Origin of the sequence: Rhodococcus sp. X156, from assembly GCF_004006015.1 — a bacterium.
Classification (GTDB): Bacteria; Actinomycetota; Actinomycetes; order Mycobacteriales; family Mycobacteriaceae; genus X156.
In genome coordinates, this window is record NZ_CP034766.1 from 1962599 (window position 1) to 2019872 (window position 57274).

A 57274-nucleotide genomic window follows, 5' to 3' on the forward strand; every position below is an offset into this window, starting at 1 on the left:
GCCCGGCGGCGATGGCGTTCTTGGCCACCCAGCGCATGGCGTAGGCCGCCGAGCGGTCCACCTTGGACGGGTCCTTGCCGGAGAAGGCACCACCACCGTGGCGGGCCATGCCGCCGTAGGTGTCCACGATGATCTTGCGGCCGGTCAGGCCGGCGTCACCCATGGGGCCACCGAGCACGAAGCGACCGGTGGGGTTGACCAGCAGCCGGTAGGAGGAAGTGTCCAGGCCGGGCAGGTCCATCTCGGCCACCACGGCCTCGACCACCTTCTCCTGCACGTCCGGGGTGAGCAGGCCCTCGATGCTCACGTCCGCGGCGTGCTGGGTGGACAGCACCACGGTGTCCAGGCGGACGGGCTGGTCGCCGGCGTACTCGATGGTCACCTGGGTCTTGCCGTCCGGGCGCAGGTAGGGCAGCAGGCCCTCCTTGCGCACCTCGGTGAGCCGACGTGCCAGCCGGTGCGCCATGGCGATCGGCAGCGGCATCAGCTCGGGGGTGTCCTGGCAGGCGTAGCCGAACATCAGGCCCTGGTCGCCGGCGCCCTGGCGGTCGATCTCGTCCTCGGCGTCGCCCTCCACCCGCGCCTCGTAGGCGGTGTCCACGCCCTGGGCGATCTCCGGGCTCTGCTGGCCGATGGAGATGCTCACCCCGCAGGACTCGCCGTCGAAGCCCTTGGTGGAGGAGTCGTAGCCGATGTCCAGGATGCGGTTGCGCACGATGTCGGCGATCGGCACGTAGGAGTTGGTGGTCACCTCGCCGGCGACGTGCACCTGACCGGTGGTCACCATCGTCTCCACGGCCACCCGGCTGCGGGGGTCCTCAGCCAGCATCGCGTCCAGGATCGAGTCACTGATGGCGTCACAGATCTTGTCTGGGTGCCCCTCGGTGACTGACTCGCTGGTGAACAGACGGCGGCCGGACTGGGTCACGAGGTGTCCTCTCGGGGGTTGGTCAGCAACTCGGGGGGCGAGCCTAGCCGGGGTGGGTCAGGCCGGCTTGAGCAAGTCGGCCACGACGTCGAGGACTCGGCTGGCCAGCAACGCCTTCGACCCCGGCTCCAGCACCCGCTCGGTGCCGTCGGAGGCCAGCAGCCACCCGTCGTTGCTGTCCACCTCGAACGCCTTGCCGTCGCCGACGGCGTTGACCACGAGCAGGTCGCAGCCCTTGCGCCCGAGCTTGGCCCTGGCGTGGTGCAGCACGTCGCCGTGCGCGTCACCGGTCTCCGCGGCGAAGCCGACGATGACCTGCTCGCGCGGCACCCGGCCCTCCTCACGGGCCTGCACCAGCTCGCGCAGGATGTCGGCGTTGCGGGTCAGCGCGATGGTGTCGGGCTCGTCGGCGCCCTTCTTGATCTTGCTGGTGGCCACGGTGGTGGGGCGGAAGTCGGCGACGGCCGCAGCCATCACCACCACGTCGGCGTCGGCGGAGCTGGCGTGCATCGCCGCGCGCATCTGCTCGGCGGTCACCACGTCCACCACCTGCACCGCGGCGGGAGCGACCAGCCCGGCGGTGTTGCCGGCCACCAGGGTGACGCGGGCCCCGCGCTGCACGGCGAGCCGGGCGAGGGCGTAGCCCTGCTTGCCCGAGCTGCGGTTGCCGAGGAAGCGCACGGGGTCCAGCGGCTCACGGGTGCCCCCGGCGGAGACCACCACGTGGCGGCCGGTGAGGTCACGGGGCAGGGCGTCGCCGCGCTCCAGCAGCAGCGCGGCCACCGCGGCGATCTCGGCGGCCTCGGGCATCCGGCCGGCACCGGTGTCGGCACCGGTCAGGCGACCGGAGGCGGGCTCCAGCACCACCACGCCGCGGGCGCGCAGCAGCGCCACGTTGTGCACGGTGGCGGGGTGCTCCCACATCTCGGTGTGCATGGCCGGGGCCAGCAGGACCGGACAGCGCGCGGTGAGCAGGGTCGCGGTCAGCAGGTCGTCCGCCCGGCCGTGGGCCAGCCGCGCCATCAGGTCGGCGGTGGCGGGCGCGACCACCACCAGCTCGGCCTCCTGGCCCAGCCGCACGTGCGGCACCTCCGGGACGTCGGTGAACACCCCGGTGCGCACCGGCTGGCCGGACAGCGCCTCGAAGGTGGCCGCACCGACGAACTGCAGCGCGGCCTCGGTCGGGATCACCCGGACCCGGTTGCCGCTCTCGGTGAGCCGACGCAGCAGCTCGCAGGCCTTGTAGGCCGCAATACCCCCGCCGACGCCGAGCACCACTGCTGGGCGGTCGGCGGGCGTGCGGCTGTCGCTCACTCGCCTTCGGTGTGCTCGAGCAGGTCGGCGTGGATCTCGCGCATGGCGATGGAGAGCGGCTTCTCCTGCGCGCCGGGCTCCACCAGCGGGCCGACGTACTCCAGCATCCCGTCACCGAGCTGGGAGTAGTAGTCGTTGATCTGGCGAGCCCGCTTGGCCGCGTAGATCACCAGGGCGTACTTCGACGAGGTGCGGGCGAGCAGCTCGTCGATGGGCGGGTTGGTGATTCCCAGGGGCGTGTCGTACGCCGGTGCGGGGCTGGACTCGGTCTGGGGGTTGCTCACTCAATGGCTCCTGGGCTTGTGTCGTGGGGTGGAGCTGGTCGGACCTGTTCGGGCCGGTCCGGGTGCTGGTCGAGGTCGTTCTCGGCTCGCGCGTCATCCTGACCGGACGGGCCGACCAACAAGGATACCAACTCCGCCGCAGCGTGCTGGACGTTGTCGTTGACGACGACGTGATCGAACTCGCCCTGAGCGGCCAGCTCCTCGCGGGCGGTCTCCAGGCGGCGGGCGATCACGTCCTCGGGCTCGGTGCCGCGGCCGGTGAGCCGGCCCACCAGCACCTCCCAGCTGGGGGGCGCCAGGAAGACCAGGACGGCCTCGGGCATGGACTCCCGGATGGCGCGGGCGCCGGCGAGGTCCACCTCCACCAGCGCGGGCCTGCCGTGCTCCAGGGCCTCGCGAACCGGTGCTGCCGGGGTGCCGGAGCGGTGCAGGCCGCGGTGGATCTCCGCCCACTCGAGCAGGTCGCCGTCGGCCACCATGCGGTCGAACTCCGCCGGCGACACGAAGCGGTAGTCGCGCCCGTCAACCTCGCCAGGGCGGGGAGCCCGGGTGGTCGCCGAGACGCTGAAGAAGAGGTCAGGGACGTCGGCACGCAGCAGTCGGACGACGCTGGTCTTGCCCACGGCAGAGGGGCCGGCCAGTACCACCAGCCGGCCCCTCGCCGAGTCAGCCACGATCGCGCTCAGGCCTGGTCGAACTTCGCGAGCAGCGCCTTGCGCTGCCGGTCACCCAGTCCGCGCAGGCGGCGGGTGGGGGCGATGTCCAGCTCGGTCATGAGCTCGGCAGCCTTGACCTTGCCCACCTTGGGCAGGGCCTCCAGCAGTGCGGAGACCTTCATCTTGCCCAGGATCTCGTTCTCGTCGGCGTCCTGGAGGACCTGCTTGAGGTCGGTGCCACCTCGCTTGAGGCGCTCCTTGAGCTCAGCCCGGACGCGGCGGGCCACAGCTGCCTTCTCCAAAGCAGCCGCTCGCTGCTCATCCGTCAGCTGGGGAAGGGCCACGGGTTCCTCCGTCTTGTGTTTGTTCTCGGGAAGCTGCTGGTGTGCCAGCAGCAGCGACGACCGTACCGACGTCGCCACACTTGTTCTTACCCGCCCCCGCGACAAGGACTCCCCGGTCACGCTGTAGAGGCGGTTACGCAGCGTGTCTTTCTGCCACCACTCTCGGTAGTGGCAGCCGCGTCAGGAAGGCAGCGCGGCGGCCACCTCGTCGCGGGTCCTGGCGGCGGCGCCGCGCAGGGCTGCGACGTCCGGCCCGCGCCCCAGGACGTCCCGAGAAGTGCTGGGCAGCACCAGCTCTGCGACGCCGGCGAAGATCGCCGCCAGGTCTGCCGCGGTGGCCCCCTGGGCACCCAGGCCCGGCGCCAGCACCGGCCCGTTCAGCCCGCCCAGCGCCAGCCCGTGGTCCCGGGTGGCCCCCACGACCACCCCCACCGAGCCCGGTGCGCTCCCGGCGTTGCGTGCCGCCGCGGCGTCCACCACGTGCTGCGCCACGGTGCCACCGTCGGGTGCGGTGGCCAGCTGCACCGGCGCACCCTCCGGGTTGGACGTCCGCGCGAGCACGAACACGCCCCGCCCGGTGGCCTCGGCCAGCTGCAGGGCCGGCTCCAGCGAGCCGGTGCCCAGGTAGGGCGAGAGCGTCACCGCGTCGGCCGCCAGCGACGAGCCCTCCCCCAGGTAGGCCCGGGCGTAGGCGGCCATGGTGGAGCCGATGTCACCCCGCTTGACGTCGAGCAGCACCAGTGCCCCGGCGGCGTGGGCGGCCGCGATGGTGTCCTCCAGCACCCGCACCCCCGCGGAGCCGTGCGCCTCGAAGAAGGCCACCTGTGGCTTGAGCACGGCCACCTCGCCCGCCAGCGCCCGCACGCAGGTGTCGGCGAAGCGGGCCAGGCCCAGGGCGTTGTCGTCCAGCCCCCAGGCCTGCAGCAGGGCCGGGTGCGGGTCGATGCCCACGCAGAGCCGGCCCCGCTCGGCCACGGCCTCAGCCAGCCGGTGGCCGAACGGGAGCCGGACTGCGCTCACCGGCCGGCCCGCAGCGCCTTGTGCAGGTCCTGCAGGGGTCGCACCCCGATGTCGCCGCGGATGACGGCCTCCACGCCCTGCACGGCGGCCGCAGCGCCCTGCACGGTGGTGATGCACGGGATGCCCATCTTCACCGCGGCGCTGCGAATCTCGTAGCCGTCCACCCGGGGCCCGGAGTTGCCGTAGGGGGTGTTGACCACCATGTCCACCTCGCCGGCCAGGATCCGGGTGACGATGGTCGGCCCGTCCAGCTGCTTGCCGTTCTCCGTGTGCTTGCGCACCTCGGTGCAGAGGATGCCGTTGCGACGCAGCATCTCGGCGGTGCCCTCGGTGGCCAGCACCTCGAAGCCCAGGTCGGCCAGGCGCTTGACCGGGAACACCATGGACCGCTTGTCCCGGTTGGCCACCGAGACGAACACGGTGCCCGCGACCGGCAGCGAGCCGTAGGCGGCGGCCTGGCTCTTGGCGAACGCGCGACCGAAGTCGACGTCGATGCCCATCACCTCGCCGGTGGACTTCATCTCCGGGCTGAGCAGGTTGTCGATGCCGCTGCCGTCGGGGTTGCGGAACCGGTTGAACGGCAGCACCGCCTCCTTCACCGACACCGGGGCGTCCATCGGCACGGAGCCGCCGTCACCGGTCTGCGGCAGCATGCCCTCGTCGCGAAGCTCGGCGATGGTGGCGCCCATCATGATCCGCGCCGCGGCCTTGGCCAGCTGCACCGCAGTCGCCTTGGAGACGAAGGGCACGGTGCGGCTGGCCCGCGGGTTGGCCTCCAGCACATAGAGCGTGTCGTCCTTGAGCGCGTACTGCACGTTCATCAGCCCCCGCACCCCGATGCCGTGGGCCAGCGCCTCGGTGGAGCGCCGCACGGCATCCACGTCGGTGCGGCCCAGGGTGATCGGCGGCAGCGCACAGGCGGAGTCACCGGAGTGGATGCCGGCCTCCTCGATGTGCTCCATCACGCCGGCGAGGTACACCTCGGTGCCGTCGCACAGCGCGTCCACGTCGATCTCGATGGCGTCGTCCAGGAAGCGGTCGACCAGCACCGGGTGCTCCGGGGTGATCTCGGTGGCGCGGGAGATGTAGTCCGACAGCGCCGCCTCGTCGTAGACGATCTCCATGCCGCGCCCACCGAGCACGTAGGAGGGGCGCACCAGCACCGGGTAGCCGATCTCGTCGGCGATCTTCTTGGCCTGCACGAAGCTGGTGGCGGTGCCGTACTTGGGCGCGGGCAGCCCGGCCCGGGTCAGCACCTCGCCGAACTCACCGCGGTCCTCGGCCAGGTCGATGGCGGCGGCGCTGGTGCCCACCACCGGGACGCCGGCCTGGGTGAGCCGCTCGGCCAGGCTCAGCGGCGTCTGGCCACCGAGCTGGACGATGACGCCGGCGACCGTGCCGGAGAGCTGCTCGGCGTGGAACACCTCCATGACGTCCTCGAAGGTGAGCGGCTCGAAGTACAGCCGGTCGGCGGTGTCGTAGTCGGTGGAGACGGTCTCCGGGTTGCAGTTGACCATCACCGTCTCGTACCCGGCGGCCGACAGCGCCTGTGCGGCGTGCACGCAGGAGTAGTCGAACTCGATGCCCTGGCCGATGCGGTTGGGCCCGGAGCCCAGGATGAGCACCTTCTCCCGCTCGGTCTGCGGCTCCACCTCGCTCTCCGCGAAGGGGTCGGACTCGTAGGCGCTGTAGTGGTACGGCGTGGAGGCGCGGAACTCGGCGGCGCAGGTGTCCACCGTCTTGTACACCGGCCGGATGCCCATCCGGTGACGCAGGGTGCGCACGCCGTCCTCGCCGGCCAGCTCCGGGCGCAGGGCCGCGAGCTGGCGGTCGGAGAGCCCGGACCGCTTGGCCTTGCGCAGCAGGGTGGCGTCCAGCACCTCCGCCTCCAGCAGCTCCGCGCGCAGCTCGACCAGGCCCAGCACCTCGTCCACGAACCACGGGTCGATGCCGGAGGCCGCGGCGACCTCGGCCACCGTGCCGCCCTGGCGCAGCGCCAGCTCCACGTCGTAGATGCGCCCCTCGGTGGGGGTGCGCAGCCGGGTGAGGGTGCTCTCCAGGTCGGCCTCGGCCGGGTCCGGCCCGGTCCAGAAGCTGTGCCGCTTGGTCTCCAGCGAGCGCAGCACCTTGCCCAGCGCCTCGGAGAAGTTGCGGCCGATGCTCATGGCCTCGCCCACGGACTTCATGGTCGTGGTCAGCGTGGGGTCGGCGCCGGGGAACTTCTCGAACGCGAACCGCGGCGCCTTGACCACCACGTAGTCCAGGGTGGGCTCGAAGCTCGCCGGGGTCTCGCCGGTGATGTCGTTGACGATCTCGTCCAGGGTGTAGCCGATGGCCAGCTTGGCGGCGATCTTGGCGATGGGGAAGCCGGTGGCCTTGGACGCCAGGGCGCTGGAGCGAGAGACCCGTGGGTTCATCTCGATGACCACGAGGCGGCCGTCGGCGGGGTCGACGGCGAACTGGATGTTGCAGCCGCCGGTGTCCACGCCGACCTCGCGCAGGATGGCGATGCCCAGGTCGCGCATCTTCTGGTACTCGCGGTCGGTGAGAGTCATCGCCGGCGCCACGGTGACGGAGTCACCGGTGTGCACGCCCATCGGGTCGACGTTCTCGATGGAGCAGACGATCACCACGTTGTCGCGGCTGTCGCGCATCAGCTCCAGCTCGAATTCCTTCCACCCGAGGATGGACTCCTCGATGAGAACGTTGGCCGTGGGCGAGGCGGCGAGCCCGCCGCCGGCGATGCGCTCGAGGTCCTCGGTGGTGTAGGCCATGCCGGAGCCGAGCCCACCCATGGTGAAGCTGGGGCGCACGACCACCGGCAGACCGAGCTCGGCGACGGTCTCGTGGACCTCCGCCATGGTGTGGCACACCGCGGAGCGGGCCGACTCGCCGCCCACCTTGGCCACGATGTCCTTGAACTTCTGCCGGTCCTCACCCCGCTGGATGGCCTCGATGTCGGCGCCGATGAGCTCCACGTCGTACTTCTCCAGCACGCCGGCGAAGTGCAGGTCCATCGCGCAGTTCAGCGCGGTCTGCCCACCCAGGGTGGCCAGCACGGCGTCGATCGGCGTGCCCTTGGCCTGCTCCGCCGCGATCACCTTCTCCACGAACTCCGCGGTGATCGGCTCGACGTAGGTGGCGTCGGCGTACTCCGGGTCGGTCATGATCGTCGCGGGGTTGGAGTTGACCAGGCTGACCCGGATGCCCTCCTCGCGCAGCACGCGGCAGGCCTGGGTGCCGGAGTAGTCGAACTCGCAGGCCTGCCCGATGACGATGGGGCCGGAGCCGATGACGAGAACGTGGTCGAGATCTGTGCGCCGCGGCATCAGTGCGCGCCTTCCATGAGGTCGGTGAAGCGGTCGAAGAGGTAGGCGGCGTCGTGTGGGCCGGCCGCCGCCTCGGGGTGGTACTGCACCGAGAAGGCGGGGCCGTCGAGCAGGGCGACGCCCTCCACGGTGTCGTCGTTGGGGCAGGTGTGGCTGATCACGGCGCGGCCGTAGGGAGTGTCGAACTCCTCCCCCGCCTCCCCCGCCAGGGCGAAGCCGTGGTTCTGCGCGGTGATGGCCACCCGGCCGGTGGCGTGCTCCACGACCGGGATGTTCATCCCGCGGTGGCCGTAGCGCATCTTGTAGGTGTCCCGGCCCAGGGCGCGGCCGAGGATCTGGTTGCCGAAGCAGATGCCGAACAGCGGCACCTCGCGCTCCAGCACCTTCTGCGTCAGGGCCACCACGTCGTCGGCGGTGGCCGGGTCGCCGGGCCCGTTGGAGAGGAACACCCCGTCCGGGCTGACGGCGAGGATGTCCTCCAGCGTCGCGGTGCTGGGCAGCACGTGCACCTCCACGCCGCGCGCAGCGAGCATCCGCGGGGTGTTGGACTTGATGCCCAGGTCGAGCGCGGCGACGGTGAAGCGCTTGTCGCCCTGCGCGGAGACCACGTAGGGCTCGGCGGTGGTCACCTCCCCGGCGAGGTCAGCGCCCACCATGCTGGGCTGCTCGCGCACCTGGTCGACCAGCGCGTCGTGGTCGGCCAGCGCGTCGCCGGAGAAGATCCCGGCCCGCATGGCACCGCGCTCGCGCAGGTGGCGCACCACCGCGCGGGTGTCGATGCCGGCGATGCCCACCACGCCCTGCTTGACCAGCTCCTCGGGCAGGGTGCGGTTGGCGCGCCAGCTGGACGAGGTGCGGGAGGGGTCACGCACCGCGTAGCCGGCCACCCAGATGCGCGTGGCCTCGTCGTCCTCGTCGTTCCAGCCGGTGTTGCCGATCTGCGGCGCCGTGGCCACCACGATCTGGCGGTGGTAGCTGGGGTCGGTGAGCGTCTCCTGGTAGCCGGTCATCCCGGTGGAGAAGACCGCTTCACCAAAAGTGGCGCCCGTGGCGCCGAACGCCTCGCCCCGGAAGGTCCGGCCGTCCTCGAGCACCAGCACTGCCTCGCTCACGCGATGTCTCCATTCTTGTCCTGATCCGAACCCGAGCTGGCCTCGTGGGCCAGGGCGTGCAGCCACTCGGGGTAAGTCGTCTTGTCGTCGGCGCGAAACCCGCTGTCGACCTCTTCTGACGCCACCCGCCAGCGCAGCACCAGCAGGCCGTCCCTGGTCATCACCTTGCCGGCGAGCTTGTTGTCCGTGCGCACCTCGACCAGGGCGTTGCGGGGCACCCACAGGTCGCTGCAGCCCTGGCGGGCGAGCAGCACGCCGGCCTCGTGCAGGCTCAGCTCGGCGGTGGCGCGGTGGCCGATGTCGCCCACCGTCACCCGGTCCTGCCAGTTTCCCGCCATGGTGGTGCCGATGTAGAAGCCGGTGGTGGGGCCCAGCAGGGCCGGACCCACCTCCGCCGGCGGCGCCGGCCAGCCACGCAGCCCCTCGGCCTGGCGCTGGGCACGCCTGGTCCAGCCCCGGTACATGGCCCACACCGCCAGCACCAGCACGGCGATGGTCAGCAGGGTCAGCAGAATTCTCACGCGGCACGGACCTTTCCCTCGTGCGCGGTGACCCGTCCGCGCAGCACTGTGGTAACGATCTTCCCAGGCAGGGTCATTCCCTCGTACGGGGTGTTCCCCGCGATGCTGGCCAGCTCAGCGCCGCGCACCGTCCACTCCGCCTCGGGATCGACCAGCACCAGGGTGGCGGGCTCACCCACCTCCAGCGGCCGGCCCTGGTCGCCCAGCCCGGCGATCTCGGCGGGACGCTCGCTCATCACCCGGGCGACACCGCGCCAGTCCAGCAGGCCGGTGCGCACCATGGTGAGCACCACCACCGACAGCGCGGTCTGCAGACCCAGCATGCCCGGGCGGGCGGCGGAGAACTCGCAGTCCTTGTCCTGCGGGGCGTGCGGGGCGTGGTCGGTGGCCACGCAGTCGATGGTGCCGTCGGCCAGCGCCTGCCGCAGCGCCGCGAGGTCGGCCGGCTCGCGCAGCGGCGGATTCACCTTGTTCACCGGGTCGTAGGTCGCCAGCCGGGAGTCGTCCAGCAGCAGGTGGTGCGGGGTGACCTCGGCGCTGACCCGGATGCCGGCGTCCTTGGCCCAGCGCAGGATGCTGGCCGTGCCCTCGGTGGAGACGTGGCACACGTGCAGCCGGGCACCGGCGTCCCGGGCCAGCAGGCAGTCGCGGGCCACGATGGACTCCTCCGCGGCGCGGGGCCAGCCGGCCAGGCCCAGCCGAGCGGCGGTGGGGCCCTCGTGGGCCTGCGCGCCGCCTGGCGTGCCGAAGCCGGTCAGCCGCGGCTCCTCGGCGTGCTGGGCCACGAGCACGTCCAGCGAGCTGGAGTACTCCAGGGCGCGACGCATCACCAGCGGGTCGGACACGCAGTGGCCGTCGTCGGAGAACACCAGCACCCCGGCGGCGGCCATGGTGCCCAGCTCGGCGAGCTGCTCCCCGCGCAGGCCCGCGGTGACCGCACCCACCGGGTGCACGTCCACCAGCCCGGCGCGGCGGCCGAGGGTGCGGACGTGCTCGGTGACCACCACCGAGTCGGCGACCGGGTCGGTGTTGGCCATCGCGAACACTGCGGTGAACCCCCCGAGGGCGGCCGCCGCGGAGCCGGTGGCGATGGTCTCGGTGTCCTCCCGGCCGGGCTCGCGCAGGTGCGTGTGCAGGTCCACCAGCCCGGGCAGCACCACCAGGCCGGCGCCGTCGATCACCTCGACGTCGTCGGCCTCGGTGAGCGTCGCGGCCAGGCCGCTGCCCATCTCGGCGATGACGCCGTCGCGCAGCAGCAGGTCGGTGGGCGCACCCTCCGCGTAGGGCCGCGCTCCCGTGATGAGCACGCTCATTCGTTGACTCCCTGGTCTGATCCGGTGCGGCTGTCGCCGGCGAGCAGCTGGTAGAGCACCGCCATGCGCACGTGGACGCCGTTGCGCACCTGGTTCAGCACGGCGGCACGCGGTGAGTCGGCCACCGACGAGGCGATCTCCATGCCGCGGTTCATCGGGCCGGGGTGCAGCACCACGGCGTGCTCGGCCAGCAGCGCCGCCCGGCGCTCGGAGAGGCCGTAGCGCACCGCGTACTCCCGGGTGGAGGGCAGGTACCCGCCCTGCATGCGCTCGGCCTGCACCCGCAGCATGAGGACCGCGTCGGCCGCGGGCAGCTCGGCATCGAGGTGGTGCGACACCGTCACCGCGGCGTCGGGCCCGCCCCAGTGCGCCACCCCGGGGGGCAGCAGCGTCGGCGGAGCGACCACCACCACCTCCGCGCCCAGCGTGCTGAGCAGGCTGACGTTGCTGCGAGCCACCCGGCTGTGCAGCACGTCGCCGACGATGGCGACGCGCCGCCCGGCCAGCCCGCCGAGGCGCTGGCGCAGGGTGAGGGCGTCCAGCAGCGCCTGGGTGGGGTGCTCGTGGGTGCCGTCGCCGGCGTTGACCACGGCGGGGCCCGCGGCGTCGGGCCCGGCACCGTCGGCGGTCCAGGCCGCGATGCGGTGCGCGGCGCCGGAGGCGGAGTGGCGCACCACCAGGCAGTCGGCACCGGCCGCGCGCAGGGTGAGCGCGGTGTCGCGCAGCGACTCACCCTTGGAGGCCGAGGAGCCCTTGGCGCTGACGTTGACCACGTCCGCGCTCATCCACTTGCCGGCCACCTCGAAGGACACCCGGGTGCGGGTGGAGTCCTCGAAGAAGACCGTCATCACGGTGCGCCCGCGCAGGGTGGGCAGCTTGCGGACCTCCCGACCCAGCAGCGCCTGCTCGAAGGCCTCGGCGTCGTCGAGGAGGGCAGTGGCGGCATCGGCGGAGAGGTCGGCTGCGGAGAGCAGGTGCCTCATGCGCCGGCCACCGCGCCTCCGCCTGGCGTGCGCAGCAGCACGGCGTCCCGGCCGTCGTGCTCGGTGAGCAGCACCGCCACTCCCTCGCTGCGGGAGGTGGGCACGTTCTTGCCCACGTAGTCCGCCCGCACGGGCAGCTCCCGGTGGCCGCGGTCCACCAGGACCGCCAGCTGGACGGCCCGGGGACGACCCAGGTCACGCAGCGCGTCCAGGGCGGCGCGCACGGTGCGGCCGGAGAACAGCACGTCGTCCACCAGGACCACCAGCGCGTCGTCCACGCCGCCGGGCGGGACGGAGGTCTCCCCCAGTGCACGGGAGGGCTGACGACGCAGGTCGTCGCGGTAGAGGGTGGTGTCCAGGGTCCCCAGGTCGGGGCGGATCCCGGAGAACTCGGCCACCCGGTCGGCGAGGCGCGCGGCGAGGGTGCCGCCACGGGTGGGGATGCCGAGGAGCACGACGCGTGGTGCGTCCGGTGCATCCAGAGCAGTCTTCTCGATCAGCTGGTGGGCGATGCGGGCCACGGTGCGCGCGACGTCGGCGGAGCTGAGCAGCTCACGCTCGATGACGTCGGTACGCCCCTGCGATCCGTTCGCCCCGGGTGCCTGTGGCATCCAGGACCTCCTTGCCTGCCTCACTGGACAGGTTGTTAAAGGATGTCGAACATTTCTCCGTAGGTTACCAGTCGCCTCCAATCAGTTAGATTGATGCCAGCCGCATCGAGTGACGTCGCGCTGACGGCCCGTGCGGGGACTCATGCTAGGAGGGGGAGAGATGGCCGAGTACGCGAAAGCCCTGGGGGCGCGTCTTCGTGATGTTCGCCAGCGGGAGGGCTTGTCCCTCCAGCGGGTGGAGGAGAAGTCGCGGGGCCGCTGGAAGGCGGTCGTCGTCGGCTCCTACGAGCGCGGTGACCGTGCGGTCACCGTGAACAAGCTGGCCGAGCTGGCCCGCTTCTACGGCGTGCCGATGAGCGAGCTGCTCCCGCCGGACGACTTCGGTGCCGCTGACGGCGTCGCGGCGCCCATCGTGCTCAACCTCGAGCGCCTGCACGAGGTTCCGGAGAGCGACACCGAGGTGCTCTCCCGCTACATCGCCGACATCGCCCAGCGTCGGGGGGCGCACGAGACGTTGTTGCAGATCCGTTCGGCCGACCTCGACGCGCTCGCCGAGCTGTACACGATCCCCACCGACGAGCTGGTCGGCCGGCTCGTCTCGTGGGGCGTGCTGGCACCAGGCGTCGCCTGACCTGCTGATCGGTCCGAGGCGGGCTCCCAGCGCTGCTGGGAGCCCGGCCCTCGGAGCACACCGCAGCAGGTCAGTCCCGCGGTGAGTCGTCCCGCTCCGAGCTGAGCTCTGCGCTCGCCGGCTCGGTACCTTCTGTCGCCGCCGGCTCGGTGGCTTCTGTCGCCGCCGGCTCCGTGGCTTCTGTCGCCGCCGGCTCCGTGGCCCGGCTGGAGACCGCCGCCGCGGCAGCCCGCACCTGCGGCGCCACCAGCACCACCTGGCCGAGCACCCCGTTGATGAACGTCGGCGAGTCGTCGGTGGAGAGCTGCTTGGCCAGCTCCACCGCCTCGTCCACCGCCACCACGGGCGGGACGTCGCTGGCGTGGAACAGCTCCCACACCGCCACCCGGAGCACTGCCCGGTCCACCGCGGGCAGCCGGTTCAGCGTCCACCCCTGCAGGTGGGAGGACACCACCTCGTCGATGCGGTCGAGGTTGCGGGCCACGCCGCTGACCAGGCTCAGCGTGTAGTCGTTCACGGCCGGGACGCTCTGGTCGTCCTTGGCCATCCGGCGTCGCTCGATGGCGATGCCGACCGGGTCCACGTCACGGGCCTCGGCCTCGAACAGGAAGTCCACGGCCCGCTTGCGCGCCTTGCGGCGGGCACCGCCGGGCTTGCGCTCCCGCTGGGGCGCCGCACCCGGTGCGGGTGCGGCGTGCTCCAGCAGCTCGTGCTCAGCAGGCGGCTCGACGTGCTCGTCGTGCCGCGGGTCGTTCTCGTGCGCGTAAACCACTCAGGAGTTCACTCGTCCCAGGTAGCGGCTGTCGCGGGTGTCGACCTTGAGCTTGTCGCCGGTGTTGATGAACAGCGGCACCGCGATCTCGTAGCCGGTCTCCAGCGTGGCCGGCTTGGTGCCACCAGTGGAGCGGTCACCCTGCAGGCCCGGGTCGGTGTGCTGCACCACGAGCTCGACCGCGACGGGCAGCTCCACGTACAGCGGGACGCCCTCGTTGAAGGCGATCTGCACGGTCATGTTCTCCAGCATGAAGTTGGCGTTGTCGCCGACGATGGCTGCGGGCAGGTAGTGCTGCTCGTAGTCCTGGGAGTCCATGAACACGTAGTCCTCACCGTCGCGGTAGAGGTACGTCATGTCGCGCCGGTCGACCGTGGCGGTCTCGACCTTCACGCCGGCGTTGAACGTCTTGTCGTTGACCTTGCCGGTCAGCACGTTCTTCAGGGTGGAACGGACGAAGGCCGGCCCCTTGCCCGGCTTCACGTGCTGGAAGTCGGTGATGGTCCACAGCTGGCCATCGATCTTCAGGACCAGCCCGTTCTTGAAGTCGCTCGTGGATGCCACGTGCCCTTGCCTCTCTGTCTTCTCGCTGCTCGCACTGCGCCGCCTGGTGGCTGCGCTGTCGGTCTCGCCCCCGCTGGGCCGACACCGACCACGGGGCGGCTCAGACCACGAGGAGCTCCTTGGTCGTCATCGTCAGCAGCTCCGGCATGGCGCCGGTGACCACGAGAGTGTCCTCGATGCGGACGCCGCCGCGTCCTTGCAGGTACACGCCGGGTTCGACCGTGACTGCCGCGCCAGCGGGAAGCATACCGGTGCTGCGGGGACCGATTCCCGGCGCTTCGTGGATCTCCAGCCCGACGCCGTGCCCGAGCCCGTGGGAGAAGTACTCGCCGTAGCCGGCGTCGACGATGATGCTGCGGGCCGCGGCGTCCACGGCGGCGGCCTCAGCGCCGACGCGCACGGCCTCGCACCCCGCGGCCTGGGCGGTGTGCACCAGGTCGTAGATCTCCCGCTGCCAGGCAGCCGGCTCGCCCAGCACCATGGTGCGGGTCATGTCCGAGTGGTAGCCGCCCACCAGGGCACCGAAGTCGATCTTGACGAAGTCTCCGGGCGCCAGCACGTTGGCGGTGGGTCGGTGGTGGGGCACGGCGGAGCTGGCGCCAGCAGCGACGATCGTCTCGAAGGAGGGACCGTCCGCGCCCGCGTCGCGCATCCGCTGCTCGAGGTCCCTGGCCACCTCCACCTCGGTGCGGCCCACCCGCACTCCCCCGTCCGCCAACAGCTCGGCCAGCGCGCGGTCACCAGCTCGGCAGGCCGCGCGCAGCAGCTCGAGCTCGCCCTCGTCCTTGACCAGCCGCAGCTGCTCCACCAGCCCCGGCGCGCGGACCAGCTGCACACCCTCGGCGGCGGCCGCCACCTCGGCGTGCAGGTCCACCGTCAGCACGTGGCTCTCGAAGCCGAGCGTGCCCACTCCGGTCGTCGCCGCCAGCCGGCCGAGGTGCTGGGCGCACGGCGGGTCGATGTCGCGACGGAGGTCGGGCACCTGCTGGGCGGACTGGCTGCGGTAGCGGCCGTCGGTGCAGAAGACGGTGCGCTCCTCGTCGGTCGCGCTCACCAGCAGCGCACCCGCCGAGCCGGTGAAGCCGGTGAGGTACCGGACATTCAGCAGGTCAGTGACCAGCAGGGCGTCACAACCGTCGGCGCGGAGCAGCGTGCGCAGCGCCGCGCGCCGCTGGCTGTGGTTGCTCGTCATGCTCACCACGGTAGCGACCCGCCTCGGGCGGGCCCGCACGTACCGCGCGAGCCGGTGAGGGGCCCGTTACCCTGCACCTGTGAGGCAGTGGCTGACGCGAGCAGCGGTGATGGTGGTGCTGCACGTGACTGTCGCTGCCGCGCTCGGTCTGGCCGCGGTGGAGTGGCCGACGTCCGGAGCCCTGCAGCGAGCGGCGGCCTTCGTGGTGCTGGTGGTCCCGCCGCTGGTGTGGGCGGGGCTCGACTCGCTGCGCGACGACGCCCTGGACGACGACCCCGACGAGCGCTCGACGCTGAACCTGGGCTGGCTCAAGGCAGCCCTGGCGGCCGGACCGGTCGCGGGCCTGCTCAGCTGGGCCGTGCAGGCGGTCTTCATCGACAAGATGGGCGCCTCGGAGCTGCTGGGCTCCATCATCGGTGGCGGTGCGTTCACCGCGCTGCTCATCTACCTGCCCGCCACCGTCGGCCTGGTGCTCGGGCGCCTCGCCCGCGGCAGGTCGCTGGGCAGGACCGCCACCGCCGACCAGTAGCGGCCGCACCGGCGAGCTGCACCGTGCGCGTTGGTCCCCGTTGCGCGCCAAGCGTTGCTACGGTCGCGCAGCACGCGCCACGCCGTCCGTCGAGGGGAAGTCGACAGTGCCTGCAGAGACACGCTGGGGCGCTGTCCTCGTGGCTGTTGCCGTGCTTGCGGTGACCCTGAACGTCGTGGCAGGACAGGCGTTTCCGGCGAAGTGGGGTGGCCCAAACTTTCTGGCCGGGCTGATCCAGCTGGTCGCCTACCTCGTTGCCCTGACCGGTGTCGTGCTGGTGCTCGTGGGGATCCGGCGGCGATAGGCAGCACTGAGCGCCGCTGGTTCGAACGAGGGTGGACTCATTCGCCCTGGCCACCTCGCTCGCCCACGCTTCGCTGGGCACGGAGGGTAGTGGTGTCGCTAGCGTCAGACCCATGGAATCGGATATCACCCTGCACGTCGACGGGCACGAGCGCACGCTCACCGTCGACAACCGGACCACGGTCCTCGACGCCCTCCGTGACCACCTGGGTGTCACCTCCCCCAAGAAGGGCTGCGACCACGGCCAGTGCGGCTCCTGCACCGTGCTGCTCGACGGCCGCCGGGCCACCACCTGCCTCACCTTCGCCGTCGCCAACGACGGCGCGGAGATCACCACCGCCGAGGGCCTGGCCGCCGACGGCGAGCTGCACACCATGCAGCAGGCCTTCCAGGACCAGGACGGCTTTCAGTGTGGCTACTGCACTCCCGGTCAGATCTGCTCCGCGGTGGGGATGCTGGACGAGGCCAAGGCCGGCCACCCCTCGCACGTCACCGAGGACGACGGGCCCGTCGAGCTGACCGACGCGGAGATTCGGGAGCGCATGAGCGGGAACCTCTGTCGCTGCGGCGCCTACGTCAACATCGTCGCCGCCATCCGGCAGGCCGCCTCGTGATCCCCTTCGACTACCAGCGCGCCGACGACGCCGCCAGCGCGGTGGCCACCGTCGCAGCCCGTGCGGACGCCGCCTTCCTCGGTGGCGGCACCAACCTCGTCGACCGGATGAAGCTCGGCGTGGACAACCCGACGCTGCTCGTCGACATCAGCCGCCTGCCGCTGAACGCCGTGGACGTGCAGCCCGACGGCAGCGTCCACGTCGGCACCAACGTCCGCAACAGCGACCTGGCCGCCCACCCGGTGATCCGCGCGCACTACCCGGCGCTGTCCCAGGCCCTGCTCGCCGGCGCCTCCGGGCAGCTGCGCAACCTGGCCACCACCGGCGGCAACCTGCTGCAGCGCACCCGGTGCGTGTACTTCCAGGACGTCACCACCCCGTGCAACAAGCGCGAGCCCGGCTCCGGCTGCTCGGCCATCGGTGGCTACACCCGCTACCACGCCATCCTCGGCTCCTCGCCGGAGTGCATCGCCGTGCACCCCTCGGACATGGCGGTGGCGCTGGCGGCCCTGGATGCCACGGTCGTGGTGGTCGGGCCCGACGGAGAGCGCCACGTCCCGGTGACCGAGCTGCACCGCCTGCCCGGTGCGCACCCCGAGCGCGACACCGTGCTCGCCCACGGCGAGCTGATCACCGCGGTGCACCTCTCCCCCACCGGCGCCTCACGGTCGGCCTACCGCAAGGTCCGTGACCGCGCCTCGTTCGCGTTCGCGCTGGTCTCTGTCGCGGCCACCCTGGAGGTCACCGACGGCACCGTCACCCGCGCACGCATCGCGCTGGGCGGAGTGGCCCACAAGCCGTGGCGGGCCAGCCGCGCCGAGGAGCTCCTGCGGGGCGCACCGGCCACCGAGGACAGCTACCGGCGTGCCGCGGAGGCCGAGCTGGCCGACGCGGTGCCGCAGGGCGAGAACGCCTTCAAGATCCCCATGGTCCGCAACACCCTCGTGTCCGTGCTGCGCGAGCTCACCCCCACCGAGGAGCAGCGATGACCGCGCCCGTGCAGCCCCACGCCATCGGCACCGACCAGCCGCGGGTGGACGGCGTCGCCAAGGTCACCGGCAGCGCCACCTACGCCTACGAGCACCCCGTCGAGCACCCCGTGCACCTGCACCCGCTGCACTCCACCATCGCCCGCGGCCGCATCACCGCCGTGGACACCTCGCAGGCCGAGGCGCTGCCGGGCGTGCTCACCGTGCTCACCCACCTCAACGCCCCCCGGCTGGCCGACACCAGCGACGCCGAGCTGGCGGTGCTGCAGACCGCCGACATCGCCTACCGGGGGCAGCTGGTGGGTGCGGTGATCGCCGAGACCCCCGAGGTCGCCCGGCACGCGGCGAGCCTGGTGCACCTGACGTACCACCAGCAGCCGCACGACACCGTGCTGCACGCCGACCGCGACGACTTCTACACCCCGGAGTCGGTCAACGGCGGCTTCGAGACCGACACCGACAGCGGAGACGTGGAGTCTGCGCTGCGCGAGGCCGCGGTCACCGTGGACGCCACCTACTCCACCCCCACCGAGCACAACAACCCGATGGAGCCGCACACCACGGTGGCACTCTGGAACGGGCAGGTGCTCACCCTGTTCGACTCCACCCAGGGCGTGCACACCGTCCGCACCACGCTCGCCCCGATCCTGGGCCTCGACCCGGAGCAGCTGCGGGTGGTCGCACTCAACGTGGGCGGAGGCTTCGGCTCCAAGGGCATGCCGCACCCGCACAACGTGCTGGCGGCCATGGGTGCCCAGGTCACGCCCGGGCGGGCCGTGAAGATGGCGCTGACCCGCCAGGAGATGTTCACCGTGGTCGGCTACCGCACCCCCACCATCCAGCGGGTGCGCTACGGCGCCGACGCCGACGGACACCTCACCGCCATCGTGCACGAGGTCCTCGAGCAGTCCTCCACGGTCAAGGAGTTCGCCGAGCAGACCGCGGTGCCGGCCCGGATGATGTACGCCTGCGCCAACCGACGCACCAGCCACCGGGTGGCGGCGCTGGACGTGGCGGTGCCGTCCTGGATGCGTGCTCCCGGCGAGTGCCCGGGCATGTACGCCACCGAGGCCGCGATGGACGAGCTGGCGGCAGCGTGCGGGCTGGACCCCATCGAGCTGCGGGTGCGCAACGAGCCCGAGGTCGATCCGGAGACCGGAAAGCCGTGGTCGCAGCGACGCCTGCTCGAGTGCCTCTACGAGGGCGCCCGGCGCATCGGCTGGTCCGACCGCGCCCCGCAGCCCCGGGCGCGGCTGGAGGACGGCTGGTGGGTGGGGCTGGGCGTCTCGGCGTCGACGTACCCGCACAACGTGATGCCCGGCTCCCACGCCAAGATCTCCTACGCCGCCGGCCGCTACTCGGTGCAGATCGGCGCCGTGGACATCGGCACCGGCGCGTGGACGGCGCTCGCCCAGATCGCCGCTGACGCGCTGCGCTGCCCGCTGGACGCGGTGGACCTGCAGATCGGGGACAGCGCGCTGCCGATGGCCACCGTCGCGGGTGGCTCCTCCGGCACCACCTCCTGGGGCACCGCCATCACCGCCGCGGCTGAGCTGTTCCGCCACGACCACGGCGAGCACCCGGAGGACGGGGTGCACAGCGAGGCCGTGATGCCCGAGCTGCCCGGGCCGCTGGAGACGGCGATCCACAGCTTCGGCGCCCAGCTGGTGGAGGTGCGCGTGCACGCCGACACCGGCGAGGTGCGGGTGCCGCGGATGGTGGGGGTGTTCTCCGTGGGCCGGGTGGTCAACCCCCGCACCGTGCGGTCCCAGCTGATCGGCGGCATGACCATGGGCCTGTCGATGGCCCTGCACGAGCAGAGCATCACCGACCCGCGGTTCGGCCACGTGGTCAACCACGACTTCGCCGAGTACCACATCGCCGCCCACGGCGACGTCGCGGACATCGACGTGAGCTGGTTGGACGAGCACGACCCGCACGCCAACCCGATGGGCACCCGTGGGGTGGGCGAGATCGGCATCGTGGGCACCGCGTCGGCCATCGTCAGCGCGGTCCACCACGCCACCGGCACCCGGGTGCGCGACCTGCCCGTCACCGCGGACAAGCTGCTGGAGTAGCGCACGCCCAGGCGGGCCCGCCCAGGTGGGCCCACTCAGGTCGGCGCGGTCTCCTCGCCGGAGGCGTCCGCGGGTGGTTCCACCGGAGCCACCCCGGGCGCCCCGGTGACGGTGGCCACGTACTGCAGCGCCAGCACGTAGCCGGTGATGCCGAGGCCCACGATGCTGCCGGTGGCCACCGCGCTCAGGTAGGAGTGGTGGCGGAAGTCCTCGCGGGTGTGCACGTTGCTGATGTGCACCTCCACCAGCGGACCACGGAGCTCGGCGCAGGCGTCGCGCAGCGCCACCGAGGTGTGCGTCCATGCCCCTGCGTTGAGCACCACGGCGTCACCGGCGTCGGCGGCGGCGTGCACCCAGCCGAGCATCTCGCCCTCGTGGTCGGTCTGGCGCACCTGCACCTGCAGCCCCAGCGAGTCGCCGGTGCGCACGCACAGCGCGGCCAGCTCGTCGTGCGTGGTGGCGCCGTACACCTCGGGCTGGCGCTTGCCCAGTCGTCCGAGGTTGGGCCCGTTGAGCACCTGCACCTTCACAGCAGCACACCTCCGCTCTTGGGGCGCTCCTCGCGCGCCACCACGGAGTATGCCGCCGCCAGCAGCGCGGGGTCGGGACCCTCGAGCCGGCCGGGTCGGGCGAGCCCGTCGAGCACCACGAAGCGCAGCAGCCCGGAACGGTTCTTCTTGTCGGTGCGCATGCCCTCCATCAGCTGGCCCAGCGCGTCCGGGTCGTAGGTGGTGGGCAGCCCCACCGAGGCGAGCACCGAGGCGTGCCGGTCGGCGGTGGCGTCGTCCAGGCGTCCGGCCAGGCGGGCCAGCTCGGCGGCGAAGACCAGGCCCACCGCCACCGCGGCACCGTGGCGCCAGCGGTAGCGCTCGCGCCGCTCGATGGCGTGCCCCAGGGTGTGGCCGTAGTTGAGCACCTCCCGCAGGTCGGACTCGCGCAGGTCGGCGGAGACGATGTCGGCCTTCACCTGGATCTTGCGACGCACCAGCTCGCCCAGCACGTCCTGGGCGGGGTCCAGCGCGGCCTCGGGGTCGGCCTCGATGAGGTCCAGGATGGTCGGGTCGGCGATGAAGCCGCCCTTGATGATCTCAGCCATGCCGGAGATGATCTCGTTGCGCGGCAACGTCTCCAGGGTGGTCAGGTCCACCAGCACGGCAGCCGGCTCGTGGAAGGCCCCCACCAGGTTCTTGCCGGCCTCGGTGTTGATCCCGGTCTTGCCGCCCACCGCGGCGTCCACCATGGCCAGCAGCGTGGTGGGCACGTGGAACACCCGCACCCCGCGCATCCAGGTGGCGGCGACGAAGCCGGCCAGGTCGGTGGCCGCGCCCCCGCCCAGGGAGATCACCGCGTCCCGGCGGGTCAGCCCGATGCGGCCGAGCACGTCCCAGCAGAAGCCGGCCACGGCCAGGTCCTTGCCGTCCTCGGCGTCGGGGATCTCCACCCGGTGGGCGTCCACCCCCACCTCGGCGAGGGCCTCGCGGATCGCCTCGGCGGTGGCGATCAGCGACGGCTGGTGGATGATCGCCGCGGTGGTGGTCCCGCGCAGCTCCTGGGTCAGCTCCCCGAGCAGGCCGCGGCCCACGATCACGTCGTAGGGGTTCTCGGCGTTGACCCGGATGCGGGTGGGTTCGCTCATGCCTGCTGGTCTCCCGTGTCGGTGGTGCTGGGGCTCGGGCCGGGCGGCGCGCCCACGGTGTCGAGCACCTCGGCCACGACGTCGGCGACGTCGCGGCTGTCGGTGGACACCTCCACGGTGGCCACCTCCCGGTACAGCGGCAGCCGAGCGTCGAGCAGGGCCTTGAAGGTGGCGCGCGGGTTGATGCCGGCCAGCAGCGGCCGGTTGCTGGCCAGGCCGGCGCGGCGCACACCCTCGGCCAGGCCGACGTTGAGGAACACCACGGGGTGCCCGGCGAGCCGGGCGCGGGTGGCCGCGGACAGCACCGCTCCCCCGCCGAGGGCCACCACCCCGGTCTGCTCCTGCAGCGCCGCAGCGACGGCCGCCTCCTCCAGCGCGCGGAAGGCCTCCTCGCCGCTGTCGGTGAAGATGTCGGAGATCGACCGCCCGGCGGCGGCCTCGACCGCGTGGTCGGTGTCGTGCACCGGCACCGCCAGCGCCTGCGCCACCCGGCGGGCGACGGTGGTCTTGCCGGCTCCTGGCGGGCCGACCAGGACGACGACCGGACTCACCTGGCGATGTCCTGCAGGTAGCTGGTGACGTTGCGGGTGGTCTCACGCACGGTGTCGCCACCGAACTTCTCCAGGGTGGCCTGGGCCAGCACCAGCGCCACCATGGCCTCGGCCACCACGCCGGCGGCGGGCACCGCGCAGACGTCGGAGCGCTGGTTGATGGCGACGGCCTCCTCGCCGGTGGACATGTCCACCGTGGCCAGCGCGCGGGGAACGGTGGAGATGGGCTTCATGGCGGCCTTGACCCGCAGCGGCTCACCGTTGGTCATGCCGCCCTCGATGCCGCCGGCGCGGTTGGTGGAGCGCAGCACGCCGTCGGGGCCGGGCCGCATCTCGTCGTGGGCCAGGCTGCCGCGGCGGCGGGCGGTGGCGAAGCCGTCGCCGACCTCCACCCCCTTGATGGCCTGGATGCCCATCAGCGCCTCGGCGAGCCGGGCGTCCAGGCGACGGTCGCCGGCCACGTAGGAGCCGAGGCCGATGGGCAGGCCGTGCACGACCACCTCGACGATGCCCCCGAGGGTGTCGCCCTCCTTCTTGGCCAGGTCGACCTCGGCCACCATGGCCTCGGAGGCGGCGGGGTCGAACACCCGCACCGGGCTGGCGTCGATGGCGGCGAGGTCGTCCGGACCCGGAACCAGCCCCTCGGGGGCGTCCACCGAGCCCAGGGCGGTGACGTGGGAGAGCACGTGCACGCCGAGCACCTGCTGCAGCAGCGCCTTGGCCACGGTGCCCAGCGCCACCCGCGCCGCGGTCTCCCGGGCGCTGGCGCGCTCCAGGACCGGACGGGCGTCGTCGAAGCCGTACTTGAGCATGCCGGCGTAGTCGGCGTGGCCGGGCCGCGGACGGGTGAGCGGGGCGTTGCGGGCCTGGCTGGCCAGCACGTCGGGGTCCACCGGGTCCGCCGACATGACGGTCTCCCACTTGGGCCACTCGGTGTTGTTCACCCGGATGGCGATGGGCCCGCCCATGCTGACGCCGTGACGCACCCCGCCGAGGATGTCCACGGCGTCGGCCTCGAACTTCATCCGGGCGCCCCGCCCGTGGCCGAGGCGGCGACGAGCCAGCTCCCCGGCGATGTCGTTGGTGGTGACCTCGACCCCGGCGACCATCCCCTCGAGGACGGCGACCAGGGCAGGTCCGTGGGACTCTCCGGCAGTGATCCAGCGCAGCACGGCAGCCATCTTCCCATGCGGCTACCGGCGCCCGCGCACCGCGCTCAGTCCAGGGCGGCGGCCATGGCCGTGCGCGGGGCCGCGCGGCCGGTGAACAGCTGCACCTGCCCGAAGGCCTGGTGCAGCAACATGTCCAGCCCGCTGGCCAGCTGGCCGTCAGCGCGCTGCACGGCCTCGGCCAGCGGGGTGGGCCACGGGTCGTAGATGACGTCGAGCACGCTGGGCACCGTGGCCAGCGCCTCGGCCAACCCGGCGGCAGCGGCGGCGGGCACCGTGCTCACCGCCACGGCGGCCTGGGCGCAGGCGGCGGCGACCGCAGCCGGGTCGAACGGGACGATCGCGGTGTGCAGGCCGGCGGCCTCCGCGCACTCCACGGTGCCCACGGCCCGGGACGGCTCCCGCACCACCAGGTCGAGCTCGCGCACCCCGGCGGCGGCGAGGGCCACCACCACGGCGCGGGCGGTGCCCCCGGCGCCCACCACCACCGCGCGGGTGCCGGCCAGCTGCTCGTCGCCCGGGGTCACCCCCAACGCACCGAGCACGCCGTCCACGTCGGTGCAGTCGGCCAGCCAGCCGTCCCCGGTGCGCACCAGGGTGTTGGCCGCGCCCACCGCCTCGGCGCGCGCGGTGCGCACGTCCGCCACCGCCAGCGCGGCGAGCTTGGCCGGCATGGTCACCGACAGCCCCACCCACTCGGGGCCGAGCGAGGCCACCAGCGGCGCCACGCCGTCCGCGTCGCACTCGATGCGCTCGTAGGTCCACTCCGGCAGCCCGAGCGCCGCGTAGGCGGCCAGGTGCAGCTGCGGGGAGCGCGAGTGCGCGATCGGCGTGCCGATCACCGCGGCCCGGCGAGCGGTCACGGCGGCCCGCCCCCGCCGGCGATGATCGCCAGGTGCTGGTCGTAGGTGTCGGAGAAGCAGGTGGCGCCCTGGGTGCCACAGGTGACGAAGTAGTGCCAGGTGCCCTCCGCCGGGTTCATCGCCCCGGTGATGGCCTCCTCGCCCGGGGAGGCGATGGGGGTCAGCGGCAGGCCCGGGCTGGCGTAGGTGTTCCACGGCGTGACCGTGGCCCGGTCCTTGGGCGTGGTGGCGATGTACTGCAGGTCCAGGGGGTAGTTCACGGTGGAGTCGAACTCGAGCTTCTGGCTGATCTTGAGCCGGTTCAGGATCACTCGGGTGACCTTGTCGTACTCCCCGGGCTTGACCTCGCGCTCGTTGAGCGAGGCGACCACGAGCACCTGGTAGGGCGTCAGGCCGTCCACGTTCGCCTCCGGCAGGCCCGCCAGCTGCAGCGCCGTGGCCGAGCTGCTGATCATCCGCTGCAGCAGCGTGGTGGCCGGTGCCCCCGGCTCCACGTCGTAGCTGCCGGGCCGGATGAGGCCCTCGATGCGCTTCTCCTTCTCCGAGCTGGCGGCCTGCACCTCGGTCTTGGCCCAGTCGGGCACGCCGAGGTCGTCCAGGTCGGCGGTGGCCGCGGCCGTGCGCAGGTCGGCCTCGCTGGTGCAGCGCCGCTCCCCGTCGAGCTCCACGCAGGAGGCCTTGGCCAGGGTGGACAGGATGCCGGGAGTGACCGAGCCGTCCTTGCCGCGGACGTCGTCGAGCTGGCGGCCCTCGGGGATGACGAGGCCGCCGACGCGGGACTTGGGGTCGACCAGGCGGGACACGGCCGTGGCGGCGGGAATCTTGGTGCGCAGCTTGTAGAAGCCCGGCTGCACCGACGCCATCCGGGTGTCGTTGGCAGCCGCCTTGGTGAACAGCGACGCGCTGCTGACCACGTCGTCCCTGACCAGCGCGGCACCGATGGCGCCGGCGGTGTCGCCCTCCATCACGCGGAACACCACGTCGGACTCGCCCCCACCGGCGTAGTCCTCGGTCTCGGAGCTGGAGAACTGCCCGAAGAGCGCCTTGCCGCCGAGGTACACCACGCCGCCGAGCACCAGCAGCACCACGAGTGCCACGGCGACACCCACCCGGCGTCGGGTGGCGTGCACCCGCGACGGGCCGGTGCGCCGCGAGCGCGCCGGGCCGGCGTCGTAGTCGTGCTCGTCGGCCCAGTCGGGCTCGCCCGCGTGGTCGGAGTCGTAGTAGCCGTCGGGGTCGAGCAGCGGGTCGTCCAGCAGGGAGTCCGGCTCCAGCACGGAGTCGCCGGTGGCGGCACCCGGTGGTGGGGCCACGAACCGCGGCCCGACCGAGCGGCGACCCCACTCCTCGCCACCATCGTCGTGGCCAGGCGTGCGGGGTGCTCCTGGCCTGGTGCGGCCACCGTCGAAGCTGTCACTCACCGGTTTTCCTCCGTGGTCGCGTTGTCTCCCCTGGTCCTGCTGGCCCGTTCATCGAGCCAGCCCTGCAAGATCGCCACGGCCGCAAGCTGGTCCACCAGCGAGCGCTGGCGCTTGCCTCTCACCCCCTGCTCGGCCAGCACCCGGCTGGCCGTCACCGTGGTCAACCGCTCGTCGCTGAGCCGCACCGGAACCGGGGCGAGCACCTGACGCAGTCGATCAGCGTACTCAGTGGCCAGTGCGGCGGCCTTGCCGTGCTCGCCGCGCATGGTCTGCGGCAGCCCCACCACGACCTCGACCGCTTCGTACTCCGCCACGATCTCACGAATGCGGCGCACGTCGGGGCTGTCGAGACCGGCGCGTCCCCCGGCCCTGGCCACCGTCTCCACCGGAGTGGCCATGATCCCGTCCGGATCGCAGGAGGCCACTCCGATGCGGACGCTGCCCACGTCGATGCCGATCCGCCGCCCCCGGCCGGGGTCGGTGTCGTCCGGCCGGTCGGGCCGGGCGCGCTCGGTCACGGCGCGAGCGCCCCGCGCAGGGCCGCGATGGCGGCCGGGATCCCGGCCGGGTCGGTGCCCCCGCCCTGCGCCATGTCCGGCTTGCCGCCGCCACGGCCGCCGATGGCGGCAGCGAAGCTGGGCACCAGGGCACCGGCCGACAGACCGGCGTCGCGGGCCGCCGCGGTGGTCGCCACCAGGAAGCTGACCTTGTCACCGTTGGTGCTGAACAGCGCCACCACGCCGGGCTGCTGGCCGAGCTTGCCGCGCACGTCGCCGGCCAGTGCCCGCAGGTCGTTGCCGCTGGTGCCCGCCGGAGCCTGGGTGGCGACGAGCAGGGTGTCGCCGACCCGCTCGGCGGACTCCGCCAGGGTGCCGGCCGAGGACAGCACGGCCGCCGCGCGGGTCTGCTCCAGCTCCTTCTCCGCCACCCGCAGGCGCTCGACCAGGTCCGCCACCCGGGCGGGCACGTCGGCGTCGGGCGTCTTCAGCGTGGCGGCCAGGCCCTGCACCAGCGCGCGCTCCTTGGCCAGGTAGCGGTAGGCGTCCATGCCGACGTAGGCCTCGATGCGGCGCACGCCCGAGCCCACCGAGGACTCCCCGAGCAGGGTGACCGGACCGACCTGCGAGGAGTGCAGCACGTGCGTGCCGCCGCAGAGCTCGCGCGACCAGGGGCCGCCGATTTCCACCACGCGGACCTCCTCGTCGTAGGTCTCGCCGAACAGCGCGAGCGCCCCCATCTCACGGGCGCCCGCCATGCTGGTGTGCAGCACGCGCACCGGCAGGTCCTCGAGCACCGCGCGGTTGGTGACCTCCTCCACCTCGCTGCGCGTGGCGGCGGACAGCCCGCCCTGCCAGGCGAAGTCCAGGCGCAGGTAGCCGGGCTTGTTGTAGGAGCCGCTCTGCAGCGCCGTCGGGCCGAGCACCTCGCGCAGCGCAGCGTGCACCAGGTGCGTGCCGGAGTGGCCCTGCCGGGCACCGGCTCGCCACACCGGGTCGACCTGGGCGAGCACCTGGGCACCCTCGGTGACCTCGCCACCGCGCACCCGCACCCGGTGCACCCACAGCCGCTTGGCCACCTTCTGGACGTCGAGGACCTCCAGGTCGAGGTCAGTGCCGGTGATGACGCCGGCGTCGCTCTCCTGGCCGCCGGACTCCGCGTAGAGCGGGCTGCGGTCCAGCACCACCTCCACCACCTCGCCCTCGCCGGCGGAGCGGACCCTGCCGTGGTCGGCGACGATGCCGATGACCCGAGCCTCGGTGGCGAGCTCGTCGTAGCCGGTGAACTGGGTGGGGCCGGCGTCGAGCAGCTCGCGGTACACCGAGAGGTCTCCGTGGGCGTGCTTGCGGCTGGCGGCGTCGGACTTGGCGCGCTGGCGCTGCTCGGTCATCAGCGCGCGGAAGCCCGGCTCGTCCACGGTGAGCCCAGCCTCGGAGGCCATCTCCAGGGTGAGGTCGATGGGGAAGCCGTAGGTGTCGTGCAGGGCGAAGGCCTTGTCACCGCCGATCACCGAGCCACCCCCGGCGCGGATCTCCGCCACGGCGTTGTCGAACAGCTTGGAGCCCGAGCTCAGCGTCTGCAGGAAGGTGGTCTCCTCCCCCACCGCGATGCGCTCGATGCGTGCGCCCTCGGTGACCAGCTCGGGGTAGCTCTGCCCCATGGTGTCCAGCACCACGGCCACCAGCTCGGCCATGCTGGGCTTGTCCACGCCCAGCAGCCGGGCGGAGCGCACGATGCGGCGCAGCAGGCGGCGCAGCACGTAGCCGCGGCCGTCGTTGCCCGGGGTGACGCCGTCGGCGATGAGCATCACCGCGGTGCGGGCGTGGTCGGCGATCACCCGGAAGCGCACGTCGTCGGCCTCGTTGCCCACCGCGTAGCGACGCCCGGAGAGCTCCTCGGCCTTGGTGATCACCGGGCGCACCAGGTCGGTCTCGTAGACGTTGTCCACGCCCTGCAGCAGGAAGGCGACCCGCTCCACGCCGAGACCGGTGTCGATGTTGCGCCGCGGCAGCGGGCCGAGGATCTCGAAGTCGTCCTTGGACGTGCCCGCGCCCCGCTCGTTCTGCATGAACACGAGGTTCCAGATCTCGATGTAGCGGTCCTCGTCGGCGATGGGGCCGCCCTCGACGCCGTACTCCGGGCCGCGGTCGTAGTAGATCTCCGAGCAGGGCCCGCACGGGCCGGGGATGCCCATGGACCAGTAGTTGTCGGCCATCCCGCGGCGCTGGATGCGCTCGGCCGGCAGACCCGCGATCTCCTGCCACAGCCCGAACGCCTCGTCGTCGTCGAGGTACACCGTCACCCACACCCGCTCGGGGTCCAGGCCGTAGCCGCCGTCAGCCACCGGCGCGGTGATCAGGGTCCAGGCGAAGGTGATCGCCTCGCGCTTGAAGTAGTCGCCGAAGGAGAAGTTCCCGGCCATCTGGAAGAAGGTGTTGTGCCGGGTGGTGATGCCCACGTTCTCGATGTCACCGGTGCGCACGCACTTCTGCACGCTCACCGCCCGCGGCCACGGCGCGGGGGCCTGACCCAGGAAGTACGGCACGAACTGCACCATGCCGGCGTTGATGAACAACAGGTTCGGGTCGTCCAGGATCAGCGACGCGCTGGGGACCAGGGTGTGGCCGTTGCGCACGAAGTGGTCGATGAATCGCTGGCGGATCTCGTGGGTCTGCACGGGGGGGTGTCCTCAATACGCGGGGAAGCGGCCTGTCGGCCCGGGTCTGTGGGAGGTGCCGGTCTCAGCCGGTGGCGGCGGGCTCGTCGTCAGGCAGCAGCTCGGCCGGCACCCGGGGCGGGCTGGTGGCCGAGGGCGAGGTGGGCCGCCGCAGCCACCGGGCGAGCAGCACCCCGACGGCAACGCCGGTCCCGGCCGTCAGCAGCAGCCGGGGCGCCGTCACGCGCCCTGGTCGCGCTGCCCGGTCTCGCCGCACGTCCATCCTCGTTCCTCCCAGGCTCTGCTGGCACGGCGGTCAGGTTACCGGGCCGCCCACAAGCTCCGGGACCCGCCGATCAGGGCCTGCCGGTCGGGGCGTGTCGATCAGCCTCGCCCGCGCACGATGGAGCGCAGCTTGGCCAGCCGCTCGCGCAGCGTGCGCTCCACCCCGTGGTTGGTGGGCCGGTAGTACTCCCGGCCCACCAGCTCCTCGGGCGGGTACTGCTGGGTGAGCACGCCGTCGGGGTGGTCGTGCGGGTAGCGGTAGCCCTGGGCGTTGCCCAGCTTGGCCGCCCCCGCGTAGTGCCCGTCGCGCAGGTGCGGCGGCACGGACCCGGCCTTGCCCGCGGACACGTCGGCCAGCGCGGCGGAGAGCCCGGCGAGCACCGCGTTGGACTTGGGCGCGGTGGCCAGGTGGATGGTGGCCTGGGCCAGCGCCAGGCGGGCCTCGGGCATCCCGATCAGCTGCACCGCCTGCGCGGCGGCGGTCGCGGTGAGCAGCGCCGTCGGGTCGGCCATGCCGACGTCCTCGCTGGCGTGCACCACCAGCCGGCGAGCGATGAAGCGCGGGTCCTCCCCGGCGGCGATCATCCTGGCCAGGTAGTGCAGGGCGGCGTCCACGTCGGAGCCGCGGATGGACTTGATGAACGCGCTGGTGACGTCGTAGTGCTGATCACCGCTGCGGTCGTAGCGCACCGCCGCCTCGTCCACCGTCGCCTCCACGGCCGGCAGGTCGATCTCGCCGCGGCCCTCGCTGGACACCGCGTCGGCGGCGGCCTCCAGGGCGGTGAGCGCGCGGCGGGCGTCGCCGGAGGCCAGCCGCACCAGGTGGTCCTCGGCGTCGGCGCTGAGGGTCACCACGCCGGCGAGCCCGCGCGGGTCGCTGACGGCCCGGCGCAGCAGGGAGCGGACGTCCTCGGCGCCCAGCGGCCGCAGCTGCAGCACCAGCGAGCGCGACAGCAGCGGTGCGACCACGGAGAACGACGGGTTCTCGGTGGTGGCGCCCACCAGCAGCACGATGCGGTCCTCCACCGCCCCGAGCAGCGCGTCCTGCTGGGTCTTGGAGAAGCGGTGCACCTCGTCGATGAACAGCACCGTCTGCTCACCGTGCGCCAGCCGGCGGCGGGCCACGTCGATGACCGCGCGCACCTCCTTCACCCCGGCGGACAGCGCCGACAGCGCCTCGAAGCGGCGACCGGTGGCCTGCGACACCAGGGTGGCCAGGGTGGTCTTGCCGGTGCCGGGCGGGCCGTAGAGCAGCAGCGACGCGGGTGCGGCGCCCTCGATCAGGCGGCGCAGCGGGGCGCCCGGGCCCAGCAGGTGCTCCTGGCCGAGCACCTCCTCCAGCGAGCTGGGCCGCATCCGCACGGGCAGCGGGGCGTGCGGACGGGACGCGACGGGGCGAGCAGGGCCGGACGCCGCGGACGGCTGCTCGGCCTCGTCGCCGAACAGCCCCGGTTCTGGGTGGGACACTTCAGCCGGTGACCTGCAGCGCTGCGGCGACGGCCAGGGCGTGCTCAGCCACGTCGGCGTCCCCGCCCCGCTCGGCGGCGCGCGCCAGCTGCTGCCAGCGCACCCGCAGGGCGCCCTGGCGGGTGTAGGTCAGCGGGTGGTGCCCGCCCGGGTTGGCCCGGTGCGGGCTGGCCGGCAGGAACCAGTAGGTGCTCAGCCACACCCAGAGCAGCTGCGCGTCCAGCATCCGCGGCCAGAGCACGGCGTCGTCGGCCAGCTCGGGCCACACGCCGACCACCTCCGAGCGCCACGCCTGCACCAGCTTCTCGGCCTGGGACTCCCCCACCTCGTGGATGCACCAGCAGGACGGGAACGGCACCAGCGCGTACGCCGCGTCCAGGGTGACGTCGCGGAAGCCGCCCCACTCGAAGTCCAGGAACCGGACCCCGCCGTCGGTGATCATGGCGTTGTCCGGGCACAGGTCCGACGGGCTGAACGCGCGCAGCGCGTCCTGGCCCAGCAGTCGCTGCGCCCCGGTCGCGCGGGCGGCGACGGTGGGCGGGGTGCTGACGCCCAGCTGCGCGGCGAGCAGGTCGGGCAGGGTGTTCAGCGCCGTGGTGGCCACCTTGGCCATCGGGTCGGGCCAGGCCTGGCGGTTCGCCCGGCGCAGCAGGGTGCGGAAGTCGTCCTCGCCATTGGCCGTGGCGGCGTGCATCCGGCCCAGCGCCTGCGCCCAGGCCATCAGCCCGTGCTGCACGCCGGAGCCGTCCCCGCGCAGCAGCACGTCGGCCAGGGTGGGCCCGTTGCCCAGGTCGGAGAGCACCAGCAGGCCGTCGTCCACGTCGTGGGCGAACATCTCCGCGCCGGGGCGGTGCTCCGGGCGCAGGGAGTTGCCGAACTGGTAGGACACGGCCTCGCGCAGGAAGGCGCCGCGGGCGTCGGCGCTCTGCGCCGAGTCACCGAGCGGACCCTCGAGCATCCGCTTCACGACCATGGTCTTGGGGAGGGAGAACGGGTTCTCCTCCGCGCGGACACGGAGCACCAGGGTCCGGTCGCTACCTCCCAGGTCGACCGGATCCACCAACGTCACGGGAGCGCCGGTACGCCGAGTGAGCAGACGTTGCGCCGCCTGCACCACCTCGGTCACCGGGTCCGTCGCCACAGCTCGCATTGTTCCAAAGGGTACCTGGGTCAGCGGTCCAGCACCGCGCCGAGCCGCTGACCCGCACCGATGCCTCGTGTCGGCCCCCGCACCGGGGTCCGGGAGCCGACACGAGTGTCGGTTAGGACGCCTCCGGCTTGCGCTCCGGCTTGGCGTCGATGCCGGACTCCTTGCGCTGCTGGGGCGTGATGGGCGCCGGCGCGTCGGTGAGCGGGTCGATGCCGCCCCCGGACTTGGGGAAGGCGATGACCTCGCGGATGGAGTCGGAGTGGCTCAGCAGCGCCACGATGCGGTCCCAGCCGAAGGCGATGCCACCGTGCGGGGGCGCGCCGAAGGCGAACGCGTCGAGCAGGAAGCCGAACTTCTCCTGCGCCTCCTCCTGGCTGATCCCCATCACCGCGAAGACCCGCTCCTGCACGTCGCGGCGGTGGATGCGGATGCTGCCGCCGCCGATCTCGTTGCCGTTGCAGACGATGTCGTAGGCGTAGGCCAGCGCGGAGCCGGGGTCGGTGTCGAAGGTGTCCAGGTGCTCGGGCTTGGGCGAGGTGAACGCGTGGTGCACCGCCGTCCAGGCACCCGAGCCCACGGCCACGTCGCCGCTGGCCACGGCCTCCGACGCGGGCTCGAACATCGGAGCGTCCACCACCCAGGTGAACGCCCACTCGTCGGGGTCGATCAGCCCACCGCGGTTGGCGATCTCCACCCGGGCGGCACCCAGCAGGGCGCGGGTGGACTTGACCGCACCGGCGCCGAAGAAGATGCAGTCACCCGGCTGCGCACCCACGTGCGCCGCGAGGCCCTGCCGCTCGGCGTCGGTGAGGTTCTTGGCCACCGGACCGCCCAGGGTGCCGTCCGCGCCCACCAGCACGTAGGCCAGGCCCTTCGCGCCGCGCTGCTTGGCCCACTCCTGCCAGGCGTCCAGCTGCTTGCGCGGCTGGCTCGCCCCACCGGGCATCACCACCGCGCCCACGTAGGGCGCCTGGAAGACCCGGAAGGTGGTGTCGGCGAAGTACTCGGTGCACTCCACCAGCTCCAGGCCGAAGCGCAGGTCCGGCTTGTCGGTGCCGAAGCGGCGCATGGCGTCGGCGTAGGTCATCCGCGGCAGGGGCAGGCTGAGGTCCACGCCGATGAGCGACCACAGCGCGCGCAGCACCTGCTCGGCCACGGCGATCACGTCGTCCTGCTCGACGAAGGCCATCTCCACGTCCAGCTGGGTGAACTCGGGCTGGCGGTCGGCGCGGAAGTCCTCGTCGCGGTAGCAGCGGGCGATCTGGTAGTACTTCTCCACCCCGGCGACCATGAGCAGCTGCTTGAACAGCTGCGGGCTCTGCGGCAGGGCGTAGAAGCTGCCCGGCTGCAGGCGGGCCGGCACCAGGAAGTCGCGGGCGCCCTCCGGCGTGGAGCGGGTGAGCGTGGGGGTCTCCACCTCCACGAAGCCCTGCTCGTCCAGCACCCCGCGCGCGGCCCGGCTGACCCGGCTGCGCAGCCGCAGCGCGGCGGCCGGGGCCTCGCGCCGCAGGTCCAGGTAGCGGTAGCGCAGCCGCGCCTCCTCGCCCGGGGTGGAGTCGAGCTGGAACGGCAGCGGGGCGCTCTCGTTGAGCACGGTCAGCTCGGTGACCGTCACCTCGATGTCGCCGGAGGCGATCTCCGGGTTGGCGTTGCCCTCCGGGCGGCGCTCCACCGTGCCGGTGACCTGCACGACGAACTCCGCGCGCAGCCGGTGGGCGCGCTCGGCCATCTCGCCCTCGCGGAACACCACCTGGGCGACCCCGCTGTCGTCGCGCAGGTCGATGAAGATCACTCCGCCGTGGTCGCGCCGGCGGGCCACCCAGCCGGAGAGCGTGACGGTCTGTCCGGCGTGCTCGGCACGAAGCGAGCCGGCGGAGTGGGTGCGCAGCACGATGGTCCTCTCGTAGTGATCTTGGGATTCGCTGCTGATCCTACGGAGCGGCCCGGCGGCGCCCGAGCCGCGTCGCGCCCCGGTGCCGCGTCGTGACAGTCATCTCAGCTCGAGCGTGCGGGAACACTGGGCGCCGGTCGGTAGTTTGTACGACTGGCGGTGCTCGATCCATGCCCCGGGCCCCAAAAATAGTCGCTACGAGCGACCCCGTGCCGAGAGGCGCACTGGCGGGCACCGCCCCGTTGGCCGTCCGGCTGTGATCCAGCCGGACGGCCAACACTCATCTCGGGAGGAGCTGGGCTCAGCCCGCGCTGATCTCCCGCTTGAGGATCTTGCCGGTGGCTCCCTTGGGCAGCTCGTCCACGATGAGCACCTTGCGCGGGTACTTGTAGGCCGCCACCAGGGGCTTGACGTGGGCGATGAGCTCCTCGGGCGTGGCCTCGGCCCCTGCCTTGAGCGCCACCACCGCGCAGATCTCCTCGCCCAGGTCGTCGTGCGGCATGCCGATGACCGCAGCCTCGGCCACCGCCGGGTGCTCGTAGAGCACCTCCTCGACCTCGCGGGGGTAGACGTTGAACCCGCCCCGGATGATGAGGTCCTTCTTGCGGTCGACGATGTAGTAGTAGCCCTCGTCGTCCACGCGGGCGAGGTCGCCGCTGTGGAACCAGCCGTCGACGATCGCGGCGGCGGTCGCCTCGGGGTTGTTCCAGTAGCCCTTCATGATGTTCTCGCCGCGGATGCAGATCTCGCCGACCTCGTCCTTGCCGACCTCGTTGCCGTCCTCGTCGAGCAGCGTGACCTCGACACCCTTGACGGCCACGCCGATGGAGCCGGCCTTGCGCTCCCGGTCGGGCAGGTTGAACGTGGCCACCGGGCTGGTCTCGGACAGGCCGTAGCCCTCCAGCACCGTGCAGCCGAACTTCTCCTCGAACCCGCGCATGACCTCCACCGGCATGGCCGACCCGCCGGAGACGCACACCCGCAGGTTCGACAGGTCGTAGGAGTCGCCCTCGGGGTGGTGCAGCATCGCCGCGTACATCGTGGGCACGCCGGCGAAGGCGGTCACCTTGTCGCGCTGCAGCACCTCCAGCGCCTTGGTGGCGTCGAAGCGCGGGATGAGGGTGAGGGTGGCGCCGGCCCGGATGACGGTGTTCAGCGCACAGGTCTGGCCGAACGCGTGGAACAGCGGCAGGGCGCCGAGCATCACGTCGTCGGGACCGAGGTTGAGCAGCGTGGACGCGCTCAGCTCGCTGTTGCTGTTCAGGTTGTGGTGGGTCAGCTCGGCGCCCTTGGGCTTTCCGGTGGTGCCGGAGGTGTAGAGGATGACGGCGGTGTCCTCGTCGGCCCGCTCCACCACCTCGGGGGCCGGCTCGGCCGCCCCGACCAGGGCGGTGAAGCCCTCCACGGTGACCACGATGCACTCGGCGTTCGCGTCCGCCGCACCCTTCTCGCCGGCCTCGGCGAAGTCCTGCCAGGCGAACAGCCACTTGGCCCCGGAGTCGGCCAGGTGGTAGGCGACCTCGCGCTGCTTGAGCAGCGGGTTGAGCGGGACGACGACACCGCCGGCGCGCAGCACGCCGTAGTAGACGATCGGGAAGTGCGGCACGTTGGGCAGCGAGACACCCACGGCGTCACCGGGCTTGAGTCCCTTGGCCTTGAGCAACCCGGCCAGGTGGGCGGTCGCACCGTCGAGCGCGGCGTAGTCGAGCACCAGGTCGTCCAGCTTCACGGCCGGGTGCGACGGGTCGCGCTGCACGCTCCTGGCCAGGTTCTCCGCGATGTTCGTCAAGGCTTCTCCTCGCGTCTGCCTCGGGCGCGATCGCCGCAGACGGGCGATCCGCGCACACCTGCCCCGCTGGCACGTGTTTCCGCGCACGGTAGCAACGCGAGGTCAGGGCCAGTCCGGCGACGCCGAGGCCGGGTATGTCATCCTGCGGAGACATCACGCGTTGACTTCTGCTGAGGAGCGCCATGTCTGCCCGCCCCACCGCCGCCGCTCCGCAGGCGACCGAGGCCGCGCGACACCCCGGTCTCGTTCCCGCCCTTGTCTTTCTGGGGGCGCTGGTGGCGGTGGTCAGCAGCCTGGGCGCTCCCCTGGTACCGACTGTGGCGGTGGACTACGCGGTGTCACTGCCCAGTGCCCAGTGGTCGCTCACCATCACCCTGCTGGCCGGCGCGGTGTCCACCCCCGTCCTGGGCCGGCTCGGTGACGGCCCGCACCGCCGCGGCGTGATCATCGGTGCGCTCGCGCTGATCGTGCTCGGCTGCGTGCTGGCCGCCGTCCCCGGCAGCTACCCCCTGCTGCTGGTGGGGCGGGCACTGCAGGGCGTGGGCCTGGGCCTCACCCCGCTGGCCATGGCGGTGGCCCGCGACCACCTCACCGGGGCGCGGGCCCGGTCGGCGGTGGCGACGCTGTCGGTGACCACCGCGGCCGGCGTGGGACTGGGGTACCCCCTCACCGCGCTCGCCGCGCAGCACCTGGGCTTCCACGCCGCCTTCTGGTGCGCCGCCGCCGCCACCTCGCTGGTGCTCGTCGCCGTGATCGCCGTGGTGCCGCCCAGCACCACCCGCACCCGCCACCGCCTGGACGTCCTCGGCGCCACGCTGATGAGCCTGAGCCTGGCCGCGGTGCTGGTCGCCGTGAGCACCGGCGGGCAGTGGGGCTGGTTCTCCGGCCGCGTGCTCGGCCTGCTCGTGGTGGCGGTGGTCCTCGGCGCAGCGTGGGCGTGGTGGGAGCTGCGGGTGGCCCACCCGTTGGTCGACCTGCGCCTGCTGCGCAACCGCGCGGTGCTCACGGCCGACGTCAGCGCGGTCATCTCGGGGGTCGGCATGTACTTCCTGATGGCCACGATCATCCTGTTCGTGCAGTCCCCCACCTCCACCGGCTACGGGCTGGGCCAGTCGGTGGTGGTGGGTGCGCTGGTGCTGGTGCCGTTCTCGCTGTGCAGCGTGGCGGCGAGCCGGCTGGCCGTGCTGATCGGCCGCCGCGTCGGCGAGCGCCTGGTCATCCCCGTCGGGGCGGGGTTCTTCCTGCTGGCCATGCTGATGTTCCTGTTCCTGCGGCACAGCGTGTGGCAGGTGTGCGTGGTGATGGGACTGGCCGGCCTGGGCGTCGGCTGCACCTTCGCGGCCATGCCCGCGCTCATCGTGCGCTCGGTGCCGGTGCACGAGACCGGCAGCGCGCTCGGCGTCAACCAGGTGCTCAAGACGGTGGGTGGCTCGATGGGCAGCGCGCTGGCCTCGGGCGTGCTGGCCTCGCACACCCTGGCCGGCGCCCAGTACCCAGAGAACAGCGGCTACTCGGTGGGCGCGGTGCTGTGCATCGGCGTCTGGGTGCTGGTCGGGGTGCTCGGCTACGTCCTGCTCGGGCGGTCGCTGCGCACGCCGGCACCCACCGACGCCCAAGCCCCCACCGACGCGGAGGCACCCTCGGCGAGGCTGGGGACACGATGAGCGAGGCACGCAAGCGCGACTCCGCCCGGAGCAGGCAGGAGCTGCTGCGGGCGGCGGCCGAGCTGTTCAGCGAGCGCGGCTACGACCGGACGACGCTGCGCGAGGTCGGCGAGCGCGCCGGGGTGGACCCGGCGCTGGTGGCGCGCTACTTCGGCGGGAAGGTGGCGCTGTACGTGGCCACCCTGAAGGCCTCGGCCCGGGACGGGGTGCCCGACCTGCTGCAGCCGGGGCGGGTGGCGGAGGTGCTGCGCGGCATCCGCCGGTCCGGCTCGGCGCCGTTGCTGCAGGCGGCGCTGCGCCCGCACGACGACCCGGACGTGCAGGAGGCGGCGCGGGAGACGCTGGCGCTGCGCCTGACCACCCCGCTGACCGAGCGCCTGGCCGAGGCCGGCCACACCGACGCCGCCCTGCGCGCCGAGGTGGCCATCGCGGCGCTCGCGGGCATCGGGCTGGGCCTGGGCTCCGGCGCCTTCCCAGCGCTCAGCGCCGCCTCGGACGACGAGCTGGCCGCCGTGACCACGGCCGTGCTCGCCGCCCTGCGCGACGGGTGAGCAGCCCGGCCACGCCCTCGGCCGCGAACTGCTTGGCCGGGTCCATCACCTCCGACGCCAGCCGCGGGGCTGGCTAGGCGGTGGCTCCGCCGTCGACCACGAAGTCGGCGCCAGTGCAGTAGCTGCTGGCGTCGCTGGCCAGGAACGCCACCATCGCGGCGACCTCCCCGGTAGTGCCCGCCCGCGGTATCGGCAGGTGCGAGAGGTTCAGCACGCTCAGGTCCACCATCGGGGTGTCCACCGAGCCGGGGCACACGCAGTTCACCCGGACGTGCCGCGGTGCCAGCTCCTGTGCGGCCGAGCGACTGGCTCCGCGCAACCCCCACTTGGACGAGGCGTAGGCCAGCGCTCCGCCGTGCCCGCGCATCCCCGAGATGGAGGCGACGTTGACGATGGCGCCACCGCTGTCGGGCATGGCGTCCACCACCTCGCGCATGCCCAGCACGGGACCGAGCAGGTTCACCTCCAGCAGCCTCCGCAGATCGGCGTCAGACCAGCTGGCCAGCGGCTGCTTTCGGTAGATCCCCGCGTTGTTCACCAGCACGTCCACCCGCCCGTGCTGCTGCACCGTCTCCCGCACCACCCGCTGCCAGGCGGCGCTGTCGGTCACGTCGTGGGTGAGGAAGGTGGCCGACGGTCCGAGGCGCTGCGCCACCTCGCGGCCGGCGGACTCGTTGACGTCGGTGAGCACCACGGTGGCCCCGAGCTCGACGAACAGCTCGGCCTCCGCCGCTCCCTGCCCCTGGGCCGCGCCGGTGATGACGGCGACCTTGTGCTCGAGTCGGACCAGTGGCGCTGCCGCGGTCACTGGGCGCGAGCGGCCGGGCCGGGCTGGGCCCCACGGATCAGCCGGCCGGGCAGCGGCCCCACCGCCTCGCCGTCGCGGTAGGTCTCCTGACCGCTGACCACGGTGTGCCGGTAGCCGTCCACGCGCTGCACCATCCGGCGCCCGCCCGCAGGCAGGTCGTGGCGGATCTCCGGCTTGTGCAGCCGGAGGCCGGCCATGTCGATGACGTTGACGTCGGCCTTGTAGCCGGGCTTGAGCAGGCCGCGGTCGAGCAGCCCCACCAGCTCGGCGGTGGCGCGGGACTGCCGAGCGACGATGTAGGGCAGCTCGAAGGTGCCGTGGTCGCGGTCGCGCACCCAGTGCTGCAGCAGCGTGGTGGGGAAGCTGCCGTCGCAGATGGTGCCCACGTGGGCGCCGCCGTCGGAGAGCCCGGGCACGGTGTAGGGGTGCGCCATCATCTCCTGGACGGCGTCCAGCGAGCCTGCGTTGTAGTTGGCGAACGGGCTGTAGAGCAGCCCGCGGCCGTGGTCGGCCACCAGGAGGTCGTAGGCCAGCTCCTCCGGCGTGCAGCCGATGCGGGCGGCCCGGCGGGCGACGGTGTCCTCCGGGTCGGGCTCGTAGCTCGGCGGGTCGGCCAGCTCGAACATCAGGTCGAACTTGCCGATGATGCGACCGCCGATGCGGGTGAGGTTCTCCTCGCCGGACTGCGCGGCGAGCACCCGGGCCCGGAAGTCCGAGCTCGCCATCTGGGCCGCCTGCTCCGCCAGCGGCAGGTGGGACACGCTCTGCCACACCGGGTTGTACATGAAGGGGTTGAGGGTGCAGTCCAGGCCGAGGATGATCCCGATGCCGCGGGCAGCGACCTGCGCGCGCAACCGGTATCCGTCGTCGTTGACCTGCTCGATCAGCCGGAGGATCTCCCGGAACTTCTGCGGGTTGGTGGTGCTCTGCGCCAGGGACAGCGACATGGGGCGTCCGGAGGCCTCCATCATGGCGCGCACCAGGCGCGCGTCCGGGCCCAGGTCGTCGTCCCAGTCGGTGACCAGCTGCAGCACGCCCTTGCCGGTGCGCCCGATGGCGGCGGCGATCGCGGTGAGCTCCTCCATGCCTGCGTCGTAGGTGGGGGTCAGCTCGCCGGAGATGCTCTTGTGGTTGAGCGTGCGCGAGGTGCTGAAGCCCAGGGCGCCGGCCTCGATGCCCTCCGCGGCCAGCTTGGCCATCAGGGCGATCTCCTCGCCGGTGGCCATCTCGTGCGCAGCGGCACGGGCACCCATGGCCCGCACCCGCACTGCGGCGTGCGGAACCTGCGCGGCGAGGTCGATGTCGTGCGGGCGGCGCTCCACCGCGTCGAGGTACTCCGGGAACGACTGCCAGTCCCAGGCCAGACCCTCGGCCAGCGCGACACCAGGGATGTCCTCCACGCCCTCCATCAGCTCGATCAGCCGGTCGTGGTCGGCGGGCACCACGGGGGCGAAGCCGACACCGCAGTTGCCCATCACGGCGGTGGTGACGCCGTGCCAGGAGGAGGGCTGCATCCGGTCGTCCCAGGTGGACTGGCCGTCGTAGTGGGTGTGCACGTCCACGAAGCCGGGCGCCACCACGGCGCCGTCGGCGTCGATCTCCTGCCGGCCGGTCCCCGAGACCGCGCCGACCTCCACCACGATGCCGTCGCGCACCGCAACGTCGGCGGTGAAGGCAGGCGCCCCGGTGCCGTCGACGACGCTGCCACCTCGGATGACGAGATCGTGCTCGGACACTGGCCTGCTCCTCTGATCAACTAGCTCGACTATGCCGGTTAGACATAGGCAGCAGTGGAACAGACCGCCTGGTGCGCGTCAAGGGTGCCGGACGGCGGCGCGGCAGTGCTTGACCACTGGTGGAACTGGTGCAACTATGCCGAAATTGCATAGTTCGCCCCGTACCTGTGACCGGCTCGTGGCGACGGGACCCCACCCGAGAGGACCCACCCATGGCGCTGGACGCCGCGACCACCGACTTCATCGGCCTGATGGCCCAGGCCGGCGGCCCCCCGCTGCACGAGCTCTCCCCCGCCGAGGCCCGCACCAAGCTGGCCGGCCTCGTCCCGATGTTCGGCACCGGCCCGGACGTCGCCGAGGCTCGCACCGAGCAGGTGCCCGGCCCCGGCGGCGACCTCGCGGTCCGGGTGCTGGTCCCGCACGGACGCCCACGCGGCGTCCTCGTCTACTTCCACGGCGGTGGCTGGGTGCTGGGCAGCCTGCCCGAGTACGAGGTTCTCGGGCGTCAGCTCGCCGCCCGCACCGGGTGCACCGTGGCGGTGGTGGACTACCGCCTGGCCCCCGAGCACCCCTACCCGGCCGCGGTCGGTGACGCCTGGGCTGCGCTGCAGTGGGCTTCCGCCACGCTGGCCAGCGCGGGGTCGGGCCCGGCCGGCCTGCCGCTGGTGGTGGCCGGCGACAGCGCCGGGGGCAACCTCGCCGCCATCGTCAGCCGGCACGCCCGCGACGCCGGCGGACCGGACGTGGCGCTGCAGGTGCTGGTGTACCCGGTGACCGACTGCGACCTGGAGAGCGAGTCCTACGTGGACCCGGCCAACCAGGGGATGCTCAACCGCCACACCATGGCCTGGTTCTGGAACCACTACGTCACCGACGAGCAGCGCACCCACCCCGACGTCTCCCCGCTGCGCGCCGCCGACCTCGCCGGGCTCGCGCCGGCGGTGGTGGTCACCGCCGAGCACGACGTGCTGCGCACCGAGGGCGAGGCCTACGCGTCCGCGCTGGCCGAGGCCGGCGTGGACGTGACCCACCGCCGCTTCGACGGCCAGATGCACGGCTTCTTCACCATGGTGAACCTGCTGCCCGGCAGCGCCACGGCCATCGACTTCGTGGCCGAGCAGGTCGGCGCGCACCTGGACCAGGCCGGCACCGCCCCCACCCCCGAGAGCACAGGAGCGCAGCACTGATGGCACCAGCAGAGGTCGACGCCGTGGTGGTGGGAGCGGGGTTCTCCGGGCTCTACATGGTGCACAAGCTGCGCGGGCTCGGGCTGTCGGTGCGTGGCTTCGAGGCCGGGGCCGACGTGGGCGGCACCTGGTACTGGAACCGCTACCCGGGCGCTCGCTGCGACGTGGAGAGCATGTACTACGCGTACTCCTTCGACCGCGAGCTGGTGCAGGAGTGGGAGTGGTCGGAGAAGTACTCGGCCCAGCCGGAGATCCTGCGCTACCTGCAGCACGTGGCCGACCGCCACGACCTGCGGCGCGACTTCACCTTCAACACCCAGGTCACCGCCGCCGCCTACGACGAGGCGTCGTCGCGGTGGACGGTGACCACCTCCGACGGCGACCAGGTCAGCGCCCGCTACTGCATCCTCGCGGTGGGCTGCCTGTCCTCGGCCAAGCTGCCGGAGATCCCCGGCCTGGAGCAGTTCCGCGGGCGCACCTTCCACACTGCCCACTGGCCGCACGAGGGGGTGGACTTCACCGGGCAGCGGGTAGGCGTCATCGGCACCGGCTCCTCCGGCATCCAGGTGATCCCGCTGGTGGCCGAGCAGGCTGAGCAGCTCACCGTCTTCCAGCGCACGGCCAACTTCGCCTTCGCGGCCTTCAACGGCCCCGCGGACCAGGACAAGGTCAGCACCATCAAGTCCGACTACCCCAGCGTGGTGGCGAACATCCGCTCCTCCTACGGCGGCATCCCGCCGACCAACCCGCCGACGTCGGCGCTGGAGGTCACCCCCGAGGAGCGGCAGCGTCGCTACGACGAGCGGTGGCGCCTGGGCCTGCTGAGCGGCCCGTTGCAGGCCTTCTACGACATCATGGTGGACCGGGCCGCCAACGAGACCGCGGCGGAGTACGTCCGCGAGCGGATCCGCGAGGCGGTCACCGACCCGGAGGTCGCGGAGGCGCTGTGCCCGCAGGGCTACGCCATCGGCACCAAGCGGCCGTGCCTGGGCACCCGCTACTACGAGACCTACAACCGGGACAACGTCACCCTGGTGAACCTGCGCCAGACACCGCTGGTGGCGATCACCGAGCGCGGCATCGCCACCACCGAAGGCGAGCACGAGCTGGACTCGCTGGTCTTCGCCACCGGCTTCGACGCGATGACCGGCCCGCTGCTGGCCATCGACATCACCGGCCGCGACGGTGCCACGCTGCGGGAGGAGTGGGCGTCGGGCCCGATCACCTACCTGGGCCTGGCCACCGCCGGCTTCCCCAACATGTTCCACCTCACCGGCCCGGGCAGCCCCTCGGTGATCACCAACATGGCGGTCTCCATCGAGCAGCACGTGGAGTGGGTCGCCGACGCGGTGGCCTACCTGCGCGACCACGGCGTGGCGGCCATCGAGGCCGACCCGCAGGCCCAGCAGGAGTGGACCCAGCACGTGCAGGAGGTCGCCTCCTACACGCTGTACCCGGAGACCGACTCCTGGTACACCGGGTCCAACGTGCCGGGCAAGCCGCGGGTCTTCATGCCCTACCTCGGCGGCGTCGGGCTGTACCGGGACAAGTGCCAGCAGGTCGCCGACGACGGCTATCCGGGGTTCGTGCTCACCGCCTGACCGCGCTCGGAGTGGCGCCTCGGCCCAGCCTGACTACCCTCCAGGGGACGGCCCTGCTCCACGTGGAGCACGCGCCGTGCGGGTGCGGGAGGTGTTGATGACCACTGCGGATGCCGACGTGATCGACGAGGTGGTGGACACCGATCGGTACCCGTTGTCCGCCCCGGACTCCCCCGCCTGGGACCGGGCCGTGCTCGCCGCCCGCGAGCGGCTGCACGCCGACGGCTGCTGTGTGCTCACCGGCTTCGTCCGCCCGGAGCTGACTGCTCGGCTGCAGGCGGAGTCCGCGCTGGCGGCGCCGCTGGCCCACCACGACGTGGAGCTGGCCAACGTCTACAACACCCCGCCTGATCCCCACCTGCCCCCGGAGCACCCGGCGCAGGTGCTCCTGCCGCGCGGCAACGCCTTCGTCGCCCGCGACCAGCTGGACCCGGGGTTGCTCGTCCAGGGCCTCTACGCCAGCCCCCTGCTGCAACGGTTCCTCGCCGCGTGCTTCGAGCTGCCGGAGATCCACGAGCTGGCCGATCCGCTGGCCGGGCTGGTGCTCAACGTGCTCAGCGAGGGCCACTCGCACCCGTGGCACTTCGACACCAACGAGCTGGCCATCAGCATGCTCACCCAGGCGCCCGAGGCCGGCGGCACCTTCGAGTACTGCCCGGACATCCGCACGGCCGAGGACGAGCACCTCGCCGACGTCGCCGCCGTGCTCGCCGGCGAGGGCGAGCACCGGGTCTCGCGGCTGCAGCCACGGGTGGGCGACCTGCAGCTGTTCCGCGGCCGCTACTCCCTGCACCGGGTCACCGCGGTGCGGGGCGGCACCGAGCGGCACTCCGCGATCTTCGCGTACTCGGCCCGACCGGGCGTGGTGGGCTCGGTGGCGCGCACCCGCCAGCTGTTCGGCCGGGTGCTGCCCGAGCACCTCGCCGCCGAGGGCCGCGCGGTGCGGCTCGACCAGCTGATGGACTGACCGGTGGCCGCCACCACGACCTACGCCGCCGAGGAGGGCCTGCCCCGGGCCCCGCTGCCCAGCCTGCAGGACAGCTGCGACCGCCTGCTGCAGTGGAGCGCCCCGCTGCTGGACGCCGAGCAGCTGGCGGAGACCCAGGCCGCGGTGGTGGCGTTCCTGCGGCCGGGCTCCCCCGCGCACCGGCTGCAGGCGGCGCTGCAGCGCGAGCAGGACGAGGGGGCCGGCTGGCTGGAGGGGTTCTGGGCGAGTCGCTACCTGGGTCGCCGGGACCGCATCGCCGTCAACGCCAACTACTTCTTCCTGCTGGCGGACTCCCCGCTGGGCCAGGTGGAGCGGGCGGCGGCGCTCACTCGCGCCGCGGTGGACCACAAGCAGCGCCTGGACGCCGAGGCGGTGGCCCCGGTGCGCGAGCGCGACCAGGTGCAGTCGATGGAGCAGAACAAGTACCTGTTCTCCGCCACCCGCATCCCCGGCACGGAGCACGACACCGACCGCACCGCCTACAGCGCCACCGAGCCCGGCGCGTCCCGGCACCGCCACGTGCTGGTGCTCAGCCGCGGCCACGCGTTCCGGTTGGAGGTGCTCGACCACCACGACCGGCCCTACCCCGTGGAGCGGCTGGCGGCGGGGCTGCAGCGCGTGCTCGCGCAGTCGCAGGACTGGGCGCCTCCGAGCCGGGCGCTGGGCCACCTCACCACCCAGGACCGGGCCCAGTGGGCCACCGACCGCGCCGAGCTGCTGGCGGGTGCACCGGAGAACGCCGCGTTCCTCGACCAGGTGGAGACGGCACTGTTCTGCCTGTGCCTGGACGACGTGGCGCCGGCCGACACCCGTGCGGCGTGCTGGCAGCTGCTGGCCGGCAGCGGCGCCAACCGCTGGTACGACAAGTCGTTCTCGCTGATCGTCGCGGCCGACGGCACCGCGGGACTCAACGGCGAGCACACCCACCTCGATGGCACCACCGTGGTCGGCCTCATCGACGCGCTGCTCGCACCGGGCGCCACGGAGACCACTCCGGCGGCCGAGGGCGAGCCCGGTGTCGCCGCGCTGGACGTCCGGCTGACCGCAGCGCTGGCCGAGCGGGTGGTGGCCGCGGCGGAGTCCTTCGCCGACTTCACCGCCGGCTGCGCCACCGAGCTGGTGAGCTTCGACCACCTCGGCTCGGCGCAGCTGAAGTCGCTGGGGGTCTCCCCCGACGCGTTCGTGCAGATGGCCTTCCAGCTGGCCCACCAGCGCGCGCGTGGGCTGGTGGGATCGACCTACGAGTCGGTGGCCACCCGGCAGTTCTGGCACGGCCGCACCGAGGCCATGCGGGTGGTCACGCCGGAGGTGCTCACCTTCGTGGCGGCGATGGACGACCCCGCGGTCGACCCGGCCGGGCGGGTGGCGGCGCTGCGGGCAGCGCTGGCGGCGCACACCGCTCGGGCCCGGGAGTGCAAGCAGGGTCTCGCCCCCGAGCAGCACCTGTGGGAGCTGCAGCTGACCCAGCAGCGTCGCGGTGCGGAGCTGGGCGCCACCGAGCCGCTGGCGCTGTACCACAGCCCCGGCTGGGTGGTGCTGCGCCAGGACTACCTCAGCACCAGCTCGGCGCCGTCGCAGTTCACCCAGTACTTCGGCTTCGGCTCCACCAGCGACCGGTGCATCGGCGTGGGCTACGTGCTGCTGCCCGAGCGCTTCCACCTGCACCTGAGCACCCCCCGGGCGGTGGACCAGCAGATGCAGGCCTTCGCCGCACAGCTGCGCTCCGTGGTTCCCGAGCTGCAGTCCCTGCTCGCGGGGGGCTAGCGCCGCCGGTCCAGCACCTGGGCCAGCTGCTCGCGGTCGTCGAACGGACGCACCTGCTCGCCGTAGACCTGGTGGCCGTCGGCGCCGCGGCCGGCCACCACCAGCACGTCGCCCGGCCTGGCGCGAGCCGCGGCCTGCTCCAGGGCCCGGCGGCGGTCGGGCTCCACCACAAGCTCGCCGCCACGCACCGAGCGGGCCCCGGCGGCCACCGCCTCCCGGACGCGGTCGGCAGGCTCGGAGCGCGGGCTCTCGTCGGTGACCACCACCACGTCGGCCAGCTCGGCGGCGGTGGCACCGAGGCGGAAGCGCTTGCCCGGGTCGCGGTCACCGGTGGCCCCCAGCACGACCAGCAGCCGGCCGGTGGTCAGCGAGCGCAGGAACGGCAGCAGCGAGCGCTGCCCGGCACTGTTGTGCATGTAGTCCACCAGGGCGAGGAACGGCTGCCCGACGTCGACGCGCTCCAGCCGGCCCGGGACGCGGGCCAGCTGTTCCATCCCGTGGACCGCACCGCGCAGGTCCACCCCCGCCAGCACCAGCGAGGTGAGCGCCGTGAGCGCGTTGGCCACCTGGTGCGGACCCAGCAGCGCCAGCGACACGGGCAGCCGCCCGGACGGGGTGTGCACGGTGAACCGGGTGCCCTCGGCGTCACAGGCGATGCCGTCGGCGAACACGTCGGCCGTGGGGTCGCGGGTCGAGTGGGTCCACACCGGCAGGTCGGTGCTGGCGCAGAGCCGGCGGCCGTACGGGTCGTCCACGTTGACCACGGCCGCGCCGGCCCGCTCGGGGGTGAACAGGGCGGCCTTGGCGGCGTAGTACTCCTCCATGGTCCGGTGGTAGTCCAGGTGGTCGCGGCCCAGGTTGGTGAAGGCCACCACCCGGAAGCGGATGCCGTCCACCCGCCGCTGGCTCACCGCGTGCGAGGAGACCTCCATGGCCGCCGCCAGCGCGCCCTCGTCCCGGAACCCGGCGAGCAGCCGCTGGAGCACCGCCGCCTCCGGGGTGGTGCGCTGGGCCGGCCAGGAGCCGGCGGGGCTGCGGATCGCGATGCCGGTGATCATCGCGTTGCGCACACCCGCACCGGACAGGCCCGCGTCAACCAGGTAGGTGGCACTGGTCTTGCCGTTGGTCCCGGTGACGCCGTAGACGTCCAGCCGGGCGGAGGGGTGGTCGTGGATCCAGGCGGCCAGCGGGCCGACGTGACGACGGGGATCGGACACGACGAGGCAGGGCAGGGCCGTGGCGGGCCGGTCGCTGAGCACGGCCACCGCACCGCGGGCCGCCGCCTCGGCCTCGAAGGTGAGCCCGTGCTCCCGCTCGCCCGGCAGTGCCACGTAGAGGTCTCCGGCGGTGACCGTCCGGGAGTCGTCGCTGACGCCGGTGACCGACCGAGCGAGCTCCCCGGTCGTCCCCGTGGCGGCGAGGCCCAGGTGGGCGGCGACGTCGCACACGGTGCGGCCCAGCGCAGCGGGGGCCGCAGGGGGGCGAGTCATCGGCACCGACGCTGCCAGCCAGAAGTCCACTGCCAGCCAGAAGTCACGGTTCATCGTGACACTCCCACGGGCACAACGCGCATCGTCGGCTGAGCTGGTCCCGGTCGGTGGGACGAGCACGAGCGAGCGCACACCGCCAGGTGAGAATTTCCGCCAGGGGGGTGGAACGTGGCGTGAGTTACTGTTACCGTCAATCTCACCAACGGTCATTGACACAATCTACGACGCGACCAACCAGACTCCCCAGGGGGAAGACATGACCACCGCACCGGCCATCACCGACCAGCGCACCACTGCCGACGAGGACGTGTCCCGCCGGCTCCTGGAGTCGGCTGCGGCCCTGTCCTACGACCCCGCCGAGGAGGTCGACTGGGAGTCCCCGCTGGACCCCACGCTGCACGGCCTCAACCCGGAGTGGAGCACCCTCTACGGGACGGCGCTGTGGGACGAGATGACCGAGGAGCAGCGCATCACGCTCACTCGCCACGAGGTGTGCTCGATCATGAGCACCGGCATCTGGTTCGAGATGATCCTGCAGCAGATGGTGCTGCGGGACATGTACGTCACCGACACCGCGCGCTCGGACTTCCAGTTCGCCCTCACCGAGATCGCCGACGAGTGCCGGCACTCCATCATGTTCGCCCGGGCCTGCGAGAAGATGGGCGCCTCGTCCTACTTCCCCACCCGCCTGAGCGTGGAGCTGGGCCGCGCCTTCAAGAGCGTGGCCAACGCCGAGGTCGCCTACGGCGGGATCCTGGTGGCCGAGGAGGTCCTCGACGTCATGCAGCGTGACTGGATGCGCGGGGAGAACGTGCTGCCGATGGTCCGGACGACGAGCAAGATCCACGTCGTCGAGGAGTCCCGGCACATGAAGTTCGCGCGCCAGGAGATCCGCGAGCAGATGGAGGGTGCGAGCGCCACGCGCCGCCGCACCAGCAGCCTGGTCATCGCCATCGCTGCCTACGTCATCGTCTCCAACATGGTGAACAAGGGCGTCTACGCCGCGGCGGGGCTGGACACCGACCGCGCGGTGCGCGAGGCCAAGAACAACGAGCACCACAAGGCGATGATGCGGTCCAGCTGCGCCCACCTGATGGACTTCCTCGCCCAGTGCGGGCTGCTCAGCCGCCCGGCCATGCGCATCTACCAGCGCGCCAACATGCTCTGAGCCGAGCCACCCACCTTCCGTCTCTCCGGACCTCACACACAGGGACCTCCACCGGCCATGGCCTACGCGATCACCCAGACCTGCTGCAACGACGCCACCTGCGTGTCGGTGTGCCCGGTCAACTGCATCCACCCCACTCCCGAAGAGCCTGACTTCGGGACCACGGAGATGCTCTACGTCGACCCGCAGACCTGCATCGACTGCGGGGCCTGCGCCGACGCCTGCCCGGTGGACGCGATCTTCCCGGTCGACCGGCTCATGGGCCGCGACACGGTGTTCGCCGAGCTGAACCAGCAGTACTACGCCGACCGGCCGACCGACAACGAGTGGTCGGCGCCGCGGTTCCCCCGCTCGCTGCCGCGCACCCCGGAGGGCCCTGCTCGGGTCGCCGTGGTGGGCACCGGACCGGCCGCCTGCTACGCCGCGGAGTCGCTGCTGCGCATCGGCGCCAGCGTCACCATGATCGACCGTCAGCCGGTGCCCGGCGGGCTCGTCCGGTTCGGCGTCGCACCCGACCACCCGTCCACCAAGAAGATCGGCGACAGCTTCGCCAGCCTGTTCCAGCACCCGCGCCTGCAGATGCACCTCAACGTGGAGGTGGGTACGCACGTCAGCCACGAGGAGCTGGCGGCGCACCACCACGCCGTGGTCTACGGGGTGGGCGCCGCGGCCGACAACCCCCTGGGCGTGCCCGGCGAGGACCTGGCGGGCAGCATCTCCGCCACCGCGTTCGTGGCCTGGTACAACGCCTACCCCGATGCGCACCCCACCGTGTCGAACACCCCGATCGACCTCTCCGCCGAGCGGGCCGTGATCGTCGGCAACGGCAACGTGGCGCTGGACGTGGCGCGGATCCTGGCGTCGGACCCCGAGGATCTGGCCCGCACCGACATCGCCGACCACGCGCTGGAGGCGCTGCGCGCCAGCAACATCCGCGAGGTGGTGCTCATCGCGCGCCGCGGTCCCGAGCAGGCGGCGTTCACCCGCCCCGAGCTGCTCGCGCTCAAGCACCTGCCCGGCGTGCGGCTGGTGCTCGACTCCACCACGGTCACCGCCGACGACGTGGCTGCGGCCGCGCCGGGCAGCAAGACGGCGCTGTTCAGCGACGTCGACGCCGAGGAGGTCGACTGGCAGTCACCGCCGCCGGCAGGCAAGCGCATCGTGTTCCGCTTCCTGTCGTCGCCGCTGGAGCTCACCGGGGACGGCCGCGTCGAGGGAATCGCGCTGAGCCGCAACATCCTGGAGGAGCGCGACGGCCAGGTGGCGGTGACGGCGACCGGCGACCGGGACGAGCTGCCCACCGGGCTGGTGCTGCGCTCCACCGGCTACCGCGGCCGCCCGCTGCCGGGCCTGCCGTTCGACTCCACGACCGCCACCGTGCCGCACGAGGCCGGGCGGGTGCTGGACTCCCCCGGGGGGGCTCGACTGGACGGCACCTACGTGGTGGGCTGGATCAAGCGCGGACCCTCCGGTGGCATCGGCGCCAACCGCACCTGCGCGGAGGAGACGGTGGACTCCATCATCGACGACGCTGCTGCCGGTGCGCTGCCGTCCCCGCGCGGCTCCGCCAGGGCGTTCGCCCGGCTGGTGCGCCAGCGGCAGCCGCAGGTGATCACCCGCCAGCAGGCGCTGGCCATCGACCAGGCTGAGCGCGAGCTCGGTGCCAAGGTGGGTCGGCCGCGGGTCAAGCTGGCCAGCACCGAGGAGCTGCTGGCTGCGGTCAAGAAGCCGCTGCGCCGCTAGTTCGGCCGCTCCTCAGGTGGTGCTGGACCAGCTGGCACCAGCGCAGACAGGAGCAGCTGGGGCGTGGCGTCGTCCACCGGCACGGCGACGCCCGCTGGGGTGCCCCGACGACGGTGGGTAGATGCGTGTGGCAGTTCCCCCTTCCGCGCTGGTCCGATGCTCCAGAAACGCTGCGGTACAAGGCATTTGTCGTGTTCACTGGGTGGGTGAGGGTCACTGAGCGGTTTGCCGGGCTGCCGCTGTGGGTGCGGGTGTTGTGCTCGGTGGCTGGGGGCGCGGCACTGGGTGCGGGTTGCGGCCTCGCCACGGGTCCCGCGGACCGGGCCGTCCTGTGGGCGGTGGTGGGTGCGGTGATGGGGGGCGCCGGGCAGCTCACGGCACACCGCAGACGGGCCAAGCTGGCCGACGACATCGGCTTCGTCGGCGACCTCGACCAGCTCGACGTCGTGCGTCGCCAGGTAGAGGCCGGGCGGGTCCCGACCGACACCTACACCCAGCGGGAGCTAGCCCGGCGCTACACCAGCTACCAGCAACGCCTCCTGTGGGCGCAGCGCCTTCTCGCTGTCGTGTGGACGGTGCTGGGGGTGGCATACGTGGCGCTGCTCGTGGCTGAGCCCACCGGCCTGCACGTGCTGTCGGCGACTGTGTGGCTGCTCGGGGCGGTGGTCTTCGCCCGCGCCGCCTGGCTGCAGCCGCGACGCTACCGTCAGGTGTTCGAGGTTCTCGGGTACACCGACCGTGACTGGACAGCCCAGGCCGAAAGCCGGAGCTAGCCCCGTCCCTGTTTCTCCCCCGCTCCGTCTGGCGCTGACACTCTGCGCCCCGTGGACCGCGCCTGCACCGCAACCTCCACGCCGTCGAGGGCAGATCGGATCGTCGCGCCGTAGCCGTCGTCGGGCAGTGCGTCCAGTCGTTCGCGAGCTGCCATCAGCTCACGCTGGGCCGCGCCGAACGAGCCGAGCCGGCGGAAGTTGTCAGCGAGGTTGAGGTGCAGCGAGGGGTAGAAGCCGCGAACGTCGAGGGAGGCGTGGTGCTGCTGGGCACGGGCGTTGTCGAGGCTGTCGGCGGCGTCGAGGGCGCGGACGTCCCACACGAGCGCCTCGGCAGGATCGTCGTGCAGGTCGGCCAGGAAGTGGGCCAGCGTGCACCGGTGCAGCGGGTCACCGCCCGGGCCCACTTCCGCCCAGATTGCGGCGAGAGCGGCGCGGGCAGCGTCCGGATCGCCGGCGAACCCCAGCTGGACAGCGTCGGTGATGGCGGCCATCGTCTTGTCGGCCGGGGCTGGCTCGTGGGTGGGGGTCACGGGTCACGTCCTTCGGGTGGGTGAGTCAGGTCGGGTGGGTGGTGGATCGGGTTGGTGCGTGGAACCCGTTGTGGATCAACGTGTCTGGGTGCGATCCACTCGATGCGGCCGTGAGTGCCCATGCGGACGGTGAAGCCTTCGTGGGTGATGAGCCGGTGGTCGAACGGGCAGACCAACGCCAAGTTGTGCAGGTCGGTCGGTCCGCCGTGTTGCCACTCGGTCAGGTGGTGCACTTGGGTCCACTGGGCGGGCATCTCACAGCCGGGTCGGGAGCAGCCGCGGTCGCGGGCGTACAGGGCTAGTCGCTGTGCCGGTGAGGCCAGTCGTTGCCCGGTGCCGAGGTGCAGGACTTGTCCGGTGGAGTCCAGCACGCAGGGCAGCCACTTCGCGTCGGCCGCCCTGCGGAGCAGGTCACGCACCGGCACGGTGCCACCAGAAGCCGTTGATGCGGTACCCGCCCGGCGATCCAGATCGGCCAGTCCCATCGTCACCACCACCGTGGCCGGCAGCCCGCGGTTGCTCGGCAGCTCCCCGCCCGCCAATGCGTTGCGGCACAGCGTGGCCAGCGCGTCGTGGTTGCGCTGGGCGGCACTGCGCGGATCCGCCACCCCGTCCTCGGCGACGGGCCGCGCAGCGGCGGAGAAGGCGGCGTCCACCAGGGCCCGGGTCATCGGGTCGAGCTCACCGCTGATGCGGCTCATCCCGTCGAGGCGCTGGCGGCCGATGGTGAAGCCCCGCCGCCGGGCCCGATCGGCGTCAGAGGTCTCCCGCCCGTCGGGGTCGAGGTAGGCCACCAGCCGCTCCGCGGCCTTGACCAGCTCCGACGGGCGCAACGCACACGCCTGCGCAGCCAGAGTCTGCTCCGCCAACACGACAGTCTCGGCGTCCAGCGAGGCCGGCAGGTCGTGCATCGTCTTGGCGACGATGTCAGCGTGGCGCGGCGAGATCGCCCCAGCAGCTTCGGCAGCGGCCGTAGCGGGCTGCAGCGGACCGAGATCCGCACCAGAGAGGGAGGTCCGCGGACCTCGAAGCTGCGCAGCACGTACCCGGGCTCGCGCTTCCTGCACGTCCAGGTGCAGCAGCTCCGACAACAACCCAGCCGTGCCCCGCGCCAGGAACACCGTGGCCAAGGAACGGCACTCCATCTCCACGATCAACCGATGATCCACCGTCGGCTTCATCCGGTGCACCCGCTCCACCTCACGGCACACCGCCAACACCCCAGCATCGGACAGCCCGGCCAGCGGCACCTGATGCAACCGCGCCACCACCGCGGCATGCTCAGCCAGCAACGAGGCGACCTCGTCAGGGAGGTCCTCCGCTACACCGTTCGAACTCATGTTCGAATAGTACGAGCGACCCCCGACAACTTCCGGAGCTCGTGCGATCTCGCCCGACTGGGTTGACCAGCGACAGTGGCGCCCGCCGAGCTGGATCCGGCCGTGCACGTCCTGCCGGGCGGCCCACCGGGCTCGCCCCTACCTGCTCGCGGCCTGGTCCAGAGTCAGGCCTTGGTGTACTTGAGCAGCGTGATGCCCTCCGGCGCACCCGGGCTTGGCGGCACGTCGCAGAACACCGGCTTCACCCGCATGCCCACGTGGATGTCCGCCGGGTCGACGTCCACCAGCTCGGTGCTCAGCCGCGGACCCTCGTCCCACTCCACCACGGCCAGCAGCTGCGGCAGCTCCCCCGCCCAGGGTGGTGCCGTCGGACGGTCGGCCACGGTGAAGGTGTACAGCGTGCCCAGCCCGCTGATCTCCCGCCACTCCAGGTCGTCGGCGAGCGTGCCCGGCGCCAGCAGCCGCGGGTAGAACACGTAGCGCTGCGCCGACGGCGAGTACTGGATGCGAATGGTGCCCTGACGCAGGCTGTCCCAGAACGGCGCCGACACCGGGGTGGGCTCCGGCAGCGGCTTCACCGGCCCGTCGGGAACGCGGTCGCCCAGGGCGTCGGGAACGGCATTGCTTGTCATGTCTCAGTCTCCCTGCAGCACGAGAGCGACCTGCTCGCTCATGATTCCGCCGTTGCCGGTGACGAACGCGGTGTTGCAGTCGTTCACCTGCGCGGCCGCGGCCCGGCCCATTACCTGCCGAGCACCGTCCACCACGTGGTGCATCCCGCCGGCCATGCCGGCCTGCCCGAAGGACAGCTGACCACCAGCGGTGTTCACCGGGAAGTCGCCGCGGAAGGTGAGGTCGTGGTTGCGCACCCACTCCATCCCGGTGCCCTTGGGGCAGAATCCGGCGTCCTCCAGGCTCATCAGCACGGTGATGGTGTAGCAGTCGTAGATCGATGCCACGTCCACGGCAGAGCGGTCCAGCCCGGCCATGGTGAACGCCATGTCGGCGGCCTTGGCGATGGGCGTGCGGACCATGTCCTCGGCGTAGGTGGGCGTCTTGAACGACAGGTGCTCGCCGAAGCCCTTGATCCACACCGGACGGTTCTTGCTGCGGGCGGCGACGTCGGCGTTGGCCACGATCACCCCGCACCCGCCCTGCACCCGCATCACCACCTCGAGCATGTGGATGGGGTCGGCGATCATCGGGCTGGCCAGCACGTCGGCCACGGTGATGGGCTTGCCGTGGAACACCGCGTCCGGGTGGGCGCAGGCGTTGGTGCGCTGGTCCACCGCGATCTTGGCGGTGGCCTCGGCGTCGTAGCCGAACTCCGCGGCGTAGCGCTGCGCGATCTGGGCGTAGGGCGCGTTCTGCCCGAGGTTGCCGTAGGGGATCTCGAACTCCGCCTGGGGCGAGCCGAAGTTGTTGCTGGAGGCGCCGAAGTAGCCGGGGTCCTTGCCCGGCCGGGTGCTCGAGCGCGGCAGCATCAGCGACCCGGGCACGATCACCAGCACCGCCTCGCACAAGCCCAGCTCCACCGCCGCCGCCGCGCGCCACACCATGCCGGCCGAGGTGGCCCCACCCAGGTCGACGCGCTCACCGAAGTTCAGCGGCAGCCCGAGGTACTCCGACAGCGTGGCCGGCACGAACATGTCCGACTCCGCCAGCCCGTGCGCCACGATGCCGTTGACCAGCGAGGCGTCGATGCCCGCGTCGTCCACCGCCATCTTGGCCAGCAGCGCGTACTGCTCCAGGGTGAACATCGCCGGCCGGGTCTGCTTCTTCTGCGCCGGCAGCTCGCAGATGCCGACGATCGCCGCCTCGCCGCGCAGCCCCGCCATCAGGAGCCCGTCCCGGCGCGCAGCGGCAGCGACACGGTGGCAGTGCCCGGCATGAGCACCTCGTCGCCGCGCAGCCCCTGGATGCTCAGCTCCACCACGCCGCGCCCGCCGGAGGACTCGCCCAGTCCAGTGACGGTGCCGGTGAACACCAGCTCCTCCCCCGGGAACGCCGACGCCCGGTTCTGCACCGCGTAGCTGACCAGCGTCCCGGCGCCACCGATCCAGTCGGTGACCGCACGGGCCAGCAGCGCCGCCTGCAGCGGACCCTGCACCACGATGTCGGAGTAGCCCTCCTTGTCCACCGCCCAGCTGCGGTCGTAGTGGATGCGGTGGCCGTTGTAGGTGGCGGCGCTGAACAGGAACATCTGCAGCGGGTCGACGGTCACGGACAGCGGTGGCACCACGGTGCCCACCTCGACGTCCTCGAAGAAGAGCTGGGACGGGGCGTCTGCCATGGGGTTCACCTCTGCTGTGCTCACGGGCGCGCGATCATGGACGTGGTGGCCTCGGCCACCAGCTCGGCGCGCTGGTTGGTGTAGGTGGTCTTCCAGGTGACCAGGACGAAGCGACCCGAGCGCCCGGCCTTCTCCACGATGGAGTCGATGGTGCGGACGCTGGTGATGACGTCGCCGTCGTAGCAGGGCCGCAGGAAGGTGGTGTTCTCCCCGCCGGCCATCCGCTTGGGGCACTTCGGAAAGGCCAGGTTGCCCGAGGCCGCTCCGGAGGAGCCGTCCACGCGCAGGGTCTCGATGGGCGTGACGCCGAGGATGGCGTACTGCACGTACAGCGGCGGGCAGATGACGTCGGCGTACCCGTTGGCGCGGGCGTGCTCAGCGTCGAAGTACAGCGGGTTGTGGTCCTTGACCGCCACGGCCCAGCGCTGCCAGTCGCGGCGCACCACGGCTCCGGTGGCGGTGGAGGCGACGGTGCCCACGCGGGCGGCCACCTCGTCGGGGATCAACGAATCGTGCTCTGACATGTGCTGCCCTTCAAGCGATCTGGTGGTCGGTGACGAGTCCGCGCCGCACCAGGTCGGCGTAGTCGTCGTCGGAGTAGCCCAGCAAGGTCTGGTAGACGTAGGCGTTGTCCTCGCCGAAGCCGGGCACCACCCGGCCGAAGGCCAGGTCGAGGCCCTCGGCGCGCCACGGGTGTCCGGGGTAGCGGTAGGTGCCCACCGAGGGGTGGCTGCGCTCCTGGAAGAAGCCGCGGGCCGCCAGGTGCTCGTCGACGAGCAGCCGGTCCTCGGCCATCACCTCACCGGCCGGCACCCCCGCCGCCTGCAGCTCGTCCACGATGGACACCGCCGAGCGCGCCCGGGCGCACTCCGCGATCCGGTCGCGGATGGCTCGGGAGTGCTCCGTGCGCAGCGCCGCGGTGGACCCCAGCTCGGCGAGATCGTCCAGCTCGAGCACCCCCACCAGCGCGGCCCAGTCGGCGTCGTCGCGGACGCTGATGGCCACCCACCGGTCGTGGTCGGCGCTGAGGAACACGTCCTGCAGCACGTGCGGGTCGGTGTTGCCCAGCACCTGCGGGTCACGGCCGTTCACCTGCTGGTCCAGCACGTGCTCGCCGATCTCGGCCATCACGTTCTCCGCCTGGGCGAACTCGATGAGGCCGCCCTCGCCGGTGCTCTCCCGGTCCCACAGCGCGGCCATCACCGCGAACGCCAGCCCCGCCGGCGCGGCCTCGTCCATGTGGTAGTTCTCCCCGGCGGAGTCCGGCTCCTCGCCCTCGTAGCCGTCCATCGCGGCGATGCCCACCAGGGAGTTGAAGTTGGGCCCGTAGCCGAGGTAGCCGCTCATCGGACCGGTCATCCCCAGCGGGGGCATCCGGGCGACCACCAGCCGCGGGTTGAGCTCCAGCAGCTGCTCGTGGCCCAGCCCCAGCTTCTCCAGCGTGCCGTTGGTGTTGTTCTCCACCAGCACGTCGCTGATCTTCAGCAGCTCCAGCGCCGCCGCGTGCCCCTCGGGCGTCTCCAGGTTCATGCACGCGGAGAGCTTGTTGCGGGAGTGCCAGGTGAACAGCGCCGTGCGGTCGTAGGGACGCTCGCCAGGGTCCTTCTCCGGGTAGGTGCCGCCGTGGTAGCCGGTCTGGGCGATGAGCTCCTTGGTGGTGCGCGCGGAGACCTGTCGGCTGGTGCGGTTGTTGCCCTCCAGCCGGATCACCTCCGCGCCCAGGTCGCCCAGCAGCGCGGTGGCGCCGGGCCCGGACCACACCACCGTCAGGTCGATCACCCGGATGCCGTCCAACGGGCCGCTCATGCCTGCACCTGCTTCCTGATGTCGGCGCTCCTGATGTCAGCGCTCCTGAGGTCAGCACCGTGCTGGTCCAGCAGCGGCGCGGTGGTGCGCAGCCGGAACCCGTGGCGCATCCGCCACGGCGCCCCGGTGTACTCCAGGCTCCCGGCCACCGGGTGCTCGGCGCGGACGAAGGCGTCCCGCCCGCGGAAGTGCTCGTGCTGCAACAGCTCGGAGACCTGCAGGTAGGCGGTCACCGGGATGCGGGCGGCCTCGGCCCGCTCCATCACGTCCAGCTTGGTCCGCACCGCGCACCACGCGGCCACGTGGGCCAGGAAGTCCTCCCGGTCGGCACCCATCACGGTCTGGCGGCCGTGGAAGCGGGCGTGGAAC

General features: G+C 72.4%; 54 protein-coding genes (2 of these 54 cut by a window edge). 15 read left to right on the top strand and 39 right to left on the bottom strand.

Features of this window, described 5'->3' with window-relative positions; all coding sequences use genetic code 11:
- The 12 genes from metK to pyrR form a co-directional block, all read right to left on the bottom strand.
- Positions 1-928, bottom strand: the 5' portion of a protein-coding gene (metK, locus tag ELX43_RS09265; RefSeq protein WP_127783133.1) for a methionine adenosyltransferase. The gene continues 287 nt to the left of window position 1, outside the view; 928 of the gene's 1215 nt are visible here — the first part of the coding sequence; it begins with the start codon at positions 926-928; its stop codon lies off the left edge, out of view.
- Between the two features lie 57 nt (positions 929-985).
- Positions 986-2242: a bifunctional phosphopantothenoylcysteine decarboxylase/phosphopantothenate--cysteine ligase CoaBC gene (gene coaBC, locus ELX43_RS09270; protein WP_127783134.1), complete on the bottom strand. Its 1257-nt coding sequence runs from the start codon at positions 2240-2242 to the stop codon at positions 986-988.
- Positions 2239-2526 (bottom strand): DNA-directed RNA polymerase subunit omega, encoded by a 288-nt coding sequence (rpoZ, locus tag ELX43_RS09275; RefSeq protein WP_127783135.1) that lies wholly within the window; start codon positions 2524-2526, stop codon positions 2239-2241. The genes coaBC and rpoZ overlap by 4 nt, the downstream gene beginning before the upstream one ends.
- Entirely contained in the window at positions 2523-3173 is a 651-nt protein-coding gene (gene gmk / locus ELX43_RS09280; RefSeq protein ID WP_241249894.1) for a guanylate kinase, read from the bottom strand. The genes rpoZ and gmk overlap by 4 nt, the downstream gene beginning before the upstream one ends.
- 35 nt (positions 3174-3208) lie before the next feature.
- A complete protein-coding gene (gene mihF, locus ELX43_RS09285) occupies positions 3209-3526 on the bottom strand; it encodes an integration host factor, actinobacterial type (protein WP_127783137.1) in 318 nt (105 codons plus the stop codon).
- Positions 3527-3706: 180 nt separating this feature from the next.
- Complete coding sequence (gene pyrF, locus ELX43_RS09290; RefSeq protein ID WP_127783138.1) at positions 3707-4546, bottom strand: orotidine-5'-phosphate decarboxylase; 840 nt, start codon at positions 4544-4546, stop codon at positions 3707-3709.
- Positions 4543-7875: a carbamoyl-phosphate synthase large subunit gene (gene carB, locus ELX43_RS09295; RefSeq protein ID WP_127783139.1), complete on the bottom strand. Its 3333-nt coding sequence runs from the start codon at positions 7873-7875 to the stop codon at positions 4543-4545. Before carB ends, pyrF begins: the two co-directional genes overlap by 4 nt.
- Positions 7875-8987: a glutamine-hydrolyzing carbamoyl-phosphate synthase small subunit gene (gene carA / locus ELX43_RS09300; RefSeq protein ID WP_127783140.1), complete on the bottom strand. Its 1113-nt coding sequence runs from the start codon at positions 8985-8987 to the stop codon at positions 7875-7877. The genes carB and carA overlap by 1 nt, the downstream gene beginning before the upstream one ends.
- Positions 8984-9508, bottom strand: a complete 525-nt coding sequence (locus ELX43_RS09305; RefSeq protein ID WP_346773844.1) for a transporter — start codon at positions 9506-9508, stop codon at positions 8984-8986. Before ELX43_RS09305 ends, carA begins: the two co-directional genes overlap by 4 nt.
- Positions 9505-10821 (bottom strand): dihydroorotase, encoded by a 1317-nt coding sequence (locus ELX43_RS09310; RefSeq protein WP_127783141.1) that lies wholly within the window; start codon positions 10819-10821, stop codon positions 9505-9507. The genes ELX43_RS09305 and ELX43_RS09310 overlap by 4 nt, the downstream gene beginning before the upstream one ends.
- On the bottom strand, positions 10818-11804 hold the full coding sequence (locus tag ELX43_RS09315) for an aspartate carbamoyltransferase catalytic subunit (RefSeq protein ID WP_127783142.1): 987 nt from the start codon (positions 11802-11804) through the stop codon (positions 10818-10820). The genes ELX43_RS09310 and ELX43_RS09315 overlap by 4 nt, the downstream gene beginning before the upstream one ends.
- A complete protein-coding gene (gene pyrR / locus ELX43_RS09320; protein WP_127783143.1) occupies positions 11801-12415 on the bottom strand; it encodes a bifunctional pyr operon transcriptional regulator/uracil phosphoribosyltransferase PyrR in 615 nt (204 codons plus the stop codon). Before pyrR ends, ELX43_RS09315 begins: the two co-directional genes overlap by 4 nt.
- 160 nt (positions 12416-12575) lie before the next feature.
- Between pyrR and ELX43_RS09325 the strand changes: the two genes are divergently transcribed.
- Positions 12576-13046 (top strand): helix-turn-helix transcriptional regulator, encoded by a 471-nt coding sequence (locus ELX43_RS09325; protein WP_127783144.1) that lies wholly within the window; start codon positions 12576-12578, stop codon positions 13044-13046.
- Positions 13047-13116: 70 nt separating this feature from the next.
- Here the strand turns inward: ELX43_RS09325 and nusB are convergent, their stop codons facing one another.
- The 3 genes from nusB to ELX43_RS09340 all read right to left on the bottom strand — a co-directional run bounded on the left by nusB (position 13117) and on the right by ELX43_RS09340 (position 15574).
- The gene (gene nusB, locus ELX43_RS09330) at positions 13117-13749 is read right to left on the bottom strand and encodes a transcription antitermination factor NusB (protein WP_127784789.1); all 633 of its coding nucleotides are present in this window, start codon (positions 13747-13749) and stop codon (positions 13117-13119) included.
- 69 nt (positions 13750-13818) lie between these two features.
- Positions 13819-14382 carry an elongation factor P gene (gene efp, locus ELX43_RS09335; RefSeq protein WP_127783145.1) on the bottom strand — a complete coding sequence of 188 codons (564 nt, stop codon included), beginning with the start codon at positions 14380-14382 and terminating at the stop codon, positions 13819-13821.
- Between the two features lie 100 nt (positions 14383-14482).
- Positions 14483-15574 carry a Xaa-Pro peptidase family protein gene (locus ELX43_RS09340; protein ID WP_127783146.1) on the bottom strand — a complete coding sequence of 364 codons (1092 nt, stop codon included), beginning with the start codon at positions 15572-15574 and terminating at the stop codon, positions 14483-14485.
- 79 nt (positions 15575-15653) lie between these two features.
- On the opposite strand from ELX43_RS09340, the gene ELX43_RS09345 reads away from it, so the two are divergent.
- From ELX43_RS09345 to ELX43_RS09360, 5 genes are all read left to right on the top strand, one after another.
- Positions 15654-16103: a B-4DMT family transporter gene (locus tag ELX43_RS09345; RefSeq protein WP_127783147.1), complete on the top strand. Its 450-nt coding sequence runs from the start codon at positions 15654-15656 to the stop codon at positions 16101-16103.
- 160 nt (positions 16104-16263) lie between these two features.
- The gene (locus ELX43_RS17615) at positions 16264-16407 is read left to right on the top strand and encodes a hypothetical protein (RefSeq protein ID WP_164860625.1); all 144 of its coding nucleotides are present in this window, start codon (positions 16264-16266) and stop codon (positions 16405-16407) included.
- A gap of 112 nt (positions 16408-16519) precedes the next feature.
- Complete coding sequence (locus tag ELX43_RS09350) at positions 16520-17020, top strand: 2Fe-2S iron-sulfur cluster-binding protein (protein WP_127783148.1); 501 nt, start codon at positions 16520-16522, stop codon at positions 17018-17020.
- Entirely contained in the window at positions 17017-18009 is a 993-nt protein-coding gene (locus tag ELX43_RS09355) for a xanthine dehydrogenase family protein subunit M (protein WP_127783149.1), read from the top strand. The genes ELX43_RS09350 and ELX43_RS09355 overlap by 4 nt, the downstream gene beginning before the upstream one ends.
- Positions 18006-20087, top strand: coding sequence for a xanthine dehydrogenase family protein molybdopterin-binding subunit (locus tag ELX43_RS09360; protein WP_127783150.1), 2082 nt, complete (start codon positions 18006-18008; stop codon positions 20085-20087). Before ELX43_RS09355 ends, ELX43_RS09360 begins: the two co-directional genes overlap by 4 nt.
- A gap of 35 nt (positions 20088-20122) precedes the next feature.
- On the opposite strand, the gene aroQ is transcribed toward ELX43_RS09360, so the two are convergent.
- The 13 genes from aroQ to ELX43_RS09425 form a co-directional block, all read right to left on the bottom strand.
- Complete coding sequence (aroQ, locus tag ELX43_RS09365) at positions 20123-20617, bottom strand: type II 3-dehydroquinate dehydratase (RefSeq protein WP_127783151.1); 495 nt, start codon at positions 20615-20617, stop codon at positions 20123-20125.
- Complete coding sequence (gene aroB / locus ELX43_RS09370; protein ID WP_127783152.1) at positions 20614-21723, bottom strand: 3-dehydroquinate synthase; 1110 nt, start codon at positions 21721-21723, stop codon at positions 20614-20616. The genes aroQ and aroB overlap by 4 nt, the downstream gene beginning before the upstream one ends.
- Entirely contained in the window at positions 21720-22274 is a 555-nt protein-coding gene (locus tag ELX43_RS09375; RefSeq protein WP_127783153.1) for a shikimate kinase, read from the bottom strand. The genes aroB and ELX43_RS09375 overlap by 4 nt, the downstream gene beginning before the upstream one ends.
- Positions 22271-23455, bottom strand: coding sequence for a chorismate synthase (gene aroC / locus ELX43_RS09380; protein WP_206517984.1), 1185 nt, complete (start codon positions 23453-23455; stop codon positions 22271-22273). Before aroC ends, ELX43_RS09375 begins: the two co-directional genes overlap by 4 nt.
- Positions 23456-23490: 35 nt before the next feature.
- Positions 23491-24306 (bottom strand): shikimate dehydrogenase, encoded by an 816-nt coding sequence (locus ELX43_RS09385; protein ID WP_127783154.1) that lies wholly within the window; start codon positions 24304-24306, stop codon positions 23491-23493.
- Positions 24303-25727: an endolytic transglycosylase MltG gene (locus tag ELX43_RS09390; RefSeq protein ID WP_241248876.1), complete on the bottom strand. Its 1425-nt coding sequence runs from the start codon at positions 25725-25727 to the stop codon at positions 24303-24305. The genes ELX43_RS09385 and ELX43_RS09390 overlap by 4 nt, the downstream gene beginning before the upstream one ends.
- Positions 25724-26245, bottom strand: a complete 522-nt coding sequence (gene ruvX / locus ELX43_RS09395) for a Holliday junction resolvase RuvX (RefSeq protein WP_127783155.1) — start codon at positions 26243-26245, stop codon at positions 25724-25726. The genes ELX43_RS09390 and ruvX overlap by 4 nt, the downstream gene beginning before the upstream one ends.
- A complete protein-coding gene (alaS, locus tag ELX43_RS09400) occupies positions 26242-28902 on the bottom strand; it encodes an alanine--tRNA ligase (RefSeq protein WP_127783156.1) in 2661 nt (886 codons plus the stop codon). The genes ruvX and alaS overlap by 4 nt, the downstream gene beginning before the upstream one ends.
- Positions 28903-28966: 64 nt before the next feature.
- The gene (locus ELX43_RS09405; protein WP_164860626.1) at positions 28967-29125 is read right to left on the bottom strand and encodes a hypothetical protein; all 159 of its coding nucleotides are present in this window, start codon (positions 29123-29125) and stop codon (positions 28967-28969) included.
- 140 nt (positions 29126-29265) lie between these two features.
- Entirely contained in the window at positions 29266-30633 is a 1368-nt protein-coding gene (locus tag ELX43_RS09410; protein ID WP_241248877.1) for a replication-associated recombination protein A, read from the bottom strand.
- A gap of 1 nt (position 30634) precedes the next feature.
- Positions 30635-31783, bottom strand: coding sequence for a kinase (locus ELX43_RS09415; protein ID WP_127783158.1), 1149 nt, complete (start codon positions 31781-31783; stop codon positions 30635-30637).
- Between the two features lie 112 nt (positions 31784-31895).
- Positions 31896-33674, bottom strand: coding sequence for an aspartate--tRNA ligase (gene aspS / locus ELX43_RS09420; protein ID WP_127783159.1), 1779 nt, complete (start codon positions 33672-33674; stop codon positions 31896-31898).
- A gap of 301 nt (positions 33675-33975) precedes the next feature.
- Positions 33976-35463 carry a long-chain fatty acid--CoA ligase gene (locus ELX43_RS09425; protein ID WP_127783160.1) on the bottom strand — a complete coding sequence of 496 codons (1488 nt, stop codon included), beginning with the start codon at positions 35461-35463 and terminating at the stop codon, positions 33976-33978.
- Positions 35464-35645: 182 nt separating this feature from the next.
- Between ELX43_RS09425 and ELX43_RS09430 the strand changes: the two genes are divergently transcribed.
- Positions 35646-37127, top strand: a complete 1482-nt coding sequence (locus tag ELX43_RS09430; RefSeq protein WP_127783161.1) for an MFS transporter — start codon at positions 35646-35648, stop codon at positions 37125-37127.
- Complete coding sequence (locus tag ELX43_RS09435; protein ID WP_127783162.1) at positions 37124-37678, top strand: TetR/AcrR family transcriptional regulator; 555 nt, start codon at positions 37124-37126, stop codon at positions 37676-37678. The genes ELX43_RS09430 and ELX43_RS09435 overlap by 4 nt, the downstream gene beginning before the upstream one ends.
- A gap of 73 nt (positions 37679-37751) precedes the next feature.
- Here ELX43_RS09435 and ELX43_RS09440 read toward each other — a convergent pair whose 3' ends face one another.
- Both ELX43_RS09440 and ELX43_RS09445 read right to left on the bottom strand, forming a co-directional pair.
- The gene (locus tag ELX43_RS09440) at positions 37752-38486 is read right to left on the bottom strand and encodes a glucose 1-dehydrogenase (protein ID WP_241248878.1); all 735 of its coding nucleotides are present in this window, start codon (positions 38484-38486) and stop codon (positions 37752-37754) included.
- A complete protein-coding gene (locus tag ELX43_RS09445) occupies positions 38483-40222 on the bottom strand; it encodes an amidohydrolase family protein (RefSeq protein WP_127783163.1) in 1740 nt (579 codons plus the stop codon). The genes ELX43_RS09440 and ELX43_RS09445 overlap by 4 nt, the downstream gene beginning before the upstream one ends.
- 212 nt (positions 40223-40434) lie before the next feature.
- Between ELX43_RS09445 and ELX43_RS09450 the strand changes: the two genes are divergently transcribed.
- The 4 genes from ELX43_RS09450 to ELX43_RS09465 all read left to right on the top strand — a co-directional run bounded on the left by ELX43_RS09450 (position 40435) and on the right by ELX43_RS09465 (position 45762).
- The gene (locus ELX43_RS09450) at positions 40435-41409 is read left to right on the top strand and encodes an alpha/beta hydrolase (protein ID WP_127783164.1); all 975 of its coding nucleotides are present in this window, start codon (positions 40435-40437) and stop codon (positions 41407-41409) included.
- Positions 41409-43010 carry an NAD(P)/FAD-dependent oxidoreductase gene (locus tag ELX43_RS09455; RefSeq protein ID WP_127783165.1) on the top strand — a complete coding sequence of 534 codons (1602 nt, stop codon included), beginning with the start codon at positions 41409-41411 and terminating at the stop codon, positions 43008-43010. Before ELX43_RS09450 ends, ELX43_RS09455 begins: the two co-directional genes overlap by 1 nt.
- A gap of 97 nt (positions 43011-43107) precedes the next feature.
- A complete protein-coding gene (locus ELX43_RS09460) occupies positions 43108-43977 on the top strand; it encodes an arpA protein (protein ID WP_127783166.1) in 870 nt (289 codons plus the stop codon).
- A 3-nt stretch (positions 43978-43980) separates the two neighbouring features.
- Complete coding sequence (locus ELX43_RS09465; RefSeq protein ID WP_127783167.1) at positions 43981-45762, top strand: choline/carnitine O-acyltransferase; 1782 nt, start codon at positions 43981-43983, stop codon at positions 45760-45762.
- On the opposite strand, the gene ELX43_RS09470 is transcribed toward ELX43_RS09465, so the two are convergent.
- On the bottom strand, positions 45759-47306 hold the full coding sequence (locus ELX43_RS09470) for a UDP-N-acetylmuramoyl-L-alanyl-D-glutamate--2,6-diaminopimelate ligase (protein WP_241248879.1): 1548 nt from the start codon (positions 47304-47306) through the stop codon (positions 45759-45761). The two genes, ELX43_RS09465 and ELX43_RS09470, sit on opposite strands and share 4 nt — an antisense overlap.
- 202 nt (positions 47307-47508) lie before the next feature.
- Between ELX43_RS09470 and ELX43_RS09475 the strand changes: the two genes are divergently transcribed.
- From ELX43_RS09475 to ELX43_RS09485, 3 genes are all read left to right on the top strand, one after another.
- Positions 47509-48420: a diiron oxygenase gene (locus ELX43_RS09475; RefSeq protein ID WP_127783168.1), complete on the top strand. Its 912-nt coding sequence runs from the start codon at positions 47509-47511 to the stop codon at positions 48418-48420.
- Positions 48421-48477: 57 nt separating this feature from the next.
- Positions 48478-50163 carry an FAD-dependent oxidoreductase gene (locus ELX43_RS09480; RefSeq protein WP_127783169.1) on the top strand — a complete coding sequence of 562 codons (1686 nt, stop codon included), beginning with the start codon at positions 48478-48480 and terminating at the stop codon, positions 50161-50163.
- 206 nt (positions 50164-50369) lie between these two features.
- Positions 50370-50936 carry a hypothetical protein gene (locus ELX43_RS09485; RefSeq protein ID WP_127783170.1) on the top strand — a complete coding sequence of 189 codons (567 nt, stop codon included), beginning with the start codon at positions 50370-50372 and terminating at the stop codon, positions 50934-50936.
- Here the strand turns inward: ELX43_RS09485 and ELX43_RS09490 are convergent.
- The 8 genes in view from ELX43_RS09490 to ELX43_RS09525 are tightly spaced (at most 56 nt apart) and all read right to left on the bottom strand, a layout consistent with a single transcriptional unit that may run on beyond the window.
- Entirely contained in the window at positions 50933-51427 is a 495-nt protein-coding gene (locus ELX43_RS09490; RefSeq protein WP_127784795.1) for a hypothetical protein, read from the bottom strand. The two genes, ELX43_RS09485 and ELX43_RS09490, sit on opposite strands and share 4 nt — an antisense overlap.
- Before the next feature lie 35 nt (positions 51428-51462).
- Positions 51463-52914, bottom strand: coding sequence for an HNH endonuclease signature motif containing protein (locus ELX43_RS09495; RefSeq protein ID WP_127783171.1), 1452 nt, complete (start codon positions 52912-52914; stop codon positions 51463-51465).
- Positions 52915-52970: 56 nt separating this feature from the next.
- Positions 52971-53438: an OB-fold domain-containing protein gene (locus ELX43_RS09500; RefSeq protein ID WP_127783172.1), complete on the bottom strand. Its 468-nt coding sequence runs from the start codon at positions 53436-53438 to the stop codon at positions 52971-52973.
- 3 nt (positions 53439-53441) lie between these two features.
- Positions 53442-54644 (bottom strand): thiolase family protein, encoded by a 1203-nt coding sequence (locus ELX43_RS09505; protein WP_127783173.1) that lies wholly within the window; start codon positions 54642-54644, stop codon positions 53442-53444.
- Entirely contained in the window at positions 54644-55099 is a 456-nt protein-coding gene (locus ELX43_RS09510; RefSeq protein WP_127783174.1) for a MaoC/PaaZ C-terminal domain-containing protein, read from the bottom strand. Before ELX43_RS09510 ends, ELX43_RS09505 begins: the two co-directional genes overlap by 1 nt.
- 20 nt (positions 55100-55119) lie before the next feature.
- Positions 55120-55623, bottom strand: a complete 504-nt coding sequence (locus tag ELX43_RS09515; RefSeq protein ID WP_127783175.1) for a MaoC family dehydratase N-terminal domain-containing protein — start codon at positions 55621-55623, stop codon at positions 55120-55122.
- Between the two features lie 10 nt (positions 55624-55633).
- A complete protein-coding gene (locus ELX43_RS09520) occupies positions 55634-56905 on the bottom strand; it encodes a CoA transferase (protein WP_127783176.1) in 1272 nt (423 codons plus the stop codon).
- Positions 56902-57274 carry the 3' end of a CoA transferase gene (locus ELX43_RS09525; RefSeq protein WP_127783177.1) on the bottom strand. Its footprint extends 884 nt past the window's final position, so 373 of the gene's 1257 nt are visible here — the last part of the coding sequence; the start codon falls outside the window, past its right edge; it ends in the stop codon at positions 56902-56904. The genes ELX43_RS09520 and ELX43_RS09525 overlap by 4 nt, the downstream gene beginning before the upstream one ends.

Excerpts from the sequence above, each read along its gene's own strand:
- carB (WP_127783139.1), bottom strand. The coding sequence starts at position 7,875 with ATGCCGCGGCGCACAGATCTCGACCACGTTCTCGTCATCGGCTCCGGC.
- ELX43_RS09310 (WP_127783141.1), bottom strand. The coding sequence starts at position 10,821 with ATGAGCGTGCTCATCACGGGAGCGCGGCCCTACGCGGAGGGTGCGCCC.
- ELX43_RS09315 (WP_127783142.1), bottom strand. The coding sequence starts at position 11,804 with ATGAGGCACCTGCTCTCCGCAGCCGACCTCTCCGCCGATGCCGCCACT.
- pyrR (WP_127783143.1), bottom strand. The coding sequence starts at position 12,415 with ATGCCACAGGCACCCGGGGCGAACGGATCGCAGGGGCGTACCGACGTC.
- ELX43_RS09325 (WP_127783144.1), top strand. The coding sequence starts at position 12,576 with ATGGCCGAGTACGCGAAAGCCCTGGGGGCGCGTCTTCGTGATGTTCGC.
- ELX43_RS09340 (WP_127783146.1), bottom strand. The coding sequence starts at position 15,574 with ATGACGAGCAACCACAGCCAGCGGCGCGCGGCGCTGCGCACGCTGCTC.
- ELX43_RS09350 (WP_127783148.1), top strand. The coding sequence starts at position 16,520 with ATGGAATCGGATATCACCCTGCACGTCGACGGGCACGAGCGCACGCTC.
- ELX43_RS09360 (WP_127783150.1), top strand. The coding sequence starts at position 18,006 with ATGACCGCGCCCGTGCAGCCCCACGCCATCGGCACCGACCAGCCGCGG.
- aroB (WP_127783152.1), bottom strand. The coding sequence starts at position 21,723 with ATGAGCGAACCCACCCGCATCCGGGTCAACGCCGAGAACCCCTACGAC.
- aroC (WP_206517984.1), bottom strand. The coding sequence starts at position 23,455 with ATGGCTGCCGTGCTGCGCTGGATCACTGCCGGAGAGTCCCACGGACCT.
- ELX43_RS09415 (WP_127783158.1), bottom strand. The coding sequence starts at position 31,783 with ATGCGAGCTGTGGCGACGGACCCGGTGACCGAGGTGGTGCAGGCGGCG.
- ELX43_RS09430 (WP_127783161.1), top strand. The coding sequence starts at position 35,646 with ATGTCTGCCCGCCCCACCGCCGCCGCTCCGCAGGCGACCGAGGCCGCG.
- ELX43_RS09435 (WP_127783162.1), top strand. The coding sequence starts at position 37,124 with ATGAGCGAGGCACGCAAGCGCGACTCCGCCCGGAGCAGGCAGGAGCTG.
- ELX43_RS09450 (WP_127783164.1), top strand. The coding sequence starts at position 40,435 with ATGGCGCTGGACGCCGCGACCACCGACTTCATCGGCCTGATGGCCCAG.
- ELX43_RS09455 (WP_127783165.1), top strand. The coding sequence starts at position 41,409 with ATGGCACCAGCAGAGGTCGACGCCGTGGTGGTGGGAGCGGGGTTCTCC.
- ELX43_RS09460 (WP_127783166.1), top strand. The coding sequence starts at position 43,108 with ATGACCACTGCGGATGCCGACGTGATCGACGAGGTGGTGGACACCGAT.
- ELX43_RS09470 (WP_241248879.1), bottom strand. The coding sequence starts at position 47,306 with ATGAACCGTGACTTCTGGCTGGCAGTGGACTTCTGGCTGGCAGCGTCG.
- ELX43_RS09475 (WP_127783168.1), top strand. The coding sequence starts at position 47,509 with ATGACCACCGCACCGGCCATCACCGACCAGCGCACCACTGCCGACGAG.
- ELX43_RS09480 (WP_127783169.1), top strand. The coding sequence starts at position 48,478 with ATGGCCTACGCGATCACCCAGACCTGCTGCAACGACGCCACCTGCGTG.
- ELX43_RS09490 (WP_127784795.1), bottom strand. The coding sequence starts at position 51,427 with ATGGCCGCCATCACCGACGCTGTCCAGCTGGGGTTCGCCGGCGATCCG.
- ELX43_RS09500 (WP_127783172.1), bottom strand. The coding sequence starts at position 53,438 with ATGACAAGCAATGCCGTTCCCGACGCCCTGGGCGACCGCGTTCCCGAC.
- ELX43_RS09505 (WP_127783173.1), bottom strand. The coding sequence starts at position 54,644 with ATGGCGGGGCTGCGCGGCGAGGCGGCGATCGTCGGCATCTGCGAGCTG.
- ELX43_RS09510 (WP_127783174.1), bottom strand. The coding sequence starts at position 55,099 with ATGGCAGACGCCCCGTCCCAGCTCTTCTTCGAGGACGTCGAGGTGGGC.
- ELX43_RS09515 (WP_127783175.1), bottom strand. The coding sequence starts at position 55,623 with ATGTCAGAGCACGATTCGTTGATCCCCGACGAGGTGGCCGCCCGCGTG.
- ELX43_RS09520 (WP_127783176.1), bottom strand. The coding sequence starts at position 56,905 with ATGAGCGGCCCGTTGGACGGCATCCGGGTGATCGACCTGACGGTGGTG.